A 56356-nucleotide genomic window follows, 5' to 3' on the forward strand; every position below is an offset into this window, starting at 1 on the left:
ATCAGACGTCCGGTGCCACTCTCCGGCGAGGGGTGCGGCACCTTCGGTCTCGGCGGTTGCAGAACAAAACTCGTCGTCTCGTCGGACCCGCCGCCCTGTCCCCCGTCACTGCTCATGGGTCCATCCATATCGCGGCGAGAGCTCCCGTATCCACAGGGAACGCGTTCCGGTCACACACCCGTGACTCGAACGGTCACCTATCTCCCTTTTGCTCCGGTACGAGCGCGTCGCGTCACGCCGGTACGAACGTGTCCAGCGCAACGTCGAAGTACTCCTTCGCCTCCCGCACCTTCCCGACCGGCGCCGACACCCACACGTCGTACAGCCGGCCGCCCTCCTCCCAGCACAGGTCGTAGGTGTGCCGGGGCCCCTCCGCCGTGCTGAAGCCGTTCCAGGTGAACTCCCAGAGCGCGGCGGGGTGCCCGTAGTGGGTGGTGTCGGTGACCTTGCCGTCGTGGTAACCGGGGTTCGTGTCCGCCCCCTTGGCCGCCGCGCTCTTCATCACCGCGAGCGGGCCGCCCGTCGCGGGGTCGGACATCTTGATACCGAGCCGGAAGGTCTCCCCCGGCGACATGTAGAAGATCCGCTCGCCCTGCGGGACGCGCGTGAAATCCTCCGGTACGGCGAGCGCGAAGCCGTCGGGGTCGTGGGCGACGCGGTAACCGGAGGGCGCGGTAGGGGTGTTGGCGGTCTCCGAGGGAGTCGGCGAGGGCGAGGGCGTGGCCGAGCGGGTGGGCGACGGTGACGTCGTACCGGCACTCGTGGAGGTCAACGGCGCCGAACTCACCGGCGGGGAAGCCTCCTTGCCGTCCCCGCGCATCAACAGCGCCGCCGCCGACACCCCCGCACCCGCCATCGCCGCGACCAGCAACGCGGCCACGAGGACACCGCGCGTGGAGCGCCGAGGGGGCGGCACTTCCGTGACGGGGGGTGTGGGTGTCGGCGTCGACGGTTGAGGTGGTGGCGCCAACTCCCGTAGCGGAACGTCCTTTTGGGTCGGCGTGTAGCCGGGTGCGGGATGCGCGGCGCGCCCGGCCGCCGCCTTCGGTGTGCGCCCCGTCTTCAGGAAGGCGCGCAGCATCCGCTCGGCCTCCGCCGCCTCCAGCCGCCGTTCAGGATCGCGTTCGAGCAGTCCCCGTACGACGGGCAGCAGCGGGCGGGCCTCCTCCGGTGGCCGGATCTCGTCGAAGACGACGGCGTGCAGGATGCCGCCCAACGAGTCGCGCCGGAACGGCGACTCACCGCTCAGCACGGTGCACAGCAGCGCGCCCAGGGACCACAGGTCGGAGGCGGGACCGGTCCGCACCCCGGACATCCGCTCCGGCGCGGTGTACTCGGGCGAGCCGACGAACGCGCCGTTCTCGGTGAGCGTCGTGGCGCCCGCGACCTGCGCGATACCGAAGTCGGTCAGGACGATCCGGTCGGCTTCGCCCTCGTCGGAAGCGGTCTCCAGCAGCACGTTCGCCGGTTTGATGTCCCGGTGCAGGACACCCGCCGCGTGCGCCGTGCGCAGCGCGCCGAGCAGGGCGACACCGATCCGGGCGGCCTCGGCGGCCTCGACCGGACCGTGCGCGGAGATGCGGTCGGCGAGCGAGCCGCCGTCGATCAACTCCATGACGATGTAAGGCCGTTCGTCCTGCTCGACGACGTCGTGCACGACGATGACGTGCGGATGCCGCAGCTGCGCGACCGCCCGCGCCTCGCGCAGCGTACGGTCGCGCTGCTGCCGGGCCTCCTCCTCGGAGAGCGAGTCGTCCTGCGCGATCTCCTTGACGGCGACCTGCCGGCCCAGCAGTTGGTCGGTCGCCCGCCACACGACGCCCATGCCGCCGCGCCCGAGCCGCTTCTCCAGTCGGTAACGCCCGGCGATCACCCGGACGCTGTCCCCCTCGGTCCCCATGCGCACCATCATGACGCAACCGGAAGCGGTCAGCCCGAACCGGGACTCCAGCTCTGGAGGACCGACTTGAACTGTTTGCTCGTCGTGGCCCAGTCCGCGGCCGGCGCGGACATGTAGATCGCGTACTCGATCCCGTCACGGGAGGTGTACGTCTCCTCGATGGCGCGCCGCGGCCCCGGGAAGGGCGTGTCCTTCGACTGCGCGGTCCAGGTGTAGTCCCACAGGGAGCCGGGGCGGTCGCGGTAGGTGTTCGCCTCCAGGGTCACCCGCCGGTAGTCGACCAGCCGTTGGAGCTGCACTTCCAGGTCGAGCTGGTGGGCGTTCGCGGTGGGGAAGTCCGGGGAGGGGTCGATGGCGATCCGGACGAAGTGCTCGCCCTTGTCGGGCGTGTAGTCGACCTGCTTGATGCCGCCGGAGTCGCTGTAGACCGTCCGCACCCAGCCCTTGGGGAGCGATATGTCGAAGCCCCAAGGGTCGTGGTAGACCTGCCAGTTGGCGGGATCCGAGCTCTGCGGGGAGGTCGGCGTGGAACTCTGCGAGGCCGACGCGCCCGGGGTGCCGCCCTGGTCCCGGTCCTGGTGCCACTTCTGCAGCCCCAGCGCCGTACCGCCGCCGACGAGCGCGGCGAGGACGACCACCAGGACGATCGAACGGAACCGGCGGCGCTTCGGCGGCGCGGGCGCGGCCCCGCCGGGACCCACGAGCGAGACGGGGGGCGCCTGGTGCTGGTACGTGGCCCCCGTCGCCGACCCGTACGACGGCACGCCCGTACCCGCGTACGGGGTCGGGCCGGTGCCGGGGTACGGCGTCGCCCCCGTGCCCGGGTACGGCGTCGCACCGGTGCCGGGCGTGTCCGTGAGACTCTCCGCGCGTGAGCCCACCCGCTGCGTCGGCAGCCACTCCTCCGCCGACCTCGGCCGTCGTCCCTCCGCGGCCTCCGCGAGCATCTGCTCCGTCTGGTCCGCGTTCGGCCGCAGGTCGGGGTCCTTGTTCAGGAGCGCGGCGATGACGGGCGCGAGCGGACCGGCGTAGCGCAGTTCGCCGGCCTCCTCCTCGACGACTGCCTGCATGGTGGACAGCGGCGAGGTGCGGCGGAACGGCGACCGGCCCTCGACCGCCGTGTAGAGCGTGGCGCCCAGCGCCCACAGGTCGGAGGAGGGTCCCGGGTCGGCGCCGCGGACGCGCTCGGGGGCGAGGTAGTCGACGGAGCCGACGACCTCGCCGGTCCGGGTGATGGTGCTGTCGCCCTCGATCTGCGCGATGCCGAAGTCGGTGAGCAGCACCCGGCCGTCCTGCCCGAGCAGTACGTTCCCGGGCTTGACGTCACGGTGCAGGACGCCGGCGGCGTGCGCGGCGCGCAGGGCGCGGAGCACCCACATGCCGATGCGCGCGACCTCGGCCGGTTCGATGCGGCCCTGTTCCTTGACCTCGTCGGCCAGCGAGTTGCCCTCGACCAGCTCCATGACGATCCACGGGCGGCCGTCGTGTTCGAGGACGTCGTGCACGGTGACGACGGCGGAGTGGTTGATGCGCGCGGCGGCGCGCGCCTCGGCGCGGGTGCGCGCCAGGAGTCTCGGCTGGTCGCTCTCGGACACGTAGAGCGCGGCCGTCAACTCCTTGATGGCGACGGCCCGGTGCAGCACCTCGTCGTGCGCACGCCACACCCGGCCCATGCCTCCGCTGCCGATCGATTCGGCGAGCCGATAGCGCCCCGCGAGGAGCAGGCCCTGCATCTGATTCACGTTGCCCCGCAATGCTCTTGACAGGCTCAGCGTAAGGACCGGCCCTCCGCCATGGAACCAGCGGGGTACCAAGGAGACCGCACTGTGACGGTTGTCGCTTCTGCGCCCGAACGGGAACCATTTCGCTCCGGCGCGCCGCCTCCGAAGGTCAGCCGGTGTACTGGTAGGTCGACGACGCCTGCTCGTACAGCCGTGTCACCTCGTCCCGTTGGGACTCCGGGCCGCGCACCTGCACGATGTGGTAGCGGCCATTGATGAGGAACGCCATGTTGCGCACGAACAGGTCACCGCCCTGGCTGTCCGTCCAGGTGAACTGCCCCTCGGCCATGGTCTTCCCGCCGACCGTGATGGTCCGCAGCCCGGTCGCGGTGGCCCAGCTGGAGTCACGGTAGGGCTGCAACTCCCGCTCGTTGTCCCGCTGGTACACCATCGGGTCGCTGCCGTACGTGGACGCGCTGTCCCGCCCGGCCACGACGATCAGCTCGAAGTCGCCGTGGGAGTAGACCACTTGGCCGCTGCCGTTCTTCGGCGTACGGGTCCAGCCCTTGGCGACGGCGACCTGGAACCCCACGGAGTCCTTGCGCAGCACGAAGCCGTCGGCGACGTTCGAGCCGGTCTGCGTCTCGGTCGAACCGGCCGATGTGGAGGCGCTGTTGGAGGCTTCGGGCGAGGTCTGGTCGGGCTGCGGCTGACTGCTCGCCGGGGCCGAGGACTGGCTGGGAGCGGCGCTGACGTCCCCCGCCGCTCCCGTCCTGTCCCCCTGTCCGGCTCCGGTGTCCTCCCCGGACTTGGGCAGGAAGACCATGGCGTACGCGATCGCGCCGGCCAGCAGCAGGAAGATGAGCAGCAGCAGGGTCCGGCCGAGGCGCCGGGGCGACCCGCCGACCTCCTCCTTGGCCCGCTTGTGCCGCCCGTGCGGACTGGTCGCGGGCAGCCCGGCCCGCCGCCTGCGCACCAGCTCGCCGCGCCGCCGCACGATCGGCAGCCGCCGCGGGTCGGTCGGCGGAGTGGCGACGACATGGGCACCGGCCTCGGGCTCGGGCGCCGAGCGCACCAACGACCGCAGCCAGCCCCGCAGTTCCTCGAAGTCCAGCCGCTCGGTCGGGTCCTGCCGCAGCAGCGACTCCACGACCGGCCGCAGGGGCCCGCACTCCTCCGCGAAGGCGGGCGGCTCCGCGCACACGAGCTGCACCAGCTCGGCGGTCGCCTCCTCCGGATAGGGCGCGTGCCCCTGAACGGCCCGGAAGAGCAGCGCGCCGAGCGCCCACAGGTCGGTGGCGGGCCCGATCGGCGCGGCCAACTGCCAGTTCTCGTGCACCGGTACGGCCTGCTCCGGCGCCCACCGCTCGGTGACGGGCCCCACGACGGTCATCCGCACCTGCCGCGCCCGCTCGGCCGCCAGCGCGGTCGCGGGACCGCGTCGGACGGCAGCTCCGGCGGAAGCCAACTCGTCCCAGCGGGCGGGGGCTTGGGCCTGAGGAGAGTTGCCGGGGACGGGCATCGCGGTGGGAGGGACGGGCTTGCTGAGGCTGGGGACGTGCGGGTTTCCGGTGCCGGCGGGGGGCTGGCCGGGGAGGTAAGGGGCGGCCGCAGGAGCCGTGTTGGGCCGGCCGGCGGCCGTGCGGTCGCCGTGGGCCGAGGTGTCCGCCCCGGTGAACGTGTCCGTCGGGGACGACGCGCCGGGACGCGGCGCGGCGCCGTGCCAGGAAGCGGTGTTACGGACGCCGTAGGGGTCGGCGATCTGCCCCGGCGGCGTACTGCCGCCCGTGTGCTCCACCCCATGGCCCCCGGCATACGGCGGCGGCCCCGACGGCAGCGCGGCCGAACCGCCGGTCCGCGCACCGCCGTTCTCGCCCTCGGCAGCGGGCCGGGCACCGGGCAACGCCGGGCGTCCCGGCTGCTGGGCCTCCTGCACCCGGGCGGCGGCACGCGCTCCCGCCCGGTACGCGGCGATGGCACCGGCCCGCGCGGCCCGGACGTCACCGCCGGTGTCCACTTCCCTGCGGGCCAGCGCGGCCGACGCCCCGCTCCCGCCACCGCCCTCCACCCCGACTCCGGGCAGCCCTCCGGCAGCCCTGGCCTCGATGGCGGCCCGCCGAGCGGCCTCGGGGTCCACAACGGCAGGACTCACGGCGTTACTTGGGGCACCGGGGATCGCAGGGGTCGTAGAAGCAGCGGGTGCCGTAGAACCCGTAGGAACTCCGGGAGTCGGCGGAGCCGTGGCGCCGCCGCGCTGATGCCCCGTGCGGTCGGGGTGGCCGCTGCCACCCTCGGCCTCGCCGTCCTGCGGGGGCACCGGGTCGTAGCCGCACAGTGCTTCTTCCGCCGCGCCGACCGCGAGGCCGGTCAGCATCACGCGGCCGTCGTCGCAGACGAGCACCGTGCGCGCGGTGATGTTGCGGTGCACCCAGCCGTGCGCGTGCAGTACCCGCAGTGCCATCAGGACGTCGGCGGCGACCTCGGCCGCCCGGTACGGCGACAACGGCTTCTCCACGAGCAGCGTGGCCAGCGTCTGGGCGGACACCAGTTCGCTCACTATCCACAGCGAACCGCCTTCGGCGAACACGTCGAAGACCTGGTCCAGCCGGGGGTGGTCGGGGATCCGCGCCGCGGCCTGCGCGGCCTCGACCGCGCGCCGTACCGCCGGATCGGTGGGCCGCCGGGTGGCGGTGCGCGCCGCGGCCGGCCGCCGGGCGCCCCGGTCGCGGGCCGTGAACCCGTCGGGCAGCCCGTCCTCGCCGAGCACCTCCGCCTCGACGACCTCGGGCAACGGCACCTGGCGTACCAGGACTTCCTGCCCGCTGTAGGTGTCGAAGGCCGGGGTCTCCCTGAGTTCGTACTCGTCGGAGGGCAGCAGCGGCAGGCGGTAGCGGTCGGCGAGCACCCGACCCGCATAGTCGTCCACGTTGCCTCCCCCGGCCGCCCGGTTGGTCAATTCCGTTCGCCTTGCGCCCCGTTCCGCCTACCTGCATACCTGGATGCGTACGGTCCGCAACCACTCACGATACGTGCCGGAGGCAACCCGCAAAGAGGGGTTGACGGATCTGGCGCGCCAAACCCGGACCCACCCGCCTCACGCCTTCGGTTCGAACGTCTTCGTCAGCGTCGTCCAGGTGTCCTTACGGAGCTCACTGTCCCAATTGGCGGCTTTCGCGGTGTACATGAGCGCGTAGCCGAGATGGCTGTTGACGACGAACCCGCGGTCGATGGTCCGGTACTTCGTCCCGCCGTCCGTGTAGGTGAACTCCCAGTCGGCCGTGTTCCAGCTCCGGTAGTCCACCTTCTCTATGCGGATCCGCGTGTACCCGGAGCGCGTCATGTACTGCTCCTGGTTCTGCCAGTCCGCCACCGGATTGCTCTTCGGCGTACTGGTCCAGGCGATCAGCAGCTTCTGCCCGTCGGGGCCGACCAGCCGGACTCCGGCGGAGTCCGTCGACTGGTACGACCAACCGGCGGGCAGGCCTATGGAGAACCCCTGGCTCCCCTTGTACGTCTTCACGACCGCGGCGCCGCCCGAGGAGCCGTCGGTCTGGTCACCGCTCCCGCCGGACGCGTTCGTACCGGTGGACGTCGACGTACCGCCCGAGGCCGACGCCGTCGACGAGGAGTCGGCCTGGTCGCCGCCCGTGCTCGCCGTGTCGCTGTCGTCCTTCTTGGTGTCGGCTCCACCGCTCGCACTCGCGCTCGCGCTGGCGACGGCCTTGCCGCCGTCGTTCTTCTTCGACCCCTTCGAGCCGCTGTCGTCACCGCCGCCGAGCGTGAGCGCCAGTACGGCACCGATCACCGCGAGCGCGACGACCACCGCGATGATCACCAAGGTCCGCTTCGGCACCACATCCGTGAGCGGCGCCCGCGGCACGGGCCGCGGCGGCAGATCCGGCGGCGTCATCACGGGCCACCCGGAACTCCGCCCACCCGAGCCGGAGTTGGCCGCCCGCGCACCCACCTCGTGCGTCGCACCGGGATCCTTGGCACCGGAGTCCCGCAGCCCGGTCTCCCGCAGCCCCGACGCCTGCGCTCCCGACGCCTGCACACCTAGGTCACGCGTACCCGGGTCACTCGTGCCCAGGTCACGTGTACCCGAGTCCGCCGCACCGGCCTTCGCCGCCGAACCGGCGGTCACCGCACCGGACGCGCCTCCCGACCGGGCCGAGGGCACCCCGGGCGTCCGAGGCCCGTCAGCAACAGCCCCTGCGTCGGCAGCCGTTGCGCTCTTCGTACCGCTGGAGCCACCGGCCGCCGAAGTACCCGAGCCACTCCTGCCCGACGTACCCGAAGCGCCGCCCGAGCCGGCCGCACCGCTCCGGGCACCGGCCGCACCGGCATCCGCACCCGAGCCACCCGCCTTGCCGGCAACGGGAGTTGAAGCCGCGCCGTCAGCGGAATCCACACTCGTGGCCGAACCCACGGCCGCACTCGAACCCGCGGCCGCCGAAGTCGCCGCCCCGGCCCCCGCCGAACCCCCCGCGGCCTTCCGCATGGACCGCAACGCCCCGCGCAACCGCTCGGCACCGGCCGCGGCCCCGCCACCGCTCTTCTTGCCACCGGACCCGGTGGACCCCGGCTGCGCGGGCAACGGCACGACCTTCGTCGCGTCCACCGGCACCGGCTCCGGCTCGGCCTTGGGCTCGGGCGCGTGGATCACCGCGTTGAGCATCGCCCGGGCACCGGCGTCGTCGAGACGCTGGGCGGGGTCCTTGTTGAGCAGGCCGTAGATGACGTCCTTCAACGGCCCGGCGTTCTTCGGCTCCTCCAGCGGCTCGGTCATCACCGCGGTGAGCGTGGCGATCGCGGAACCCTTGTCGTACGGCGGTGCGCCCTCGACCGCCGCGTACAGCAGACCGCCGAGCGACCACATGTCGGCCGCCGGGCCCGGCTTGTGCCCGCGGGCCCGCTCCGGGGAGATGTACGAGGGCGCGCCGACGAGCATGCCGGTGGAGGTGATCGACGGGTCGCCCTCGACCTGCGCGATGCCGAAGTCGGTGAGCACGACCCGGCCGTCCTCGGCGATCAGCACGTTCGACGGCTTCACGTCGCGGTGCAGGATGCCCTCGCGGTGCGCGGAGCGCAGGACGTCGAGTATCGCGAGCCCGACCTCTGCCGCACGCCGCGGCTCCAGCAGGCCGTCCTCCCGGATGGCCTCGGCGAGCGACTTGCCCTCGACCAACTCCATGACGATCCACGGCCGGTCGTCCTCGTCGACCACGTCGAAGACCGTCACCGCGCTGGTGTTGCGGATGCGCGCGATGGCCTTGGCCTCGCGCAACGTCCGTGTGATCAGCCGCCGTTTCTCGTCCTCGTCGATGCTGGACGGGAACCGCAGCTCCTTGACGGCGACCGTCCGGCCCAGGGTTTCGTCCTCGGCACGCCACACCGTGCCCATGCCTCCGCGGCCGAGCACTTCTCCCAACCGGTACCGCCCGGCGAGAAGACGCTCGTTCTTGTCCCGACGAGTGTCCTGACGGGATGTCCCCGCCCGCTCCGCCTCCGACATGCGTCCCCTCATGCAACCCGCCCTGACAGAGCCTCCATTGTCCCCCACCGAACAAGTGCCCAACGCCCAGGGGGCCTCTCGTCGCGCACCTCCCGCACATCCCGTCGGATATCCGGCGCAGGTCACACAGCCAAGGCGGGCAGGATGACCGCCGAGAACGGAGGTTCGCGATGCCCATCCCTCGGACACTGCAGGCCATTCCGCTGTCCCTGGCGCTCCTCTGCCTGTCCACGGCGGCTTCGCAGGCAGGTCCGAAGCCGGCCACGAACGCCCTGGTCCGGCTGCTGGTCACCCGGGGCGGAGCCCCCGCCGCGGCGCTGCTTGCGCACGACGGGACGGACTTCCGCTACAGACAGGCCGGAACCGGCATCGGCCGTGCCGACCACTTCCGTGCCGGCAGCATCACGAAGACCTTCATCGCGACAGTGGTCCTCCAACTGGCCGCCGAACACCGGCTGTCCTTGTCCGACACGGTGGAGCAGCACCTGCCGGGCCTGGTGCGCGGAGCGGGCAACGACGGGCGCGCGCTGACCCTGCGTTCCCTGCTCACCCACACCAGCGGCCTGTACGACTTCACCGCGACCACCGGCGGCACGGTCCCCGTGTCACCTCTTTCCGCCGTCCGTATCGCGCTCACCCACCCTCCGGCCGATCGAGGCCGCTTCTCCTACTCGAACACCAACTACGTACTGCTCGGCCTGGTGATCCGACAGGTCACCGGCCACTCGTACGCCACCGAGGCCGAGCGCCGCATCATCGCTCCGCTGGGTCTGACGGGCACCTCCTTCCCGGGCTCCCGCACCACTCTTCCCGCGCCGCACGGCCGCGCCTACGCGGCCGACGGCTCCGACGTCACCGATCTCGACCCGCGGGTGGCCGGGGCCGCGGGCGAGCTGGTGACCACGCTCGCCGATCTGGACCGCTTCTACTCGGCCCTGCTCGGCGGCGGACTGCTGTCCTCGCGCTGGCTGCGCGAGATGCTCAACACCCGTACCGCACACGGCTCGTACGGCATGGGGCTGTATCCGGTGAGGCTGCCGTGCGGCACCACGGTGTGGGGGCACAACGGCCGGATCTCGGGCAGCTACGTGCGCACCGCAGCCACCGTCGACGGCCGTCATGTCCTCACCTTCCGGGTGAACACGAGCGGGATAGCGGACCCCGGTCTCGAACCGGCCCTGCTCGCCGCCGAGTTCTGCCCCCGCACCTCGTAGAACGGCCGGGTTCCGGACAAAGATCCCAGCTCGCGACACTCGTTCGAGTGAAGTCGACGGCGGGTGAAGCAGCGGTGCGCGCCCGGCGGAGCCTCAGCAGCCTTGGTCGCCCTCGGTCGCCGTCAGTCGCGCTCAGCCGCCGTCAGTCGCCTTCCGTCGGCACGATGTCCGGCGCCCCCAGCCGCGCCGCGTCCGCCGTCAGGTCGTCGGGCTGGCGCTGCGACTCGCGCTCGGCCTCCACCCGCTTCTCGTAGTGCTCGACCTCGCGCTCGATCTGGTCCTTGTCCCAGCCGAGCACCGGCGCCATCAGCTCGGCGGCCTCGCGGGCGCTGCGGGTGCCCCGGTCGAAGGTCTCGATGGAGATGCGGGTGCGGCGGGTCAGCACGTCGTCCAGGTGCCGTGCGCCCTCGTGCGAGGCGGCGTAGACGACCTCGGCGCGCAGATAGTCGTCGGCGGCCTGGAGGGGTTCGCCCAGCGTCGGGTCCTTGGCGATGAGGTCGAGGACCTCCTCCGCCATCGAACCGAAACGGTTCAGCAGGTGCTCCACGCGCACCACGTGGATGCCGGTCTGTGCGGCGATCCGCGCCCGCGCGTTCCACAGCGCGCGGTAGCCCTCCGCGCCGATCAGCGGCACGTCCTCAGTGACGCACTCGGCGACCCGCATGTCGAGGCCATGCACCGCCTCGTCCACGGCGTCCTTGGCCATCACCCGGTACGTCGTGTACTTGCCGCCCGCCACGACGACGAGCCCGGGCACCGGATGCGCCACGGTGTGCTCGCGCGACAGCTTGCTGGTGGCATCGGACTCACCGGCCAGCAGGGGCCGCAGCCCCGCGTACACGCCCTGGACGTCGTCCCTGGTCAGCGGTACCGCGAGCACCGAGTTCACATGCTCCAGCAGGTAGTCGATGTCGGCGCTGGAGGCGGCAGGGTGGGCCTTGTCGAGGTCCCAGTCGGTGTCGGTGGTACCGACGATCCAGTGCCGGCCCCAGGGGATGACGAACAGCACGGACTTCTCGGTGCGCAGGATCAGTCCGCTGCTGGAGTTGATGCGGTCCTTGGGGACGACCAGGTGAATACCCTTGGAGGCGCGGACGTGGAACTGCCCGCGCTCGCCGACCATGGCCTGGGTGTCGTCGGTCCACACACCCGTGGCGTTCACGATCTGCTTGGCGCGGATCTCGTACTCGCCGCCCGCCTCGACGTCCTCCACCTTGGCGCCGACCACCCGCTCGCCCTCGCGCAGGAAACCGGTCACGCGCGCGCGGTTGGCGACCTTCGCGCCGTACGACGACGCCGTGCGCACCAGGGTGGCCACATAGCGGGCGTCGTCCATCTGAGCGTCGTAGTACTGAAGGGCCCCCACCAGGGCGTCCTTCTTCAGCGCCGGTGCCACGCGCAGGGCGTGACGGCGGCTCAGGTGGCGGTGGGTGGGCAGGCCGCGTCCGTGGCCGCGGGCCATCGACATGCCGTCGTAGAGCGCGACGCCGGAACCGGCGTACAGGCGCTCCCAGCCCTTGTGCTGGAGCGGGTACAGGAACGCCACCGGCTTCACCAGGTGCGGGGCGAGCCGCTCCAGGAGCAGTCCGCGTTCCTTCAGGGCCTCGCGGACGAGGGCGAAGTCGAGCATCTCCAGGTAGCGCAGGCCGCCGTGGATCAGCTTGCTCGACCTGCTCGATGTGCCGGACGCCCAGTCGCGCGCCTCGACCAGTCCCGTGGACAGGCCGCGCGTCACGGCGTCCAGGGCGGTGCCCGCACCGACCACGCCCCCGCCCACCACGAGCACGTCCAGTTCGCGCTCGGCCATTCCCGCCAGTGCCTCGGCCCGCTGCGCCGGACCCAGTGTCGCTGTCCTCACCGCTGCCTCCCGCTATCGGTAGCGCCGGCCGCACCCGTTCGGCGAAGCCCGGTTCGTATCCCTCCTGCCCAAATTCTGACCGGGTTGCCCGACTTCAGCCACCACTCGCCCCCAGCCTGTGGACAACAATCACAGGACTGCCGAAAAACACAGCCGTCCAATACCGCATAACGGTCATATTTACTCCTAGTCTGACATTGCGCTCGCTCGTTCTGTCCACAGGGCTTGCGCACCTGTCCCGCTTCGGTTACTGGGAAGGACGGCCCACGCCATGCCCGCAGATCTCGCCGTCATCGGACTCGGTCCTCTCGGCCTGCCCCTGGCCCAGGCCGCTGTCGCCGCCGGTATCGCCACGGTCGGCTTCAAGACCGGCCCCGAGGCCGGCTCCCTCAGCCCCGCCGAACTGCGCCGGATGCTCTCGGGGGGCTTCCGGCCGGCCACCAATCCCGCCGAGCTCGGCCGCGTACGCACCGCCGTGATCTGCGCGCCGACACCCCCGGACGCGGACGGCGGCCTCGACCTCGGCCAGGTGGAGACGGCCGCCCGCGCCCTCGCGGCCAACCTGCGCCCGCACACCACGGTGATCCTGGAGTCACCGGTGCACCCCGGCACCACCGAGGACTTCCTGCGCCCCCTCCTCGAAGAGGGCTCCGGCCTCCGCGCGGGCCGCGACTTCCACCTCGCCTACTCCCCCAGCCGCGTCGACCCCGGCAACCGCGACTTCACCCCCGCCAACACCCCCAAGGTGATCGGCGGCCTGACCCCGGCCTGCACGGAGTCCGCCGCCGCCTTCTACGGCCGCCTCACAGACAAGGTCGTACGCGCGCGTGGCCTGCGCGAAGCGGAGACCGTACAGCTCCTGGAGACCAACTTCCGGCACGTCAACATCGCCCTCGTCAACGAAATGGCCGTCCTGTGCCACGACTTGGGCGTCGACCTCTGGGACGTCATCCGCTGCGCGGAGACCAAGCCGTTCGGCTTCCAGGCCTTCCGCCCCGGCCCCGGCGTCGGCGGCCACGCCGTCCCCCAGGACCTGACGGCCCACGGCGGCCGCCCGCTCCGTATGGTCGAACTCGCCCAGCAGGTCAACAACCAGATGCCCCGTTACGTCATCCAGCGCGCCGCCACGCTCCTCAACGAGCACGGCAAGTCCGCGCGCGGAGCACGGGTGTTGCTGCTCGGCGTCACCTACAAGGCCGACCTCGCCGACCAACAGGCCACCCCCGCCCAGGAGATCGCGATCCGCCTGATGGAACTCGGCGCCTCCGTCAGCTACCACGACCCCCACATCCCCTCCTGGAGCGTCCTGGACCGCCCGGTCCCCCGCGCGGACTCCCTCTACGAGGCGGCGGCCGACGCCGACCTGACGATCCTGCTCCAGCAGCACCGGACGTACGACCTCCAAGGCCTGTCCGTGAAGGCACAGTTGCTGCTGGACACGCGGGGGGCCACTCCGACCGGGGCCGCACACCGGCTCTGAGCGCGAAAACGACTGGTCACGGGGTCGCGTCAACCTGCTAATCTCCCCTCACTCGTCGCACAGCTGTCGCATATCCGTGCGCGCGCACCTCCGTTTCACCTTTCTTGTCTTCGTATCCCGTGGGGGGATTTCTGTCATGAGCCAGTCAGCCACGCCACCGCAGCCACAGCCGCAGCCCGAGGGGCAGGACCAGCCGCAGCCGCCCGCGCCGCCGCAGCCGCAGCCGGTCGACGGCAACCCGTACGCCCAGCAGCCCGGCGCCGTACCGCCGCCGCCCCCGGCTCCGTACGCGCCGCCCGCTCCCCCGAAGAACAACATCGCGCTCGGCCTGGTGACCGCCGTCGTCGCCGCGCTGGTCGCCGCCGGCATCTACGGCGTCGTCATCGGCACCACCAAGCACGAGATCGGCTGGGCGGCGGTCGGCGTCGGCTTCGTCATCGGCCTCGCGGCGGGCAAGCTCGGTGGGCGCAACCCCGCGCTTCCCGTGGTCAGCGCCGTCCTGGCCCTGGGCGCGGTCTACCTCGGCCAGCTGGTCGGTGAGGCGATGATCGGCGCGGACGAGCTGGGCGTGAACTTCAGCAAGATCTTCTTCGACCACTTCGACGTCGTCCAGGACGCCTGGAAGGCCGACGCCGACCCGATCACCTTCGTCTTCTTCGCCATCGCCGCGTTCGCCGCGTTCTCGGGGGCCAAGAAGGCCGCGCTCTGACCCCGGCGCGCGGGTAGTGCAGAGGGGCGCTTGGGGCGGGGTGTGCGTCGGGGGCTGGTGGCGTGCGACTCGCGGCGCCGGTACCGTAAGAAACAGGTGGAGCCCACCGCAGTGGGCACTGCGGCAGGCTCCTGAAAAGTGAACGGAGTGTCCACCCCTAGTTGTGCTGGGGGTGGCCGCTCACTTTCCGCCGTGAATCCACAAGATCCACCTCCTCCGTTGCTTCACCATCCGAAGACGGATCCGGTCCCAGCGGGTGGGCTTGCGGTGGCGACCCATGGGCGCCCCCTTCCACGAGGCCGCCCATTAGCCCGGTAGGCGGTTCGTCTGGAATTCGGGCCGGGCCCCGAGAGCCCGGGTCCGGAACGATTTCCGTGGAAGGGGGCACCCCACACAACTGGGGCGCCGATCACGGACGTTACCGCCCCGACACGCCCCACCTGCGAATTTTCGCCCCGAACGCAACCGTGCGCCCCCAAGTCCCAACACGCGCCCCACCAGCCCCACTTGGGCACGCAAAAGGGCCCGGACCACCCAGGCCCGGGCCCTTCAAAGCGTCGTAGAACCGCCTACCGCCTACCGCTTGTGCTGTGAGTCCGCCACCGTCACCTCGACGCGCTGGAACTCCTTGAGCTCGCTGTAGCCGGTGGTCGCCATCGCTCGCCGCAGCGCGCCGAAGATGTTCATCGAGCCGTCCGGGACATGGGACGGACCCGTGAGGATCTCCTCGATCGTGCCGACCGTGCCGAGGTCGACCTTCTTGCCGCGCGGGAGTTCCTCGTTGACCGCTTCCATGCCCCAGTGGTGGCCCTTGCCGGGGCCGTCCGTGGCGCGGGCCAGCGGGGAGCCCATCATGACCGCGTCGGCGCCGCAGGCGATCGCCTTGGGGAGGTCGCCGGACCAGCCGACACCGCCGTCGGCGATGACGTGGACGTACCGGCCGCCGGACTCGTCCATGTAGTCGCGGCGGGCGGCGGCCACGTCCGCGACCGCGGTCGCCATCGGGACCTGGATGCCCAGGACGTTGCGCGTGGTGTGCGCGGCGCCGCCGCCGAAGCCGACGAGGACACCGGCCGCGCCCGTGCGCATCAGGTGCAGGGCCGCCGTGTAGGTGGCGCAGCCGCCGACGATGACCGGGACGTCCAGCTCGTAGATGAACTGCTTCAGGTTCAGCGGCTCGTGCGAGCCCGACACGTGCTCCGCCGAGACCGTCGTACCGCGGATGACGAAGATGTCCACGCCCGCGTCGACGACGGCCTTGGAGAACTGGGCCGTGCGCTGCGGGGAGAGCGCGGCGGCGGTGACCACGCCCGAGTCGCGCACCTCCTTGATGCGCTGGCCGATCAGCTCCTCCTTGATGGGAGCCGCGTAGATCTCCTGGAGGCGGCGGGTCGCGGCGTCCGCGTCCAGCTCGGTGATCTCGTCGAGCAGGGACTGCGGGTCCTCGTAGCGCGTCCAGAGGCCTTCGAGGTTCAGTACGCCGAGGCCGCCGAGCTCGCCGATGCGGATCGCGGTGGCCGGGGAGACGACGGAGTCCATGGGGGCGGCCAGGAACGGCAGTTCGAAGCGGTAGGCGTCGATCTGCCAGGCGATCGAGACCTCCTTCGGGTCCCGCGTACGGCGGCTGGGGACGACGGCGATGTCGTCGAAGGCGTACGCCCGGCGGCCGCGCTTGCCGCGCCCGATCTCGATCTCAGTCACGTGTGTGGCCTTTCCTTCTGCGTCTCAGCGTCTTCCAGTATCGCCGACGGGCACGACAAGGGCGGCCCCGGTGTGTCCGGAGCCGCCCTCGGGAAGCCTGCCGACTACTTGCTGCGGCTGTAGTTCGGTGCCTCGACCGTCATCTGGATGTCGTGCGGGTGGCTCTCCTTGAGGCCCGCCGAGGTGATCCGGACGAAGCGGCCCTTGGTCTCCATCTCCGCGATGCTTGCCGCGCCCACATAGCCCATGGTCTGGCGCAGCCCGCCGACGAGCTGGTGCAGCACGTTGGCCAGCGGGCCGCGGTAGGGCACCTGGCCCTCGATGCCCTCGGGGACGAGCTTGTCGTCGGAGGCGACCTCGGCCTGGAAGTAGCGGTCCTTGGAGTACGACCGGCCCTGGCCGCGGGACTGCATCGCGCCGAGCGAGCCCATGCCGCGGTACGACTTGAACTGCTTGCCGTTGATGAACTGGAGCTCGCCCGGGGACTCCTCGCAGCCCGCGAGGAGGCTGCCGAGCATCACCGTGTCGGCGCCTGCGGCGAGCGCCTTGCCGATGTCGCCGGAGTACTGGAGGCCGCCGTCGCCGATCAGTGGGACGCCGGCCGCGCGGGCGGCGAGGGAGGCCTCGTAGATCGCGGTGACCTGCGGGACGCCGATGCCGGCGACCACGCGGGTGGTGCAGATGGAGCCGGGGCCGACACCGACCTTGATGCCGTCGACACCCGCGTCGACCAGGGCCTGGGCGCCGTCACGAGTGGCTACGTTGCCGCCGATCACGTCGACGCCGACGCTCGACTTGATCTTCGACATCCAGCTGAGCGCGTTGCTGTTGTGGCCGTGCGAGGTGTCGACGACCAGGAAGTCCACGCCCGCCTCGGCGAGGGCCTGGGCGCGGTCCAGCGCCTCGGGGCTGGCGCCGACGGCGGCGCCGACGATGAGGCGGCCCTCGGCGTCCTTGGCGGCGTGCGGGTACTGCTCGGCCTTGACGAAGTCCTTGACCGTGATGAGGCCCTTGAGGACACCCGCCTCGTCCACGAGGGGAAGCTTCTCGATCTTGTGGCGGCGCAGGAGCTGCATGGCGTCGGCGCCGGTGATGCCGACCTGGCCGGTGACCAGGGGCATCGGGGTCATGACCTCGCGCACCTGGCGGGAGCGGTCGGTCTCGAAGGCCATGTCGCGGTTGGTGACGATGCCGAGCAGCTTCTTGTTGCCGTCGGTCACCGGGACGCCGCTGATGCGGAACTTGGCGCACAGGGCGTCGGCCTCGGCGAGCGTGGCGTCCGGGTGCACGGTGATCGGGTCGGTGACCATGCCGGACTCGGAACGCTTCACGAGGTCGACCTGGTTGACCTGGTCCTCGACGGACAGGTTGCGGTGCAGGACGCCGACGCCGCCCTGGCGGGCCATCGCGATGGCCATGCGGGACTCGGTCACCTTGTCCATCGCCGCGGAGAGCAGCGGGATGTTGACCCGGACGTTGCGCGAGATGCGGGACGAGGTGTCGACCGCGTTCGGGAGCACCTCGGATGCGCCCGGCAGCAGCAGCACGTCGTCGTAGGTCAGCCCCAGGGTCGCGAATTTGGCGGGCACTCCGTCGACGTTGGCAGTCATGACACCTTCCCCAATGGCCTTGATCGGTGCGGATGTCCATGCTAACGGGAAGCACGGTCCCCGAATTCCACGATTCCACGGCTACGGCTCGCTCCGGGCTTCGTATGTTCGTACGGATGCCGTCGGCCGACTGTTCAAGAAAGGCGCCGCCCGCCCAGGCGTTACTGCTCGGCCAGGGCCCGCAGCCGGCTCAGCGCGCGGTGCTGTGCGACCCGGACGGCGCCGGGTGACATTCCCAACATCTGGCCGGTCTCCTCGGCCGTGAGACCTACGGCGATGCGCAGCAGGAGCAGTTCGCGCTGGTTCTCCGGGAGGTTGGCCATGAGTTTCTTGGCCCATTCGGCGTCGCTGCTGAGCAGGGCGCGCTCCTCGGGGCCGAGGGAGTCGTCCGGCCGCTCGGGCATCTCGTCGGACGGCACCGCCGTGGAACCCGGGTGGCGCATCGCGGCACGCTGGAGGTCGGCGACCTTGTGGGCGGCGATGGCGAAGACGAAGGCCTCGAAGGGGCGGCCTGTGTCCTTGTAGCGCGGGAGTGCGAGGAGGACCGCCACGCAGACCTCTTGGGCGAGGTCCTCCACGAAGTGCCGTGCGTCGCCCGGGAGTCGGGACAGCCGGGTGCGGCAGTAGCGCAGGGCCAGTGGGTGTACGTGGGCGAGCAGATCGTGCGTCGCCTGCTCGTCTCCGTCGACCGCGCGAAGGACGAGCCCACCAATCGCCCCTTGGGCTTTGGCCCCCTCGTCGTCACGCATCGGTCCATGGTGCCTTGCGGCCGTGTGGTCCGTGGCACCGCGTCCGTTGTTGTGCACCGAAGCGTTATGAGCAGGTGCGCCGGAACTCATCTCCTGCGCCCTCCCCTCCCGCTCGACCGACTCGTCCCCGAGGAACTCCACACCTCAAGGATGCGGCATCCGCGGCGAAACGAGCAGCGGGCACCCGGCGGGCCCCGTCACCCTCCCCGCCCGCCCACAGGCGGGCGGGGATTCCCGTACCCCCGCTACGACCCACTGACCTGGCCCTAACGGACCAGACCCCAGCGGAAACCGAGCGCCACGGCGTGCGCCCGGTCCGAGGCGCCGAGTTTCTTGAAGAGCCGCCGGGCGTGGGTCTTGACGGTGTCCTCGGAGAGGAAGAGCTCACGGCCGATCTCCGCGTTCGAGCGGCCGTGGCTCATGCCTTCGAGGACCTGGATCTCGCGCGCGGTGAGCGTCGGCGCGGCGCCCATCTCGGCGGACCGCAGCCGGCGCGGGGCCAGTCGCCAGGTCGGGTCGGCGAGGGCCTGGGTGACCGTGGCCCGCAGTTCGGCGCGGGAGGCGTCCTTGTGCAGATAGCCGCGGGCGCCGGCCGCGACCGCGAGGGCCACGCCGTCCAGGTCTTCGGCGACGGTGAGCATGATGATGCGGGCGCCCGGGTCGGCGGAGAGCAGCCGCCGCACGGTCTCGACACCGCCGAGTCCGGGCATGCGCACGTCCATCAGAATGAGGTCCGAGCGGTCTGCGCCCCAGCGGCGGAGGACTTCCTCCCCGTTGGCCGCGGTCGTCACGCGCTCGACACCGGGTACGGTCGCGACCGCCCGGCGGAGCGCCTCTCGGGCAAGCGGGGAGTCGTCACAGACGAGGACGGATGTCATGGCCGCCCTCCGCAGCTGATGCGCGTCACCTTGAGCCTCCAGGCTGGTACGAAATCGTCACCTGTGCGGTCGACCGTCTCGGACGCCTGCCCGAGCACTTGTGTTTGCAACCGCCTCGCACTCTCAACGACGGTCACTCGAAAGAGTTACGGGGCCGTGTGTCGTCTTCGGCACTCTACGTGAGGGTGCGGACACGGTGGAGGCGTGCGCGGCCGACCCTCAAGCTTTCATCACAACCGGTGCCCCATTCAGCCCTATTTCTTCCCTTTTACTGGTGTCTGAGGCTAGATTCGCAATGAGTCATATTTTCATCTCCTTAGATCGTAGTTGTACGGTCGTGGACACCGTATCCGCCCATAACGGCTACAAGGGGTCACGCAATGGCAGATTTCTCCCGCCTTCCCGGACCGAACGCGGACCTGTGGGACTGGCAGCTCCTGGCTGCCTGCCGAGGGGTCGACAGCTCGCTCTTCTTTCATCCCGAGGGCGAGCGCGGTGCGGCACGAAGCGCTCGTGAGAACTCGGCCAAAGAGGTCTGCATGAGGTGCCCGGTCCGCGCACAGTGCGCGGCGCACGCGCTGGCGGTGCGCGAGCCGTACGGCGTCTGGGGCGGCCTGACCGAGGACGAGCGCGAAGAACTGATGGGGCGGGCCCGTAACCGGCTGGTGTCGGCGTCGACCGCCGGGGACATGGCCTCGAACAACTGAAGGAACGTTTCTCCAACAGGGCCTTCGGCAAGGTCTCCAACAAGCTCTCCGACAGGGGCACGCGTGCGCGTGCCCCCTACTTTTCGCGCGCCGCCCGCGCCAGCTGGTCCAGCGTCGCCGCCACCGCGGGCACCTGCGCCAGGTCGGGCAGGGTCAGCGCGACGATCTCCCGCCGTACCGCCGGTTCCAGGGTCACCGTCCGCGCGCCCCGGGGCCGTACGGACTCGATGGCGAGCTGGGGCAGTACGGCGACGCCCAGGCCCGCGCTCACCAGGCCGACGACCGCCGGATAGTCGTCGGTCGCGAAGTCGATGCGCGGGGTGAAGCCGGCGCTCTCGCAGGCCTCGACCAGCTGGCCTCGGCAGCGCGGGCAGCCGGCGATCCAGGGTTCGGCGGCGAGTTCGCCGATGGCGACGGACTCCGCGCGCGCGAGCCGGTGCCTCTCCGGGACCAGGGCCACCAGGCGGTCGCGGAGCAGGGGTCGTACCACCAGGTCGGACCAGTCCTCGGCGCCCGCTGCGGTCTCGTAGCGGAAGGCGAGGGCGATGTCGCAGTCGCCCTCGCGGAGGAGGTCGACGGAGTTCGGCGGCTCGGCCTCCTCCAGGAAGACGCGGGTGCCGGGGTGGGCGGCGCGCAGGGCGGCGAGGGCGGTGGGCACGAGGGCCGAGCTGCCGCTCGGGAAGGAGACCAGCCGGACCCGGCCGGCGCGCAGGCCCGCGATCGCGGCGACCTCCTCCTCGGCGGCGGTCAGGCCGGCGAGGATGCCGGCCGCGTGCCGGACCAGGGCCTCGCCCGCCTGGGTGAGGCGCATCTCGCGGCCGGTACGGATGAGGAGCGGGGTGCCGACGGAGGTCTCCAGGGCCTTCATCTGCTGGCTGACGGCGGGCTGGGTGCAGCCCAGCGCCCGCCCGGCCGCCGAGAAGGAACCGGTGGCGGCGACGGCGCGCAGCACACGGAGATGTCGGGCCTCGATCACGCCCCGAGCATAAGCCGACCTTGGGGGCGCAGGTGAATAATGCGGCACACCTTTGGGGTGCTCTCGCCTACCGTGATGCCATGAAGCTTCTCTCGCTGAATCTGGGCCGGGCCACGGCCGTGCCGTACACGGACCAGCCGGACGGCGTGACGGGGATCGACAAGCGGCCGACCGACGGGCCCGTCCGGGTGAGCGCGCCCGGGCCGAAGGGGATCGCCGGGAGCGGAATCGCCGGGGACGAGGTGTGTCACCTGCGCCACCACGGCGGTGACGACCAGGCGGTGTACGCCGTCGCGCGCGAGGATCTCGACGACTGGGAGCGGGAGTTGGGGCGCCCGCTGGGCAACGGCTCGTTCGGGGAGAACCTGACGACCCTGGGGGTCGACGTGTCCGGCGCGCGGATCGGGGAGCGGTGGCGGATCGGGGCCGAGGTCGTCCTGGAGGTCACCTCCGGGCGGATTCCGTGCCGTACGTTCCAGGACCATCTGGGCGAGCGGGGGTGGGTGAAGCGGTTCACCCGGAAGGGCGCCCCGGGGGCCTATCTGCGGGTGATCGAGCCCGGTGAGATCCGGGCGGGGGACGCGGTCGAGGTCGTGCACCGGCCGGGCCACGAGGTGACGGTAGCCCTGCAGTTCCGGGCCGTGACGACCGAGCGGGAGCTGCTGCCGCGGCTGCTTCCGGCGGGCGAGGCGCTGCATCCGGAGGCCCTGGCACAGGCCCGGAAGTATGTCGCGGAGCACGCGGGCTGACCTGCCGTCACGGCCCGTTCGACACCTTGTTCGACACGTGTTCGTCACGGATCGGGAGGGCCTGTGCAGAGAGCTGGCCCGGTCGCTCCGGATCACTAATCTTGCGCCATGACAACGGCATTGATTACGGGATCGACCGCGGGCATCGGTGCCGCGTTCGCGCGGCGGCTCGCGGCGGACGGACACAACCTCGTGCTGGTGGCGCGGAACACCGAGCGGCTCGGCGAGCAGGCGACCGAACTGCACGACCGGCACGGCATCGAGGCTGAGGTGCTGACCGCCGACCTCGCCACGGACGAGGGCATCGAGAATGTGGCCGCCCGGCTCGCGGACCGCAAGAACCCGGTCGACCTGCTGGTCAACAACGCGGGCTTCGGCAACAAGGGCCGCTACCTCGACGTACCAATGGCCGACGAGCTGAGGATGCTCAAGGTGCACTGCGAGGCGGTGCTCCGGCTGACCGGCGCGGCGACCGAGGGGATGCGGGAGCGCGGGCGCGGCGGAGTCGTCAACGTGGCGTCGGTGGCGGCCTTCGTGCCGCGCGGGACGTACGGCGCGTCGAAGGCGTGGGTGGTGCAGTTCACGCAGGGGGCCGCGAAGGACCTGGCCGGGACCGGCGTACGGCTGATGGCGCTGGCGCCCGGTTTTGTGCGGACCGAGTTCCACGAGCGGGCCGGGATGGGCACGGACAACATCCCGAACTGGATGTGGCTGGACGCGGACAAGCTGGTCGCGGCGGCGCTCGCGGATCTGGCGCGCGGCAAGTCGCTGTCGATCCCCGACCCGCGCTACAAGGCGCTGATGGGCCTGGTGAAGGTCACTCCGCAGTCGGTACTCGGCGGGATCACGTCGAAGACCGGGCGGAAGTACGGGCCGCAGTGACGGCAGTCGCCCCACTGACAGTGACGGCAGCACGAAGGCCCGGCTCCCCCAGAGGGGTGCCGGGCCTTCGGTGTCCTACGGGTTCACCGACTCGCGTCAGTGGGAGTGGCCGTGGCCGTGACCGGCGGCGGCCGGCTCCTCCTCTTCCTTCTTCTCGACGACCAGGGTCTCGGTCGTCAGGAGCAGGGAGGCGATGGAGGCGGCGTTCTCCAGGGCGGAGCGGGTGACCTTGACCGGGTCGATGACGCCGGCCTTGACCAGGTCGCCGTACTCGCCGGTCGCGGCGTTGAAGCCCTGGCCGGGCTCCAGGTCGGCGACCTTGGAGGTGATGACGTAGCCCTCCAGGCCGGCGTTCTCGGCGATCCAGCGCAGCGGCTCGACGACCGCGCGGCGCACGACCGCGACACCGGTGGCCTCGTCGCCCGTCTTGTCGAGGTTGCCCTCGAGGACCTTGGCGGCGTGGACCAGAGCGGAGCCACCACCGGAGACGATGCCCTCCTCGACCGCGGCGCGGGTCGCGGAGATGGCGTCCTCCAGACGGTGCTTCTTCTCCTTGAGCTCCACCTCGGTGGCGGCGCCGACCTTGATCACGCACACGCCTCCGGCCAGCTTCGCGAGGCGCTCCTGGAGCTTCTCGCGGTCCCAGTCGGAGTCCGTGTTCTCGATCTCGGCCTTGATCTGGTTGACGCGGCCCGCGACCTCGGAGGCGTCACCGGCACCGTCGACGACGGTCGTGTCGTCCTTGGTGACCGTCACGCGACGGGCGGAGCCGAGCACGTCCAGGCCGACCTGGTCGAGCTTGAGGCCGACCTCCTCGGCGATGACCTGACCGCCGGTGAGGGTGGCGAGGTCGCCGAGCATCGCCTTGCGGCGGTCGCCGAAGCCGGGGGCCTTGACCGCGACCGCGTTGAACGTGCCGCGGATCTTGTTCACGACCAGGGTCGACAGGGCCTCGCCCTCGACGTCCTCGGCGATGATCAGCAGCGGCTTGGAGGCGTTGGCCTGGATGACCTTCTCCAGCAGCGGCAGCAGGTCCTGGATGGAGCTGATCTTGCCCTGGTGGATGAGGATGTACGGGTCCTCCAGGACCGCTTCCATCCGCTCCTGGTCCGTCACGAAGTACGGCGACAGGTAGCCCTTGTCGAAGGCCATGCCCTCGGTGAAGTCCAGCTCCAGACCGAAGGTGTTGGACTCCTCGACGGTGATGACACCGTCCTTGCCGACCTTGTCCATCGCCTCGGCGATGAGCTCGCCGACCTGGCTGTCCTGCGCGGACAGACCGGCGACGGCCGCGATGTCGGCCTTGTCGTCGATGGGCCGCGCGGTGGCGAGCAGCTCGTCGGAGACGGCCTTGACGGCGGCGTCGATGCCCTTCTTCAGGGCGGCCGGGGAGGCACCCGCGGCGACGTTGCGCAGGCCCTCGCGGACGAGCGCCTGGGCGAGCACGGTGGCGGTGGTGGTGCCGTCACCCGCGATGTCGTTGGTCTTGGTCGCCACCTCCTTCACCAGCTGGGCACCGAGGTTCTCGTACGGGTCGTCGAGCTCGACCTCGCGGGCGATGGTGACACCGTCGTTGGTGATGGTGGGGGCGCCGAACTTCTTGTCGATGACGACGTTGCGGCCCTTGGGGCCGATCGTCACCTTGACCGTGTCGGCAAGCTTGTTGACGCCGCGCTCGAGGGCGCGACGGGCGTCCTCGTCGAACTTCAGGATCTTCGCCATGGGAGCGGTTCAGCCCTCTCGGAAAACGTGGGTGAAACGAACTACGCCCCCGACGCCCGGCTTCATAAGGTCGCGGGGGCCAGGGGCGCAGCTCACATACAGAAGGTGAAGCGAATTACTTCTCGATGATCGCGAGCACGTCGCGGGCCGAGAGGACGAGGTACTCCTCGCCGCTGTACTTCACTTCGGTGCCGCCGTACTTGCTGTACAGCACGATGTCGCCGGTCTTGACGTCGAGCGGCAGGCGCTCGCCGTTCTCGAAGCGGCCCGGGCCCACGGCCAGGACGACGCCCTCCTGGGGCTTCTCCTTGGCGGTGTCCGGGATGACCAGGCCAGAGGCGGTGGTCTGCTCGGCGTCGAGCGGCTGGACCACAATGCGGTCCTCGAGCGGCTTGATGGCAACCTTGGAGCTGGTGGTCGTCACGATCCGACCTCCCCCTTCGGAGATCTCACGGGGTTAACTGTCTGAGGTGGCGACCAGGTGGATCCGTCGTCGCGGGTGCCGGACCTGCCCGTCGCTATTGGCACTCTCCAGGGGGGAGTGCCAGACCTGAGACTATGACTGCGATTAGCACTCGGTCAAGCGGAGTGCCAATGCCTGCGGCGCTTGGTCGGAATTTTGGTGACCGTCGGCTGTGGTTGCCGTCCCTGGGGGCTGCGCCCCCAGACCCCCGCTTCGGCCTGGACGGCCTCGTCCTCAAACGCCGGACGGGCTGATTTTGTGACCGGCATTTGAGAGGGGTTAGTCCGCCGTACAGCCCCAGTAGCCGATCTCCGCCGGATCGCCGTCGCGGTAGAGGATCGTGCACCGGCCCGTTCCACGGCCCGGGAAGGAGGCGGCCCCGCTGCGGAGCGCGGCGGTCCACTGCTCGCGGGTGGGTCTGCCCTCCGGCGCCCAGTCGCGCACCTCGTCGTCGGTCAGTGGGCGCATCATGGCGAAGTCGTCCCCGGACGCGGCGTCGACGAGATCGTAGAAGTCGAGCACGGAGGACGTGCCGCCCGTCAGGATGTACTCCCTCCAGCCGTCGTCCTCCCACAGATCGACGATGTCCCGCCCCGGGAACCCGTGGTCGTCCTCGGCCAGTTTCTGTTCCCGCGCCTGCCGGAACGCCGACTCGAGATCCTTCTGGTACGGACCGGTGGAGGTCCACTCGTTGCCACCCATCGCAGCCCCTTTCCGTGCACCGCAGGCTAGAGGTAGTCCTCCAGGCGGCCGACCGTCAGGCCCCGTTCCTGAATTCCCCGGAGCAGTCGGGCCGTTGTGTCGGTCGGGGTGATGCGGACGATGTCGCCGGGGGTGAGGCGGTGGGCGCCCCGGGCGTAGGTGAGGGTTCCGGTCGTGGTGGAGGCGCGCCAGAGGACCAGGGCGGAGATGCCGCAGTCGGCGGCGGCCCGGCGGGTCGTCGTGTCGTACGTGCCGTCGGGGGGCCGGAGCAGGCGAGGCCGGGGACGGGCCAAGTGGCCGCAGATCTCGGTGCGTTGGGTGGCGTAGGGCAGGCCGGTGAAGCGGGCGGGCCCCGGCGGCGTGCGGAACTCCGTTACCGGGAGGCGCAGTTCGCGGACCAGGTCGGTGAACCTCGGGTCCCGGCGGGCGGTCGCCCCGTGGTCGTAGGTCAGGAAGACGACCTTGTCGCGGGTGCGGACGTGGTCCACGACGGGTGGGAGGCCGGGGCCCGCCGATCGGGCGGGGGGTCCGGAGGACGGTTTCGGGGCGGGGGCCAGGGGAGCCGTCAAACCCCAGTGGCGGTACGGCTGTTCGCGGGACGGGCCGTGCGGGTGGACGCGCTGGGCGGCCTTCTTGCCGAGCCGTTCGATGGGGTCGACGGACTGGGCGCAGCCGGTGAGGAGGGTGGCCGCCAGGGCGACGGCCACCGGTGTCCGCAGGGTCGCGACCCTCACAGGTAGTCCTCCAGGCGGGCCACCGCGTAGCCCTCGGCCGTGACCTTGCCGAGGAAGCGGCGCATGTCGTCGACCATCGTGCCGTTCCAGTCCGCACGGCCCCGGAAGTGGGTCAGGACGATGTCGCCGGGGTGCAGCTGCCGGTCGTCCTCGCGGTACTCCCAGTGGTCGACGTACACCTCCTCGTCCCAGATCGGGGCGTACTTGATGCCGCAGGACTTTGCGGCGACGAGGGTGTCGTGGTTGTAGTTCCCGTACGGCGGCCGGAAGACCGTCGGGGCCTGGCCGAACTGCTTCTTCATGATGTCCTGCATGCCGCAGATCTCGCGCTTCTGCTCGGCGTAGGACAGGCCCGGCAGATACGGGTGCGTGAGGGTGTGGTTGTTGAGCGTGTGGCCCTCGGCCTGCATCTTCTTGAAGTAGCCGTAGTCGTCCTTGACCAGGTAGTTGCTGAGGAAGGCCGTGTACGGGATCTTCAGGTCGCTCATCATCCGCAGGAACGCGGGGTCCTTGTTCTCGCCGTCGTCGATGGTGAGGAAGACGATCTTCTGCTTGGTGGGGACGGTGGTGAAGACCGGCGGGAGGTTCAGCTCCTCCTGGTCGTCCACCTCGAAGCCCTTGCGCGCGGTGATCTCCGGCTTGTGCGCGGGCGCCGGCGGGGCCTGGAGGGGCACCTTCGCCAGCCCCCAGCGCTTCGCGGCGGCGACGCGGGCGGCGTAGGCGGCGCGCAGCCTGGAGGCGTAGGAGTCGAGCGCGCGGGCCGGGGGCGCGTGCAGCGGCTGCGCGCCGTGCGCCGGAGGGGCGGGCTTGTCGGCGCCGCCGGGCTGGGTGCAGCCGGAGACGGCGGCGGCGAGCGCGAGGGCGGCGAGCGCGCCGCGGACGCCCGCCCTCCGACGCCGAGTTCCCCGGGTTCCGTACGACCGATTGATGTCATTTTGTACGACTACTCGCATGACGTCGGATCTTTTCAGGCCCCGGCCCCGATCCCGTGGCGACACCGCCGACACACCGCCGCCGGAGGCGCACGGTCCACCGACTGGCCCACAATGTCCCGGTGAACGACCCCCATGCCGCGGTGCACGACCCCGTACGCGCCTTCGCCGCCCTGCTCACTCCCGAGGGCCGTGCCCTCCTCGACGAGGTCCGTGGCACCGACCCGGCCAAGGAACTCGCCGTCGCGACCCGGCTGCGCCGCGAATACCCCGCCGACCTGGTCTCGGCGGCCCTCGGTCAGGCCCGGCTGCGGCAGCGGGCGGAGGCGGCGAAGTTCACGCCCGAGGACGCCTCCCGCATGTTCTTCACCCCGAACGGCTTCGAACAGTCCACTCGGGCCACCGTCGCCCGCTACCGCGCGGGGCGGCTGCGCGAACTGGGCGTGACCTCCGTCGCCGACCTCTGCTGCGGCATCGGCGGCGACGCGATCGCGCTGGCACGGGCGGGCATACGCGTGCTGGCCGTCGACCGCGATCCCCTGACGGTCGCGGTGGCCCGCGCCAACGCGGAGGCACTGGGCCTGGCCGACCTGATCGAGGTCCGCGAGGCGGACGTCACCGACGTGGACACGTCCGCGTACGACGCCGTGTTCGTGGACCCGGCCCGTCGCGGCGGCCGGGGCCGCATCTTCGACCCCGAGGCGTACTCGCCCCCACTGTCCTGGGCCATCGGTGCCGCTACGGCGGCCCCGCTCGCCGCGCTGAAGATCGCGCCCGGGGTGCCGCACGAGGCGATCCCGGAGACGGCCGAGGCGGAGTGGATCTCGGACGGCGGCGACGTGAAGGAGGCGGTGCTGTGGTTCGGGACGGGGGTGCGTCCGGGTGCCGTACGGGCAACTCTCCTCCCCGGCCCACGAGTTCTGCACGGCCGCGGACTGCCCGACCCCGAAGTCCGTTCCGTGGGAAGGTACTTGTACGAGCCCGACGGCGCCGTCATCCGCGCCCACCTCGTCGCCGAGGTGGCGGAGGAGGTCGGTGGCGGCCTCATCGACGAGACCATCGCGTACGTCACAGCGGATGCCCTACGACCGACCCCGTACGCCTCCGCCTACGAGATCACCGACCAACTCCCCTTCGGCGTCAAGAAGTTGAAGGCGCTGCTCCGGGAGCGGGAGGTGGGCGTACTCACCGTGAAGAAGCGGGGCTCGGCCGTCGAACCGGACGAACTGCGCCGGAAGGTGAAGCCTCAGGGGCCCAACTCGGCGACGGTGTTCCTGACTCGGGTGACGGGGGCGCCGGCGATGCTGATCGGGCGGCCGGTCTAGGGCGCGCACCAGGCGGCGTTCGCCTCGCTCTTTGGGCACCGTCAGCCCGCCTCTTCGGCCCTGCGCAGCAGGAGTTGGCGTTCGCGTTCGTTGCGTGTCAGTGCGGCCGCTCGCGCGAACTCGGCCTTCGCCTCCGTCGTACGGCCCAGGCGCAGCAGCAGGTCGCCGCGGACGCTGGGCAGCAAGTGGTAGTCGCGGAGGGCGGGTTCGGTGGCGAGGGTGTCGATGATCTCCAGGGCGGGGGCCGGGCCGTCCGACATCGAGACGGCGACCGCGCGGTTCAACTCGACCACGGGGGACGGGGATCGGGTGGCGAGGAGGCCGTAGAGGGTGGCGATCGTCGGCCAGTCGGTCTCGTCGTAGGTGTACGCGTGGGCGTGGCAGGCGGCGATGGCGGCCTGGAGGGCGTAGGGGCCGGGGGCGCCGGTGGACACGGTGTCGGCGCGGCCGAGGGCGGTGATGCCGCGGGCGATGAGCAGGCGGTTCCAGCGGCGGCGGTTCTGGTCCCTGAGGAGGACGGGGTCGCCGTTCGGGGCGGTGCGGGCGGCCGAGCGGGAGGCCTGGAACTCCAACAGGGAGGCCAGGGCGTGCACTTCGGGTTCCTTCGGCATCAGGCCGGCGAGGAGACGGGCCAGCCGCAGCGCGTCCTCGCAGAGGCCGGGGCGGAGCCAGTCGTCGCCCGCCGTCGCCGCGTAGCCCTCGTTGAAGATGAGGTAGATGACGTCGAGGACGGAGCCGAGGCGGGCCTCGCGGTCGGGGCCGTAGGGGACCTCGAAGGCCACGTTCTTCGTCGCCAGGGTGCGTTTGGCGCGGACGATGCGCTGGGCGATCGTCGGTTCGGGGGCGAGGAAGGCGCGGGCGATCTCGGGGGTCGTCAGCCCGCCGAGGAGGCGGAGGGTGAGGGCGGTGCGGGCCTCCGGGGACAGGACCGGGTGGCAGGTGGTGAAGACCAGGCGGAGGAGGTCGTCGTCGATGTCGTCGGGGGCGGAGGGTTCCTCCGGTGGGGCCGTGGTCTCCAGGGTGCGGCCGATCTCCTGGAGCTTGCGGGCGTAGTTCTCCCGGCGCCGGACGAGGTCTACGGCGCGGTGTCTGGCGGTGGCCATGAGCCAGGCGCCCGGGTTGTCGGGCACACCGTCCCGGGGCCACTGCTCAAGGGCGGCGACCAGGGCGTCCTGCGCCAGTTCCTCCGCGATGCCGACGTCGCGGACCGTGCGGGCGACGGCGGCGATGATGCGCGGGGACTCGATGCGGAAGACGGTCTCGATGGCGGTGTGCGGGTCGGCGGCGTTGCCGTGTCGGTCCGTGGGGTGGCCGTGCGGGGCCGCGGTGGGCTGTGATTCCGGAGTCACAACCCACCATGCAACACCCCCGGCGGCCTCGGGCCAAGGAAGACCGGAACCGGCCACGGCGGTACGCGGGCCGCTCAGCCCTCCGCGATCTCCCGCACCTCGCACGTCACGGTCCAGAACTCCTCGTGCACCTTCAGGAACCGCTTCGTCCACTCCAGCGCCTCGGCCATGTCCTTGCACTGCATGATCGCGTAGCCGCCGACGACCTCCTTGGACTCGGTGAACGGGCCGTCGGTGACGGAGATCTTCCCGCCCTCCCAGTGGACCCGGGCGCCCTGCGCGGTCGGGGTGAGACCGGCGGTGTCGAGCATCACCCCGGCCTTGGTGATCTCCTCGATCAACTCGCCCATCCGCTGCATCAGTTCGGCACTCGGGCCCTCGGCGGGGGCGGTCTTCTCGTCGATCTGCACGAGGGAGAGATAGCGGGGCATGGTGACTCCTCGGGACTGTTGTGGTGACCGGGTCCTTCCCGGCCTCTCAACCATGCGTCGAACGAGGAGCGGCCGGATCGACACACTCGCCGGAATTCCCCGAAGATTTTTCTCGTACGACCGCGTGACCCGCCGGACCGGTCCTAGGCGTCGAGGTAGCGGTAGTCCCCGGCCGGGCGGCCGATCACCAGATCGCCGTTGTGGACCCTCCACTCGCTCATGCCGTCGACGTCGTGGCTGACCAGGAACAGACCCCGGGGCCTCTCGTCGTACTCGTCGTCCGGGTCGGAGGCCGGGATCCGGGCGATGCGGCGCAGCCGCTCCTCGAACCAGTCGAGGGCCACCGCGCGGATGTCGCCCCCGTAGAAGGCCCAGCTGAGGTAGTTGTACTGCCGGGCGGGGAAGGCCCAGCCCCCGCTGTAGGTGCGCTCCGGATCGTCCGCCGCCACGATCTCCTTGATCCGGGCCAGCTGTCCGTCGTCGCACTCAAGCCAGCCCCTGACCGAGACCATGGTTCCCACGGCGGTTGCTCCTCATCCGGCGGCGCGCGGCTCCTGCGTGCACGGTAGGGGCGCCCCGCCCGGTACCGCAAAGGGATAGGCAGGGTCTGTGCGGTCGTGGCCGCCGGTCACTTCAGCGACTCCCACAAGTCGCTCGCCGCCGGCTCCTTCGCGATCACCCGGTTCGGGTCGGACGGGGCCGTGACGACCGGCATGGTGATCGTCTTGACCGCGTCGGCCGACAGGCCCTTCAGGCTCTGGCCCAGGCTGATCAGTTCGCTGAGGGAGTCGAGGCCGGTGTCGGTGGTGAGGCTGTCGGTGATCGCGTCGGTGACCTCGTAGAGCTTGGTGGGGTCGGTGAGGAGGTTGTGGGAGGAGATCTGGGTCAACAGGGCCTTCACCAGCATCTGTTGGAGGCCTATTCGGCCGAGGTCGCTGCCGTCGCCTATGCCGTGCCGGGTGCGGGCGAGGGCGAGGGCCTGCTTGCCGGTGAGGTGGTGGGTGCCCTTCTTCAGGTGCAGGTGGCTGTCGTCGTCGTCGATGTCCTCGGTGGTGGTGACCGTGACGCCGCCCAGCGCGTTGACCAGCTTCGCGAAGCCCGCGAAGTCGATCTCTATGTAGTGGTCCATGCGGACGTCCGTGATCGACTCGACGGTCTTGACCGCGCAGACCGGACCGCCCACCGAGTACGCGCTGTTGAACATCGCGTTGTACGCGACGGAGGTCGAGCCCCCCGACTTCAGCGGGCAGGACGGGCGGGTGACGAGGGTGTCGCGCGGAATACTGACGATCGTGGCCTTCTTGCGGCCCGCGTCGATGTGCACGACCATCGCCGTGTCGGAGCGGGCGCCGGAGCTGTCGCCGCCGCCGAGCGCCTGGTTCTCCTTGCCGCTGCGCGAGTCCGAGCCGAGGACCAGGATGTTCACCGAGCCGGTCGGCACGGGGGCGGCGGACGCGGAGGCGGACGCCGAGGGTGTGGTCACCGCCTTCGCGGGGCGGTTGGCGCCGAGCGCGCTGTCGATGTCGACGCTCTTGATGTTGTTGTTGAGGTGCCAGTAGGCCCAGCCCGCCGTGGCCGCGCCCAGGACAAGGGCGCCCGCCAGAGTGAGGCCGGCGATCTTCAGCACCCTCGACCGCCGGCCCACTCGTCTGTCCCCGTCGGCGTTCTCGTTGTCCGTCACGGGGAGGAACGTAAGTCCGAATTATTAGGAGAAAGTTAGGGGAAGGGTCGCGGGACGGTTTTCTGCGGAAAATCTCACGGTTCTCAGTCCCGCTTCACGCCCCCGCCTCCCTCACCCCAGGGTCACCACCGGTACCGGGTTGCTTCCGCTCCAGGACGCGTTGAACCCGAACGTCACCGAGCCACCGTCCGGGACCGTCCCGTTGTAGCTCGCGTTCGTACAGGTCACGGCGGCCCCCGACTGGGTGCACACGGCGTTCCAGGCCTGCGTGATCTGCTGGCCGGCGCCGTACGTCCAGCTCGCGTTCCAGGACGACAGCGCGGTGCCGGTGCAGGCGATCGTCACCTGCCCGGTGAACCCGGTGTTCCACTGACTGGTCACGCTGTACGTGGCCGCGCAACCAGCCGTGGACTGCGTACCGCCGAGCGCCTCCGCGATGCCGTAGTACGCCGGTTTCGGCACGTAGTTCTCGTCGTACGGCGTCGCCGCCCCGTAGCCGGGGAAGGTGCCCGGCACCCAGGAGTCGGAGTCGGTGAAGCCCCAGACGGTGATGTTCACGCAGCGGGTGACGGCGGCGCAGGCGGCGACCACGCTCTTGAAGTCGGCCTTCTGCTGGGCGAGTTCGGCGCTGTCCGCCGGGAGTGCCATGCGTACGTCGAGTTCGGTGATCGCCACGTCCACGCCCAGGTCGGCGAAGCGCTGGATGTTCTGCTGGAGGCCGGCCGGGACCTGGCCGAGGATCAGATGGGCCTGCAACCCCACCCCGTCGATCGGAACGCCCGCCGTTTTGAGGGACTTGACCAGGTCGTAGAGGGCGGTGGACTTCGCGTTGACGCCCTCGACGTTGTAGTCGTTGATGTACAGCTTGGCCGCCGGGTCCGCCGCGTGGGCCCAAGTCAGCGCCTGGGCGATGTAGTTGGCGCCGAGGCCGTTGTACCAGAGCGTCGGGCGGTAGGTGCCGTCCTCGTTGAAGGGCTCGTTGACCACGTCCCAGGCGGCGATCTCGCCCTTGTAGCGGCCGACTTCGGTGCTGATGTGGTTCTGGAGCAGGCTGCTGAGCTGGGCGGACGTCCACGTCCCGTTGGTGAGCCAGCTCGGGTTCTGGCTGTGCCAGACGAGGGTGTGGCCGCGCACCTGCTGGTTGTGGGCCTGTGCGAAGGCGACGATCTGGTCGGCCTCGGTCCAGTTGAAGCTGCCCTGCGTGGGCTCTACGGTCCCCCACTTCATGGCGTTGCCGGGGGTGAGCGAGCCGAACTGCGCGCCCGCGATGTCGCCGTAGCTGCCGGTGAGTTTGGAGCCGGTGACCGCCGTACCGACGACTTTGCCCTTCGCGGCGGCGAGGTCGCGCAGCGGGGTGTCGGCGGCGTGTGCGGCGGGTGCCGCGAAGAGCAGGGCGGCGCCGGTGACCAGGGCCGCCAGGGACAAGCCGGTTCTCAGAGATCTCATGCGGGTACCTCCGAAAGTTTCGGTTGTGCAACCGATTGGCTTCGGAGGAGTGTGGGGCGGCTCACCCCACTCGTCAATACGTCACCTTCCGGCCACGCGGGTCACCCCTGCGCCGCGGGCGCCGCCGTACTGCTGCGGACCACCAGGCTCGTCGCCAGCTCCACCCGCCGCGCCGCCGAGGACTCCGGTTCGCGCGCGAGGTCGAGCACCAGCTTCGCCGCCGCCTCGGCCATCTCGGTGAGGGGCTGTCGTACGGTCGTCAGCGGCGGGCCGACCCAGCGGGCGACCGGGAGGTCGTCGAAGCCGACCACGCTCAGGTCCTCCGGGATGCGCAGGCCGAGTTCGCGCGCGGCCTCGTACAGGCCGAGGGCCTGGAGGTCGTTGCCGGCGAAGACGGCGGTGGGCCGGTCCGGGCGGCGCAGCAGTTCCAGCCCCAGCCGGTAGCCGGCCTCGTGGTGGAAGTCGCCGGTGGTGATCAGCGAGCCGTCGACCGGCAGCCCGGCCGTCTCCAGCGCGGCCCGGTAGCCGTCGACGCGGGCGCGGCTGCACATCATGCGGGAGGGTCCGCTGATCGCGCCGATCCGGGTGTGGCCGAGTTCCACCAGGTGCCGGGTGGCGGCGAGCCCGCCCTGCCAGTTGGTCGCGCCGATCGACGGGACGTCCGCGCCCGGGTCGCCGGCCGGGTCCATCACCACGAACGGGATGGAACGGCTGGTCAGCAGCGCCCGCTGGGACTCGTCGAGCCCGGACAGGACGAGGACCACGCCGTGCGGGCGGCGGGCGGCGACCTGGTCGGCCCAGGTCCGGCCGGGCGTCAGCCGCCCCGCGCTCTCGCTCAGCACCACGCTCAGCCCGGCGTCCCGCGCCACGTTCTCCACCCCCCGGATGACCTCCAGCGCCCAAGCACTCTCCAGCTCGTGGAAGACCAGGTCGATCAGCGGGGAGCGGGTCGCCTCGGCGCGGCGGCGCCGGTAGCCGTAGACGCGGAGCAGGTCCTCGACGCGGGTGCGGGTCGCGGGGGCGACATCGGCACGGCCGTTGAGGACCTTCGAAACAGTCGGAGCCGAGACTCCGGCCTCGCGGGCGATCTCGGCGAGCGTCGCGGTCTGCGTTTCTACGGCCTTCGAGGGTTTCATGCCCGCGATCGTATCCCTGCGCGACCTCTTGACGAAGCTTCTGTCCCGCCATACGTTCCCGGAACATTCGTACAACCTACCGAAACATTCGCGAGAGGGCCGTCCTATGGAGTCCTACAGCAGGCGCTGGTTCCTCGGCGCCGGTGCCACCACCCTGCTCACCACCGGACTCACGGCCTGCGGCTCCAGTGACAGCACCGGCAGCAGCAGTACCGTCACCGCCTTCACCTACGGCGACGACGCGGCGAAGGTGCAGGTCAAGGCCGTCACCCGGTTCAACGCGTCGGCGGCGGCGAAGAAGGCCAAGGGCAGGATCAAGCTGGAGAAGGTGCCCGGCACCGACTACCCGGCCAAGCTGCGCACCGCGATGGGCTCGCCGAACGCGCCCGACGTCTTCTTCAACTGGGGCGGCGGCTCGATCAAGGCGTACCAGGAGGCGGGCCAGCTGGTCGACCTCACCGACACCATCAAGTCCGACCCGGTCCTCAGCGGCGGCTTCCTGCCCTCGGTGCTCGCGGCGGGCGCGCTGGGGGGCAAGAACTACGGCATACCGATGCGCGGCATGCAGCCGGTGATCCTCTTCTACAACAAGTCGGTCTTCGCCGCGCAGAAGCTCCAACCACCCACCACCTGGGCCGAGTTGCTCGACATCAACAAGAAGCTGAAGGCCGCGGACATCACGCCGTTCGCGCTCGGCGGCGCCGACATCTGGCCCGAGCTGATGTGGCTGGAGTACCTGGTCGACCGGATCGGCGGACCCGACGTCTTCGACCGCATCAAGAACGGCGACGCGTCCGGCTGGGGCGACCCCGCCGTCCTCAAGGCCGCCGAGACGGTGAAGCAGCTCATCGACGACGGCGCCTTCGGCAAGGGCTTCAGCTCCGTGTCGTACGTGAACGGGGGCGCGCCCGCGGTCTTCGCCAAGGGCAAGGCGGCGATGCATCTGATGGGTTCGTGGGAGTACTCGACGCAGCTCGGCAAGTTCCCCGACTTCGCCAAGACGAACCTGGGGTGGTCCGCGTTCCCGAAGTACGAGGGCGGGGCGGGCGACATCCGCAACGTCGTCGGCAACCCCACCAACTACTGGTCCGTGAACGCCCGTACGGGCAACAAGGACGCGGCGATCGCGTTCCTCCGCGACTGTGCGTCGGAGGCGTACGCGAAGGACCTCGTCGCCAACGGCGACATCCCGACCACCGCCAACGCGGAGAAGCTCCTCGACTCCTCCCCCAACCCCGAGTTCGCCAAGTTCCAGTACCAACTGGTGCAGCAGGCGCCCGCGTTCACGCTGAGCTGGGACCAGGCGGTGGATCCGGACGTGTCCACGCCGATGCTGACGGAGATCAACAAGCTGTTCGTGGGGAAGAGTTCTCCGGCGGAGTTCGTGTCCGCGCTCAAGGGGCTCAAGTGACAGCACGCTCCGCTGGTGGGCCGGTTCCTCGCCTGCGGGTCCGTCGTGGCTGGTCGCGCAGTTCCCCGCGCCCCTATCGGGGCGCCGCACCTCACGTCGGTTGGGCAGTGCCCGGAGTCCTCTTTTTTACCTTCTTCGCCGTCGCGCCCATGCTCCTCGCCGTCTACCTCTCCTTCACCACGTGGAACGGGCTCGGTGACCCCAAGCCCGTCGGGCTGGCCAACTGGCAGAAGCTGCTGCACGACGACCGGCTCACCCAATCCCTCACCGTCACCGTCCTGTTGACGGTGACGAGCTGGGCGTTCCAGACGGTCGTGTCGCTGCTGCTGGGTGTGTGGGCGGCGGGGCGGCAGCGCAACCGGGCGATCCTCTCGGCGATCTTCTTCGTCCCGTTCCTGCTGTCCTCGACAGCCATCGCGCTGCTCTTCTACGCGCTGCTCGACCCCAACTTCGGCGTCATCCACCAGGACACGCTCGGCTCGACGAGCGGCGCGTTCCTCGCGATCGTGTTCGTCGGGGGCTGGCAGTTCATCCCCTTCCACACGCTGATCTACCAGGGCGGGGCCCGGCAGATCCCCGAAGTCCTCTACCAGGCGGCGGCGATCGACGGCGCCGGGCGCTACCGCCAGTTCTACTCGATCACCCTGCCGCAGCTCCGCAACACGGCCACGACCTCCAGCGTGCTGATGATCGTCGGCTCGCTGACCTACTTCGAGACCGTCCTGATCCTCACCCAGGGCGGCCCCGGCACGGACACCGCGATCCTGCCGTACCTGATGTACGAGGCCGGCTTCAAGAGCTACGACTTCGGCTACGCGAGCGCGATCGCGACCTTCCTGGTCGTGGCCGCCACCGCGCTGTCCCTCGTCCTGGTCCGGCTCACCGGTTTCGGCGCCATGCGCAGTACCCGCGAAGGGATGTGACGGAGTGTCACACGACACCTTGCCGCGTCCGGCGAAGACGGAGGAGAGGCCCGTGGAGGAGCCGCGGCCCCGACGGCGCCGGCACTGGAGCAGGCGCGCCAACCCCCTAGCCGGTCTCGGTTCCCTCCTCTGGCTCGCGGTTGTCGTCGTCCCCATCTACGCGATGATCTCGGCCTCGCTCACCCGCCAGGACAAGGCCCTCGGCAACAACGCCCTGAAGCCGCCCACCGATCCGACCCTCGCCAACTACAACACCGTTCTCCACAACGGCTTCGGACACTTCCTCGCCAACACGGCACTGGTGGCGGCGGCGGTCGTGGGCATCGTGCTCGTGCTGTGCGTGCCGCTCGCCTACGTCGCCGTACGCACCCGCACCATCTGGTCGAGCGCGGCCTTCCGCCTCTTCCTGCTGGGAGTCGCCATCCCGGCCCAGGCAGTGGTGGTCCCCCTGTACCTGATGATCGCCAAACTCAACCTCTACGACAGCCTGTTGGCGGTCATCCTCCCCACCGCGGCCTTCGCGATGCCGGTCTCCGTGCTGGTGCTGACCGGTACCCTGCGGGACATCTCGGAGGACCTGTACGAGGCGATGGCACTGGACGGCGCCTCCGCGACCCGGATGCTGTTCCAGCTGGTCATCCCGCTGACCAAGGGCGGTATCAGCACCGTCGTCATCTACACGGCGCTCCAGGCCTGGAACGGCTTCCTCTTCCCGCTGATCTTCACCCAGTCCGACGGGCCCCGGGTCCTCACTCTCGGACTCTTCAACTACGTCAGCCAGTTCGGCGTGAACATCCCCGCGCTGCTCGCCTCGGTCGTCCTCTCCGGCATCCCGATCTTCGCCGTCTACCTGGTGGCCCGGCGCGCCCTGGTCGGCGGTCTGATGGGCGTGGGCGGCAAGTGAACCTCCCCAACTCACCCTTCCCGACAGGAGTTTCATGACCACCGCCCCCTGGCGCGACCCCGCCCTGCCGGCCGCCGCCCGCGTCGACGACCTGCTCGCCCGGATGACCCTGGAGGAGAAGACCGCCCAGCTGTACGGAGTTTGGGTGGGTGCCGACACGGACGGCGACGGAGTCGCCCCGCTGCAACGGGAGATGACCTCCGACTACGACTGGGACGAGCTGATCACCCACGGCCTGGGACAGCTCACCCGTTCCTTCGGTACGGCCCCGGTGGACCCGGAGTTGGGTGCGCAGGCACTGGCCCGCGCGCAGCGCCGGATCGCCGCGGCCGGCCGGTTCGGCATCCCGGCCGTCGCCCACGAGGAGTGCCTGGCCGGGTTCACCGCGTGGGGTGCGACGGCGTATCCGGTGCCGCTGGCCTGGGGCGCGAGCTTCGACCCGGCGCTGGTGGAGGAGATGGCCCGGCACATCGGCGCGGACCTGCGCGCGGCCGGCGTCCACCAGGGGCTCGCCCCGGTCCTGGACGTCGTACGCGATCCGCGGTGGGGGCGGGTGGAGGAGACGATCGGGGAGGACCCGTATCTGGTGGGGACCATCGGGGCCGCCTATGTGCGGGGGCTCGAATCGGCCGGGGTGGTCGCGACGCTGAAGCACTTCGCGGGGTACGCGTCCTCGGTGGGGGCGCGGAATCTGGCGCCGGTGCGGGCGGGGGTGCGGGAGTTCGCGGACGTGGTGCTGCCGCCGTTCGAGATGGCGCTGCGGGAGGGCGGCGCGCGATCGGTGATGGCGGCGTACAACGAGACGGACGGCGTACCGGCGTCCGCGGACCCCGCGCTGCTCACCCAACTCCTGCGGGAGGACTGGCAGTTCACCGGGACGGTGGTCGCCGACTACTTCGGCATCGGCTTCCTGGAGACGCTGCACCGGGTGGCGGGCAGCCCGGCCGAGGCGGCGCGGGTGGCGCTGGAGGCCGGGATCGACATCGAGTTGCCGACTCTGAAGTGCTACGGGAAACCGTTGGTGGCGGCGGTGCGGGCGGGGGACGTACCGGAGTCGCTGATCGAGCGGGCGGCGCGCCGAGTGCTGCTGCAGAAGTGCGAGTTGGGGCTGCTGGACGAGGACTGGGCGCCGGAGCCGACCGGCCGGATCGACCTCGACTCGGCGGCGAACCGGGCGCTGGCCCGCCAACTGGCCGAGAAATCGGTGGTGTTGCTGGACAACCCGGACGGTGTACTGCCCCTCCCGCCGGACGCCCGGATCGCGGTGGTGGGCCCCAGGGCGGCGGACGCGCTGGCGATGCTCGGCTGCTACTCCTTCCCGTCCCACGTGGGCGTCCACCACCCCGAGGTGCCGATGGGCATCGACATCCCCACCGTCCTCCAGTCGCTGCGGGCCGAACTCCCGGACGCCAAGGTGACGTTCGCGGAGGGATGCGACGTGTCCGGCCCGGACACGAACGGTTTCGAGGAGGCGGTCGCGCGGGCGTCCGAGGCGGATGTGTGCGTCGCGGTACTGGGCGACCGGGCCGGGCTGTTCGGGCGCGGTACGTCGGGCGAGGGCTGCGATGTGGCGGACCTCCGACTACCGGGTGTCCAGGCCGACTTGCTGGACGCGCTCGTCTCGACCGGCGTTCCGGTCGTCCTGGTCCTCCTCACCGGCCGCCCCTACGCGCTGGGCCGTTGGCACGGCCGCCTCGGCGCGGTGGTCCAGGCGTTCTTCCCGGGGGAGGAGGGCGGCCCGGCGGTGGCGGGAGTGCTGTCGGGCCGCGTCAACCCGTCCGGCCGCCTCCCGGTGAGCGTCCCGCACGCGCCGGGCGGCCAGCCGTGGACGTACCTCCAACCCCCGCTGGGCCTGGCCGACGAGGTCAGCAGCCTCGACCCGACCCCGCTGTACCCCTTCGGTCACGGCCGCTCGTACACGACGTTCACGTGGGAGCCCGCGGAATCAAGGGAGTTGGAGATCGACACGAACGGCTCCTACGACCTGACGGTGACCGTCCGCAACACCGGCGCCCGGCCGGGAGCGGAGATCGTCCAGCTCTACCTCCACGACCCGGTCGCCTCGGTGACCCGCCCGGACGTCCGCCTGATCGCCTACCAGCGACTGGAGTTGACCCCCGGCGAGGCGTCCCGCGTCACCTTCCACTTCCACCCGGACCTGTCGGCGTTCACCGACCGGTCGGGGCGGCGGGTGGTTGAACCGGGGGCGCTGGAACTACGGTTGGCCGCATCGAGCACGGACGTACGGCACACCGCCCGACTGAATCTCACGGGGCCGGTAAGGGTACTCGGCACCGACCGACGGCTGCTGTGCGAGACGGGGGTGTCGGGGGTGGCGTGACCTCCGGCCGGGGCGGGCACGGGGGTGGCCGATGGTCAGGTATGTGCATCACGAGTTGGGTTCCGGACTGGGCTGGCTGTCCGGCTATCTGGTCGGGGCAGGCGTCTCGGTGGCGGTGCACGGGGGCCTGCCGGTGAGTGTCGACACCGCGGCCGAGTCGGTCGCGATCACGATCGGGGTCTTCCTGGTCCTGGCCCTCTTACACGCCTCGGGGCTCAGATGGGTCAGCATGAATCGGCACTTCCGGGCAGCCGGCCCCTTACCGAGTGACGTTCAGATCCCACGCAGCACCCCGTGGAGCGGGCCCGTCATCATTGTGTTCCTGCCTCCGTGCGTGATGACGTACTTCTGGCTCGCCGACTCACTGTTCCTGCTGCTCCTGCCGGTGGACTCACTGGCCCTCGCGGCAGCGGCCTTCTGGTGGGAGCGCAGGCACAGCAGGCTGATATGGCAAGGGCCTTTCAAGAACAACAAGCACCAGCTGGCGTACTCGCCCCTCAGTCCTCCCCCACCGACTCGAACCGCCACCGATGCACCGCCCGCATGACCAACTCCCCCTCCGGCTCAGGGAGTTCGGGCAGCTCGGTGTCGTAGTCCGCGTCCCACCACGTGATGACGAGGACGCGGTCCTGGGGGGCGCGGAGGCACTCCCGGCGTAGGGGCTCGGCGGGAAGCCGTTGGGCCCGGGCCCAGGACAGGAGTTCCTCACCTCGGCCCTCGGCCGCCCTTGCCTCCCACATCAGGGCGACCGTCACGAGTACAGGTTCTCCTTGCCGACCTCGTGCACGTGGTCGTGCGAATGACCGGGGACGTGCGGGTCCGTCACCGGCAGCGACGAGTCCGCCGAGAGGTCCCAGTCCGAGGGGGCCCGGTTGCGGGCCACCATTTCCGCGCCCAGTGCGGCGACCATCGCACCGTTGTCCGTGCACAGCTTCGGGCGCGGGACGCGCAGGCGGATGCCGGCGGCCTCGCAGCGCTCTGCCGCCAGCGCCCGCAGCCGCGAGTTCGCGGCCACCCCGCCGCCGATCATCAGGTGGTCGACGCCCTCGTCCTTACAGGCCCGTACGGCCTTGCGGGTGAGGACGTCGACGACGGCCTCCTGGAAGGACGCCGAGACATCGCGCACCGGCACGTCCTCGCCGGCCGCCCGCTTCGCCTCGATCCAGCGGGCCACGGACGTCTTCAGCCCGGAGAAGGAGAAGTCGTACGCCGGGTCGCGCGGCCCGGTCAGTCCGCGCGGGAACGTGATCGCCGTGGGGTCGCCCTCCTTCGCGTACCGGTCGATGACCGGGCCGCCCGGGAAGCCGAGGTTCAGGACACGCGCGATCTTGTCGAAGGCCTCGCCCGCCGCGTCGTCGATCGTCGCGCCGAGCGGTCGTACGTCCGAGGTGATGTCCGAGGAGAGGAGGAGGGAGGAGTGGCCGCCGGACACCAGCAGGGCCATCGTCGGTTCCGGGAGGGCGCCGTGTTCGAGCTGGTCGACGCAGATGTGGGAGGCGAGGTGGTTCACGCCGTACAGGGGCTTGCCCAGCGCGTAGGCGTACGCCTTCGCCGCCGACACTCCCACCAGCAGCGCGCCCGCGAGGCCGGGGCCCGCCGTGACCGCGATGCCGTCGAGGTCGCTCGCGCTGACGCCCGCGTCCTTCAGGGCGCGCTGGATCGTCGGGACCATCGCCTCCAGGTGGGCGCGGGAGGCGACCTCCGGTACGACCCCGCCGAAGCGGGCGTGTTCGTCGACGCTGGACGCGACCGCGTCGGCGAGCAGGGTGTGGCCGCGGACGATGCCGACGCCGGTCTCGTCGCAGGAGGTCTCGATGCCGAGGACGAGGGGTTCGTCAGTCATTGAACTCGGTTCCTTGTACGGAAGTCGACCCCGCGGCGGAGCCGGTGTCGGGGTCTGTGGTCAGGCGCATCACCAGGGCGTCGACGTTGCCCGGCTGGTAGTAGCCGCGCCGGAAGCCGATGGGCGCGAAGCCGAAGCGCTCGTAGAGCTTCTGCGCGCGGACGTTGTCGACGCGGCATTCGAGCATGACCTCGGCGCACTCGAACTCGCTCGCCGCGCCGAGGAGTTCGGTGAGGAGGGTGGCGCCGAGGCCGGTGCCCCAGTGGTCGCGGGCGACGGCGATGGTCTGGATGTCCGCTTGGTCGCCGGTGGTGGCGAGGCCCGCGTAGCCGATGACCCGGACACCGCCCTCGTACTGGTCGCCGGTCACCTCGGCCACCAGGTACCGGCGGGTCGCCTCTGCGCCCCGCGCGTGGGCCAGTTCGGACCAGAACATGCCCCGGGACCAGGCGTCCTCGGGGAAGAGGTCCTTCTCCAGTTCGAGCACGGGGTCGATGTCCCACCAGCGCATCTCGCGCAGCCGAGGACTCGTGGATTCGGTCACTTGGGGGTGACCACCTTGTAGTTCTTGGGGACCTGGGCGTCGGGGCGGCGCAGGTAGAGCGGCCGGGGCGCGGGGAGTTCGACGCCCGCCGCCAGCCGCTCGGCGGCCAGCGAGGCGAGTGCGGCGGCGGACACGTGCTCGGGCTCGTGGGCGGACGGGAAGGTGTCCGGGTAGAGCAGGGCGCCCGCGCCGACGGCGGGCAGTCCAGCGACCTGGTCGGCGATGTCGGCGGGCCGGTCCACGGCCGGGTCGGTCACCCTCGTACGCGAGTCGGCGTAGCGGGCCCAGTAGACCTCCTTGCGGCGCGCGTCGGTGGCCACGACGAAGGGGCCGTCGAGATCGGCGGCGTGGGCGAGGCCGTCCAGCGTGCACACACCGTGCACGGGCACGCCGAGCGCGAGCCCGAACGTGTCGGCGGTCATCAGCCCGACGCGCAGCCCGGTGTAGGGGCCGGGGCCGATGCCCACGACGATTCCCGTGACGGCGTCGAGCCTGAGCCCCGCGTCGGCGAGCACGCGGTCGACGGCCGGGAGCAGCAGCTCACCGTGGCGGCGCGCGTCCACCTGACTCGACGAGGCGACGACGGCCTCGCCGTCGTGCAGGGCGACGGTGACTGCGGGGGTGGCGGTATCCAGAGCGAGCAAGAGCACGCAAACAGCCTACGGCTCCGGCGCCGTGAGCACGGCCGCCCCGGTGGGCCCGGTTCCGGCTGCTACCGTCACCTACGGTCACCAGACTTACAGGACATTCAAGACGCGGAGGTGGGCGCCGATGACCGGCAGCAGCTCGGGAATCGTGGCCGGGCTCACCGTGGCGGCGCTCGCCACGGTCGGTTTCCTCGCCTATCAGGCCTCGGCGAGCGTCCCGGCCGGGCTGGGCAGTACAGCCCGTGCGAGCGCCCCGCCGGCGGTGACCACCTCGAAGGCGCCCCGCGACAAGAAGAACCCCGCCGCCCTGCCCGCGGGCTCCGGCAAGGGCGAGCGGGTCGTGTACTCGCTGGACGACGACCGGGTGTGGCTGGTCGCCGAGAGCAACAAGGTCAACCGCACGTTCAAGGTCACCCCCGGGACGGTGGATCCGACCCTGGGCTCCTACTGGGTCACGTCCCGCTCGAACGCGGTTACCGGCACCGACGGCACCCCCATCCAGCACGTCGTCCGCTTCGCCAGCACGGACGGGCTCGCGATCGGCTTCAGCGCGGCGGTCGACGGCGCGACCCAGCAGCCCGACTCCACGGTGAAGACCGGCGGCATCCGCGAGTCGGTCGAGGACAGCACGGCGATGTGGGAGTTCGCGACGATCGGGCAGTCGGTGGTGGTGATCCGCTAAGCGGCCTTGCGCTGTGTCACCGGCGCCTCCACCGGCTCCGGCGCACGCGGTGGGGTCGAGACCGCCTTCGCCGCCTCACCCGCCGCCAGCAACTCCCGCATGGACACTCCGGCGAACACACGCGGCTGCGGGCGGTCCTGGTTCTCTGAAGCCGACGAAGCCGACATGGACGCCTCCTGGGACCTGGGGGCGGACGTAGTTAGGTAGACCTAACTACTAACTGGATACCATGTGACCACGCGCGAGACCCGAAACGCAACATCTTGCCGACACCTTGTCGGAACCTGCCCACCCGGGCATCAGGGAGTCACGCGCCGAGCACGCCCAGTTCGACCGCGGCCCACCGCTCGCCGAGCCCGGTGACGGTGACGTGCCGTACCTCGTCGGTCGTGTCTCCGACGGCCCGGTGGATGACGACGGACAGCCGGTCGTCCGTCAGCTCCTCGACCTTGCCCTCGCCCCACTCCACGACGATCACGGACTCGGGCAGCGAGACGTCGAGGTCGAGGTCCTCCATGTCGTCGAGCCCGCCGCTCAGGCGGTACGCGTCGACGTGGACGAGCGGCGGCCCCTCCCCCAGCGGGGGATGCACGCGCGCGATGACGAACGTCGGCGAGGTGACCGCGCCGCGCACGCCGAGCCCCTCCCCCAGGCCCCGGGTCAGCGTCGTCTTGCCGGCGCCGAGCTCACCCGTGAGCATCACGAGGTCGCCCGCGCGCAGCAGCTTGGCCAGGCGGCGCCCCAACTCCCCCATCTGCTCGGGGGAGTTGACGGTGATCGAGACGGACAGGGGCTCAGCCGCGTTGTGCGGTGCTGCTGGTGCTTCCATAGCCACTTACGGTAGCCCCTGCGGGCACGGCACCCGCGCGGGTGAGCAGGTCGGCGAGGCGGTCGGTGACGACCTCCGGGTGCTCCAGCATGACCAGGTGCCCGGCGTCCGGCACGAGCACCAGCTCGGCGTCCGGCAGCTGGTCGGCGATGGCCTCGCTGTGCTCACTGGGCGTGACGAGATCGCCGATCCCGGCCAGGACGAGCACCGGCATGTCCTTGAAGTGGCTGAGGGCCGCGGTCTTGTCGTGGTCGGTGAAGGCCGGGTAGAACTCGGCGACCACGTCGATGGGCGTGCCCTCGATCATCCGCTCGGCGAACCTCGCGACCGCCGGGTCGACGTCCCGGGACGCGAACGAGTACCGCTTGATGATCCCGGCGAACAGATCGGCGGTGGCCCGCCGCCCCCGCTCCACCAGCGCGGCCTGCTGCCCGAGCGCCTTCAGTACGCCGGGCAGCACCCGCCGTACCGCGTTGACGCCGGCGACGGGCAGCCCGAAGTTGACCTCGCCGAGCCGCCCGGCGGACGTGCCGACGAAGGCGGTGGCGACGACCCGGTCGCGGATCAGGTCCGGGTACTGGTCGGCCAGTGCCATCACCGTCATGCCGCCCATGGAGTGCCCGACGAGGACGATCGGCCCCTCGGGCACGGCCGCGTCGAGCACGGCCCTCAGGTCGCGGCCCAACTGGTCGATGGTGAGCGGCATGTCGTCTTCCAGCTGCGCGACCCCGCGCGCGGAACGGCCGTGGCTGCGCTGGTCCCAGTGCACCGTCCGGACGACCCCGCGCAGGGCCGCCCGCTGGAAGTGCCAGGAGTCCTGGTTGAGGCAGTAGCCGTGGCTGAAGACGACGGTGACCGGGGCGGGTGCCTTGCGTCCGAAGAGCCGGCGCCGCTTGGGCGTGACGGCGACCTCGGGCTCGATGTCGTCGACCTCGTAGTACAGCTCGGTGCCGTCGTCCGCGTGGGCCGTGCCGGGGATGCCGCGCAGCGAGCCGTACGGTCCCGTGGAGTCGAGTGCGAGCCGCGCCCGCTCGCGCATGCTGCGCCCGACCGTCATCCGCTCTATGGCGACACCGGCCGCGGCTCCGGCGGCGATCACTCCTATCGCGGCGCCCGCGATGCCGGTCACCTTGCGCCAGTTGCCGGCCACCCCCGTGGCGGCGGAGGCGAGCTCGGCGACCGCCTCCGCACTGCTCTCGCTCACGTGCCGCTCCTCTTCCCGTCCCGGCCCTGCGCCGCGTCGTCCACCTCATACCCGGGGTGGACCTCATCCACGAGGACGTCTTCGTCGCCGAGGACGCCTTCATTGACGTAGACGCGGGGAACGCGCGTTCCGATGCGGGTGACGATCTCGTAGGCGATGGTTCCGGCGGCCTGTGCCCAGTCCTCGGCGGTGGGCTCGCCGCGGTCGCCGGGGCCGAAGAGGACGGCCTCCGCCCCGGGCTCCGGCTCGTCCCCTCCGAGGTCCACGACGAACTGGTCCATGGCGACCCGGCCCGCGACCGTGCGCCACTTGCCGCCGACCAGCACCGGGCCGGTGCCGGAGGCGTGCCGGGGGATGCCGTCCGCGTAGCCGACGGGGATGAGGCCGAGGGTGGTCGTGCCCGGAGTGATGTAGTGGTGGCCGTAGCTGACGCCGTGCCCGCCCGGTACCTGCTTCACCAGGGCGACGGACGCCTTGAGGGTCATCACCGGACGCAGTCCGAAGTCGGCCGAGGAGCCCTGCTCGGGGATGGGCGAGACGCCGTAGATGGCGATGCCGGTGCGGACGAGGTCGAAGTGGGAGTCGGGGCGGGTGAGGGTGGCGGGCGAGTTGGCGATGTGGCGGACCTCGGGCCGTACGCCCTGGTTCTCCGCGTGGGCGACCATCTCGCGGAAGAGGGCGAGTTGGGCGTCCACGGAGGGGTGTCCGGGTTCGTCGGCGCAGGCGAAGTGCGACCAGAGGCCGGTGATGCGGAGCAGTCCCTCGGCCTCCGCGCGGAGTGCCTCGCCGACGAGTTCGGTCCAGTCGGCGCCGGGCTGGCAGCCGTTGCGCCCGAGGCCGGTGTCGGCCTTGAGCTGCACGCGCGCGGGGCGACCGGTTTCGCGGGCGGCCGCGACGACCTCCCGCAGGGCCCACATGTCGCTGAGCGACATGTCGAGGTCGGCCTCGATGGCTTCGCGCCACGGTCCGCCGGGTGTCCAGAGCCAGCACATGATCCGCACCCCGGCCGGCAGTCCGGCGCGGGCGCGCAGGTCGAGGGCCTCCTCGGGGGTGGCCGTACCGAGCCAGGTCGCGCCCGCCTCGACGGCCGCGCGGGCGCAGGGCACGGCGCCGTGGCCGTACGCCTCGGACTTGACGACGGCCATGACGGCGGCGCCCGGCGCGAGGGCGCGCAGGGTCCGCACATTGGCCCGCAGGGCACCGAGGTCGATCTCGGCGCGGGCGCGCAGGGGCGCGGTCGGCGCAGGTGCTGTCTCGTTCATGACGCCCCCAGTCTCTCAGAGGGCACTGACATGCCCGCGGGCCCGCCTAGTTTCCGGGCCGGTGGCCCCAGACGTAGACGCGGTCGCCCTTCTTGAGCACACCCCACAGCCTGCGGGCGTCGGCCAGCCGGAGGTTGACGCAGCCCCAGGAGCCGGTGGTGGTGTAGATGCTGCCGTAGACGGCGTGGAAGGCGATGCCTCCGTCGAAGAACTGGGCATACGGCATGGGGCTGTTGTAGAGCGTCGACCAGTGGTTCTTGTGCTTCCAGTAGATCTTGTGCCAGCCGCCCCGGGTGACGTGCCCGGTGCGTCCGCTGCGCATCGGGACCGGTCCGAAGACGACCTTCTTGCCCTTCTGCACCCAGGTGAGCTGGCGGTCGAGATCGACACAGGCGACGCGGTAGGAGCGGACGGGGCACTTCCGGGCCGCGTTCGGGTTCTTCTTGGCGGCGAGGAGCTGCATGCGCGCCCAGGTCACGGGTCCGGCGAAGCCGATCGCGGGCTTGATGCCCTGCTTCTTCTGGAAGGCCTTGATCGCCTTGCAGTCGGCAGCCGACTGCCGGCCGTCCACCTCGAGCTTCAACCACCGCTCCACGCCCCGCTGGTAGGGCCCGGTCTGCTTGCTGCACGAGACCTTCGCCACGGCGTCCCCGATCGGCACGTACTCGACGAGCGCGTACGTCCCCGCCGCCGCGTCCCGCGGCTCGACCCGGTCCTCCTCTGCGGTCGGCGTGTACACCTTGGGTACGAGGGCCTGGTCGGGCGTGTCGATCTGCCAGGGCTGATACGGCCCCGGGGGCACGCCCGGCACGAGCTCGGTCTCGCCGGGCCCGGGTGCCGGTGCCGGCCCGTCGGCCCAGGCGGTCCCGATGCCGACGGGGAGGGCGATCACCGCGGTGAGCAGCACCGCGATGCCTCTGTGCGCGATTCGTGTACTGATCATGCGATCAGAGAAACGCGGCACCCCGGCGGGGAGCGGGTGCCGCGCGGAGGGGTCACCCTTATTGACGAGCGGGGGTGCCGCAGGTGCGGGAACGCGTCAGTCCCGCACGTCCCGCCACGCCGTCCGCACCGCCTCCGCCACGTCGTGCGCCCCGACCGGCGCCCCGTCCGCCGCCAGCCGCCCCGCCAGCCCGTGCAGATACGCCCCCACGCTGCCCGCGTCGAACGCCGGCAGCCCCGCCGCCAGCAACGAGCCCGCGAGCCCCGACAGCACGTCCCCGCTGCCCGCCGTGGCCAGCCAGCCGGTGCCCGTCGGATTGACCCGCACCGCACCGCCCCCGGAGTCGGCGACCAGCGTCGTCGAGCCCTTGAGGAGCACGGTCGCCCCGTACCGCCGCGCCAACTCCCGCACCGACGTGAGCCGGGCGGCCTCGACCTCCGCGCGCGGGACCCCCAGCAGCGCGGCGGCCTCCCCCGCGTGGGGGGTCATCAGCGTCGGCGCCGTACGCGCCCGTACGGCGTCCGGATCCGCCAGCCGCAGTCCGTCCGCGTCGATGAGCACCGGCACGTCGGCCGTCACCACCTCCGCCACGGTCGCCGCGTCGTCGCCCGCCCCCGGCCCCACGACCCACGCCTGCACGCGCCCCGCCTTGGCCGGCCCCCGGTCCGACACCAGGGCCTCCGGGAACCGCGCGATCACCGCGTCCGCGGCCGGACCGACGTACCGTACGGCCCCCGCCCCGCCCCGCAGCGCCCCGGCGACGGCGAGGACGGCCGCGCCCGGGTAGCGCCCGGAACCGGCGGCGATGCCCACGACTCCGCGCCGGTACTTGTCGCTCTCGGCGTCCGGCACGGGCAGCAGGGCGGCCACGTCCGCGTGCTGGAGGGCCTCCAGCTCGGGCTCGACCGGCAGTTCGGCACCGAGGCCGATGTCGACGAACCGTACGGAACCGGCGTACTCGCGCGCGGGGTCGATCAGCAGCCCCGGCTTGTGGGTGCCGAAGGTGACGGTGAGGTCGGCCCGGACCGCGGCGCCCCGCACCTCGCCCGTGTCCGCCTCGACACCGCTCGGGAGGTCCACGGCGACGACGACACCCCGGGAGTCCCCGGCGAGGGCCGCGAGCCGCGCGGCGTCCGGCCGCAGCCCGCCCCGGCCACCGATCCCGACGATCCCGTCGAGCACGAGATCGGCGCGCAGGACCGGTTCCTCAGCGGCGTCCGGCGACACGGTACGACCACCCGCGCGGAGCAGCGCCGTGAGCCCGCGCGCGTGGGTGCGGTCGGGCGCGAGCAGCACCGCCGTGACGGCCGCCCCGCGCCGGGCCAGCCGCGCCCCGGCGTAGAGCGCGTCGCCGCCGTTGTCCCCGCTGCCGACCAGCAGCGCGACCCGGCTGCCGTAGACCCGGCCCGTCAACTGGGCGCAGGCGACGGCCAGTCCGGCCGCCGCGCGCTGCATCAGCGCGCCCTCGGGAAGCCGTGCCATCAGCCGCCGTTCGGCCGCCCTTACCGTCTCCACGCTGTACGCAGTACGCATGCGGTCGAGTCTGCCCCGGGAGGGGCACGGAACGCACCCGGGCGGGCCGGGCTCCCCGTCACCCCTCCGCGATCACCACCGCCGAGGCCACCCCCGCGTCGTGGCTCAACGACACGTGCCAGGAGCGGACGCCCAGTTCGGCCGCCCGCGCGGCGACCGTGCCCGTCACCCGCAGCCGGGGCCGCCCGCTGTCCTCGACGTAGACCTCGGCGTCCGTCCAGAGCAGCCCGGCCGGCGCGCCCAGCGCCTTCGCCAGGGCCTCCTTGGCGGCGAAGCGGGCGGCGAGGGAGGCGGTCCCCCGGCGCTCCCCGCTCGGCAGAAGCAACTCGCTGTCCAGGAAGAGCCGTCGGGCCATCCCGGGCGTACGCGCCAGCGACGCCGCGAACCGGTCGATCTCGGCCACGTCGATACCAACCCCGATGATGCTCATGCCGAGCACCCTACGGTGGCGGAGGCCCTGCCCTTGTGGGCAGGTGGAGCGGTTGTCGGGCGCGGATTCGTTGCCCCGTAGTACCTCGTCGGGGCGTCCGGCCGACGTGTAGACAACGAAGATCGCGACTCCAGGCCAGAGGTGAGGACGTGCACGCCCGAGACGAAGCCCGCGCGCGGGAAGACGCCGTAGCCCGGCGCGCCCCGTTGAGCGGACCCGCAGCAGACACCGCCGCCCGGCCCGCGCACGAGTTGCTGTCGCTCCAGTCGAGCGCGGGCAACGCGAACGTCGTACGGATGCTCGGCGGGCAGGGGGCGCCGGTGGTCCAGCGGAGCAAGCTGTCCAGCGGGAACATCGCGTTCACCAACGTGTCCCTCAAGTTCCCGGAATCGCAGGGCAAGGCCACCCGGGTGCTGGAACTCCTGTCCGCCAACACGGCGATCAGGTCCTTCCTCGACGGCCGGACCTGCCGGATCACGCTGGAGAAGCGGACGTCGCAGGCCCCGGCGGACGTCGTCGACAAGGGGGCCGACGGCGTCTTCGTGACGATGGCCGCGTACTACCTGGAGAACTACGACATCGGCTACATCGTGGGCATGCTCTGCCACGAGTTCGGCATCCATCCGATGGCGGCCGCCGCCCCCACCATGCGCGACGAGGAGGAGGCCTTCCGGGGCGTGCCCTTCCCGGTGCCCGGTCTTGAGGACAGGCAGCATCCCGACGGGTTCGCGTCGATGAACACCGACGCCGCCAAGCAGGCCGACCATGTGCTCGGCGTCATCCCCAGGAGCCCGCGGTACACGATCTACCGCGACCTCACCCTGGAGATGGCGGACCTGCTGCTGCGGGACGCCCGCAACGAGGAGCCGGGCGCCCGGGAACAGGACGTCACCGACCTCATCGACTGCTTCCTCATGGACGTGGCCTCGATCGCCGCGACGAACGACAACCGCCTGCGCGGAATGCCGGTCCTGGGCAACAGTGAGGGACCGGCGATCCGCCAGGACATCGCGGCCGTGTACAACGCCTACAAGTCCCGCCTCTCCGACGACCTCTCGGAGGAACGGCAGCCCATCAAGCCCCTGTTCCCCCCGGAGAAGACCCCGGAGGCCGTCAAGGCCGACTTCAACACCCTTCTGGGGCGCATCACCAAGGGCGCGTTCCGCGCGTGGAGCATCGACAACAGCGACTAGCCGAGCGACCGGGCGGGCGACCGGACGGGCGACCGGACGGGTCAGGCGGCGTCGAGGGCCGCGGTGATCTTGCGGATCATCTCGTTCATGGCGGGCCCGGGTCCGCCCTTGAGGCCCCGAACGGCCTCTTCCACGGCGACGAGCACGGTGGCGCGGAAGTTGTCGGCCTCGGCCGGGTTCTGCTGCCGGAGCAGCGCCATGGTCGCCTTCAGGGCCGGCAGCACCCGGTCGGCGAGTTCGGCCGCGGACCTGCCGTCCAGGCCCTCGATCTTCGACTTCTCGGCGAGGACGTGGCCGACCTGACCGGTCGCGGAGGACAGCGCGATGCTGCCCCGGGTGGCGATCCGGTGCGGGGAGCCGGTGGCACCGGCGGCGACCAGCAGCGAGACGGCGCCGTACGCGGCGGTCCGCAGGGTGACCTTGTCCTGGTCGGTGAGGGTGAGTTCGATGGCCATGGTGGTGTGCTCCTCGGAGTCGCCGGAATCGGTGGATTCGGTGGATTCGCTGGATTCGGTGGGCCTTCCTTGTGGAGCAGAGCCTGCGCCCGGCCGGTTTCACCACGGACTCAGCACGCTTTCAACCCCGGTGTCGGGTGTCTGTCTGGGCTGTCGGTTTCCGTCCCCGTCCCCGTCGCCGTCGCCACCATCGCGCCGCCAGATCTCACCGACAGCATGCTCCTGGACATCGCCCCGGGCGTGCAGATGTCCCTGGGCGCCGTCGCCGTGGACAGCCGTAGCGACGTCCCGTACGCGACCGTCCAACTGCCCGACGGGGCGCAGCGCGAACTGAAGCTCGACGTCCTACGGCCGGCCGACGAGGAACGGCTTCCGCCGGTCGTCCACGACGGAGCGGTGAGTCCCGCGGTCGTCAGACGGTCCGTGTCCCCCGCCGCCACACCCCGCTGACCAGCGGCACGCCCGGCCGGTAGGCCAGATGCACATGGCTGGGCGCGTCCAGCAGGATCAGGTCGGCGCGGGCGCCCGGAGCGATCCGGCCCACGTCGTCCCGGCGCAGGGCAGCCGCGCCACCCGCCGTGGCCGACCACACCGCCTCGTCCGGAGTCATCCCCATGTCCCGCACCGCCAGGGCGATGCAGAACGGCACGGAGGAGGTGAACGACGAGCCCGGGTTGCAGTCGGTGGACAGCGCGACGGTGACCCCGGCGTCCAGGAGCCGGCGCGCGTCCGGCCACTGGGCCCGCGTCGAGAACTCGGCGCCGGGCAGCAGGGTCGCGACGGTACGGCCGCTCGCCAGCGCGTCCACGTCCGCGTCGGTCAGGTGCGTGCAGTGGTCCGCGCTCGCCGCGTCCAGTTCGACGGCGAGCTGGACGCCGGGGCCGTAGGAGAGCTGGTTGGCGTGGATGCGGGGGTGCAGGCCCTTCGCCTTCCCGGCGCTCAGGATCGCGCGCGCCTGGTCGCCGTCGAAGGCACCCTTCTCGCAGAAGACGTCGATCCAACGGGCGTACGGGGCACAGGCGTCGAGCATCTCGCCGGTGACGAGTGACACGTACGCGGCCGGGTCGTCCGCGTAGTCCGGGGAGACGATGTGCGCGCCGAGGTACGTCACCTCGTCGGTGTGCGCGGCGGCGATGCGCAGGGCGCGGGCCTCGTCGGCGACCGTCAGGCCGTAGCCGGACTTCGTCTCGAAGGTGGTGGTGCCCTGGCGGAGGGCCTCGTCGAGGTAGTGGGTGAGGTTCGACTCCAGTTCCGCGTCGCTCGCGGCGCGCGTCGCCGCGACGGTCGTACGGATGCCGCCCGCGCTGTACGCCCGCCCGGACATCCGTGCGTTGAACTCCTGCGTGCGGTCGCCCGCGAAGACGAGGTGCGAGTGGGAGTCCACGAAGCCCGGCAGGACCGCCCTCCCACCGGCGTCGACCCGATTGTCAGTGGCGGGTGCTTTGCTTGTTTCACCGGTCCACGCGACGCGGTCGCCGTCGATGACGACGGCCGCGTCCTGGATCAGACCGAGGGGAGATCCGTCACCGAGGGAGGGGTCGTTGGTGACCAGCGTGGCGATGTTGGTGATGACGGTGCTGCTGCTCATCGTGTCCTCGTGGGTGCGGAGTTCGGCGTTCGTGTCTATGCGCGCAGGGCTTCGACGGCCTGCGCGAGGGCCTGCGGCACATCCGGTACGAGCGCGTGCGCTCCGTCGCGTACGACGTGTCGGCCGCCCACGACGGTGTGCCGTACGTCCGCTGCCGTCGCCGCGAATACGGCCGTCTCGGCGCCGAGCCTGGGCACCGGCCCCGCTGTCCTGACCGAGTCGAGCGCGATGGTGGTGAAGTCGGCGAGGGCGCCTGCCGTGAGGCTGCCCGCCTCGTCCCAGCCGAGGGCCGCGTGGCCGTCGGCGGAGGCCGCGCGGAGCAGGGCCGCGGCCGTCCAGTGACCCCGGGTGCGGGTGCGCAGGCGCTCGTTCAGCTCCATCGCTCGGGCCTCTTCGAGCAGGTCGATGACGGCATGGCTGTCGGAGCCGAGGGAGAGCGGTGAGCCGGCGCGCTGGAGGGCCACGGCGGGACCGATGCCGTCGGCGAGGTCGCGTTCGGTCGTCGGGCACATGCACGTACCCGTGCCGGTCGAGCCGAGCAGCGCGATGTCCTCGTCCGTGAGGTGCGTGTTGTGGACGCCCGTGGTGCGCGGGCCCAACACGCCGTGATCGGCGAGGAGTCGGGTCGGCGTGCAGTCGTGGGCGGCGCGGCAGGCGTCGTTCTCGGCGGTCTGCTCGGAGAGATGCACATGGAGTGGGGCCCGCCGCTCCTCGGCCCAGCGGGCCACGGTCGCCAACTCCCGCGCGGGCACGGCCCGTACGGAGTGGATGGCGGCACCGATCCGCGCGTGATCCCGTTCCTTGAGAAGTGAACAGCGTTCCGCCCAGGCGTCCGCGCTTCCGTCGGAGAAGCGGAGCTGGTGGTGGTTGGGGGGCTGTCCGAAGCCGGAGGAGAAGTAGGCGGTGTCGAGGAGGGTGATGCGGATACCGGCTTCGGAGGCGGCGGCGACGAGCGCCTCGCCCATGGCGTTGGGGTCGGCGTACGGGGTGCCGCCGTGGGCGTGGTGCACGTAGTGGAACTCGCCGACCGCCGTGATCCCGGCCAGCGCCATCTCGGCGTACACCGCGCGGGCCAGGTCGTGGTACGTGTCCGGGGTCAGCTGGTCGGCGAAGGAGTACATGAGCTCCCGCCAGGTCCAGAAGGTGCCGGAGCCGACCTGGACGGTGGCGCGCAGGGCGCGGTGGAAGGCGTGGCTGTGGGCGTTGGCGAGCCCGGGGAGGGTGAGTCCGCGCAGGATCTCGGCGCCGGGTGGTGGACCCTCGACGCCCGTGCGGACGGCCGCGATCCGTCCACCGCTCACCTCCAGGGCGACGCCCGGCTCGACGTTGGTGTCGAGCCAGGCGTGTTCCAGCCAGTACGTCCGCGTGGTGGGGTGCGTGGTGGGGTGCGTCACCTGCAGGCCAGCCCTTCCAGTACGTCGGCGAGTGCGGTCACCCCGGCCACGCAGTCGTCCTCGGCCGCGAACTCGGCCGGGGAGTGCGAGACGCCTGTGGGGTTGCGCACGAACAGCATGGCGGTCGGGATGCTCCCGGAGAGGATTCCGGCGTCGTGTCCGGCGCCGGTGCCCAGGACGGGGACCCTGAGGTCGGTGTCCTTGCCCAGCACGCGGGCGAGTTGGTCGCGCAGGGCGTGGTCGAACTCGACGACCGGGGTGAAGGACTCCCGGACGACGTCGAGGTCGACGCCGTGCGCCTCCGCGTACTCGCGGGCCGCCTTCTCGACGCCGGTGACCACCGTGTCCAGGGTGTCCTGGTCGGCGGCGCGGGAGTCGAGCCAGCCGCGCACCAGGGAGGGGATCGCGTTGACGCCGTTCGGCTCGACGGCGATCTTCCCGAACGTGGCGACGGCACCGGCGAGTTGGGCCTCGCGGCGCGCGGCGAGCACGGTCTCGGCGTACGACAGCATGGGGTCCCGCCGGTCCACCAGCCTGGTGGTACCGGCGTGGTTGGCCTCACCCCGGAAGTCGAACCGCCACCGCCCGTGGGGCCAGATGGCGCTGGCGATGCCGACCCGGTCGCCGGACAGGTCCAGCGCGCGGCCCTGTTCGACGTGGAGTTCGACGAACGCGCCGATGCGGGCGAGCCGTTCGGGGTCGGGACCGATGGCGTCGGCGTCGTAGCCGGCCGCCGCCATGGCCTGCGGCAGCGTGACCCCGTCCCCGTCGGTCAGCCGGTGCGCCTGCTCGACGGTCAGCGCGCCGGAGGTGAGGCGCGACCCGACACAGGCGAGCCGGAAGCGGGCACCTTCCTCGTCCCCGAAGTTGACGATGGCGAGCGGCTTCGTGAACTCCGCTCCCCTGCCCCGCAGTTCGTCGAGCGCGGCGAAGGACGACACGACACCGAGCGGCCCGTCGAAGGCCCCGCCGTCCGGCACCGAGTCGAGATGCGACCCGGTGACGACGGCGTCCCCGGCGGCGGGGTCACCGAGCCAGGCCCACTGGTTGCCGTTGCGGTCGAGCTCGTAGGTGAGCCCCCGGGCCAGGGCCTGGTCCTTGAACCAGGCCCTGCATTCGGCGTCGGCACCGGTCCACGCGAACCGGCGATAGCCGCCGGAGTCGGGGTGACGGCCGATGGGGAGCAGGTCGCGCCACATCGAGTGGAAGGAATCACCGGTCGGCACAGCCAACGCCCGACCCCCTGTCCCCACCGAAGAGTCCCCGCCCCGCTCATCTCCCGGAAGGGTCACGCGTCGTCACCCTCGCGCATCGGCACCCGCACACCCCGCTCGTCGGCGACCCGCTCCGCGATGTCGTAGCCGGCGTCGACGTGCCGGATGACGCCCATGCCCGGGTCGTTCGTCAGTACCCGGCGGATCTTCTCGCCGGCGAGCTTCGTGCCGTCGGCGACCGAGACCTGGCCCGCGTGGATGGAGCGGCCCATGCCGACGCCGCCGCCGTGGTGGATGGAGACCCAGGACGCACCGGACGCGACGTTCACCATCGCGTTCAACAGCGGCCAGTCGGCGATCGCGTCGGAGCCGTCGAGCATGGCCTCGGTCTCACGGTACGGGGACGCGACGGAGCCGCAGTCGAGGTGGTCGCGGCCGATGGCCAG

The 56356-nt window shown here is 71.3% G+C and carries 53 protein-coding genes (2 of these 53 running past the window's edge); 15 read left to right on the top strand and 38 right to left on the bottom strand.

Annotated elements, in window-relative coordinates:
- From ACQHII_RS19365 to ACQHII_RS19385, 5 genes are all read right to left on the bottom strand, one after another.
- Nucleotides 1–116, bottom strand: partial view of a serine/threonine-protein kinase gene (locus tag ACQHII_RS19365; RefSeq protein WP_427920476.1) — the beginning only. The gene continues 1471 nt to the left of window position 1, outside the view; only the first 116 of its 1587 coding nucleotides appear in the window; its start codon is at nt 114–116; the stop codon falls past the left edge of the window.
- A 116-nt stretch (nt 117–232) separates the two neighbouring features.
- A complete protein-coding gene (locus ACQHII_RS19370; protein WP_427920477.1) occupies nt 233–1900 on the bottom strand; it encodes a protein kinase domain-containing protein in 1668 nt (555 codons plus the stop codon).
- A 29-nt stretch (nt 1901–1929) separates the two neighbouring features.
- The gene (locus ACQHII_RS19375; RefSeq protein WP_427920478.1) at nt 1930–3633 is read right to left on the bottom strand and encodes a serine/threonine-protein kinase; all 1704 of its coding nucleotides are present in this window, start codon (nt 3631–3633) and stop codon (nt 1930–1932) included.
- Nucleotides 3634–3790: 157 nt separating this feature from the next.
- Nucleotides 3791–6547: a protein kinase domain-containing protein gene (locus ACQHII_RS19380; RefSeq protein ID WP_427920479.1), complete on the bottom strand. Its 2757-nt coding sequence runs from the start codon at nt 6545–6547 to the stop codon at nt 3791–3793.
- A 168-nt stretch (nt 6548–6715) separates the two neighbouring features.
- A complete protein-coding gene (locus ACQHII_RS19385; RefSeq protein ID WP_427925358.1) occupies nt 6716–9136 on the bottom strand; it encodes a serine/threonine-protein kinase in 2421 nt (806 codons plus the stop codon).
- Nucleotides 9137–9306: 170 nt separating this feature from the next.
- Here ACQHII_RS19385 and ACQHII_RS19390 point away from each other — a divergent pair, with 170 nt between their 5' ends.
- Nucleotides 9307–10350 (top strand): serine hydrolase domain-containing protein, encoded by a 1044-nt coding sequence (locus tag ACQHII_RS19390; protein WP_427920480.1) that lies wholly within the window; start codon nt 9307–9309, stop codon nt 10348–10350.
- A 142-nt stretch (nt 10351–10492) separates the two neighbouring features.
- Here ACQHII_RS19390 and ACQHII_RS19395 read toward each other — a convergent pair whose 3' ends face one another.
- Nucleotides 10493–12208: a glycerol-3-phosphate dehydrogenase/oxidase gene (locus tag ACQHII_RS19395; protein WP_427920481.1), complete on the bottom strand. Its 1716-nt coding sequence runs from the start codon at nt 12206–12208 to the stop codon at nt 10493–10495.
- A 271-nt stretch (nt 12209–12479) separates the two neighbouring features.
- Between ACQHII_RS19395 and ACQHII_RS19400 the strand changes: the two genes are divergently transcribed.
- Complete coding sequence (locus ACQHII_RS19400; protein ID WP_427920482.1) at nt 12480–13688, top strand: nucleotide sugar dehydrogenase; 1209 nt, start codon at nt 12480–12482, stop codon at nt 13686–13688.
- 136 nt (nt 13689–13824) lie between these two features.
- On the top strand, nt 13825–14397 hold the full coding sequence (locus ACQHII_RS19405; RefSeq protein ID WP_427920483.1) for a hypothetical protein: 573 nt from the start codon (nt 13825–13827) through the stop codon (nt 14395–14397).
- Between the two features lie 576 nt (nt 14398–14973).
- Here the strand turns inward: ACQHII_RS19405 and ACQHII_RS19410 are convergent.
- From ACQHII_RS19410 to ACQHII_RS19425, 4 genes are all read right to left on the bottom strand, one after another.
- Nucleotides 14974–16098: a GuaB3 family IMP dehydrogenase-related protein gene (locus ACQHII_RS19410; protein ID WP_200715867.1), complete on the bottom strand. Its 1125-nt coding sequence runs from the start codon at nt 16096–16098 to the stop codon at nt 14974–14976.
- A 104-nt stretch (nt 16099–16202) separates the two neighbouring features.
- A complete protein-coding gene (gene guaB, locus ACQHII_RS19415; protein WP_427920484.1) occupies nt 16203–17708 on the bottom strand; it encodes an IMP dehydrogenase in 1506 nt (501 codons plus the stop codon).
- Between the two features lie 161 nt (nt 17709–17869).
- Complete coding sequence (locus tag ACQHII_RS19420; RefSeq protein ID WP_427920485.1) at nt 17870–18457, bottom strand: sigma-70 family RNA polymerase sigma factor; 588 nt, start codon at nt 18455–18457, stop codon at nt 17870–17872.
- Between the two features lie 266 nt (nt 18458–18723).
- On the bottom strand, nt 18724–19335 hold the full coding sequence (locus ACQHII_RS19425) for a response regulator transcription factor (RefSeq protein ID WP_003948568.1): 612 nt from the start codon (nt 19333–19335) through the stop codon (nt 18724–18726).
- Between the two features lie 380 nt (nt 19336–19715).
- On the opposite strand from ACQHII_RS19425, the gene ACQHII_RS19430 reads away from it, so the two are divergent.
- Nucleotides 19716–20042, top strand: a complete 327-nt coding sequence (locus ACQHII_RS19430; protein ID WP_019066760.1) for a WhiB family transcriptional regulator — start codon at nt 19716–19718, stop codon at nt 20040–20042.
- A 76-nt stretch (nt 20043–20118) separates the two neighbouring features.
- Here the strand turns inward: ACQHII_RS19430 and ACQHII_RS19435 are convergent, their stop codons facing one another.
- A complete protein-coding gene (locus ACQHII_RS19435; RefSeq protein ID WP_427920486.1) occupies nt 20119–21018 on the bottom strand; it encodes a LysR family transcriptional regulator in 900 nt (299 codons plus the stop codon).
- Between the two features lie 80 nt (nt 21019–21098).
- Between ACQHII_RS19435 and ACQHII_RS19440 the strand changes: the two genes are divergently transcribed.
- The gene (locus tag ACQHII_RS19440) at nt 21099–21767 is read left to right on the top strand and encodes an MOSC domain-containing protein (protein WP_427920487.1); all 669 of its coding nucleotides are present in this window, start codon (nt 21099–21101) and stop codon (nt 21765–21767) included.
- Between the two features lie 108 nt (nt 21768–21875).
- Entirely contained in the window at nt 21876–22649 is a 774-nt protein-coding gene (locus ACQHII_RS19445) for an SDR family NAD(P)-dependent oxidoreductase (protein WP_427920488.1), read from the top strand.
- A 96-nt stretch (nt 22650–22745) separates the two neighbouring features.
- On the opposite strand, the gene groL is transcribed toward ACQHII_RS19445, so the two are convergent.
- From groL to ACQHII_RS19470, 5 genes are all read right to left on the bottom strand, one after another.
- Nucleotides 22746–24371 (bottom strand): chaperonin GroEL, encoded by a 1626-nt coding sequence (gene groL, locus ACQHII_RS19450; protein ID WP_427920489.1) that lies wholly within the window; start codon nt 24369–24371, stop codon nt 22746–22748.
- A gap of 115 nt (nt 24372–24486) precedes the next feature.
- The gene (groES, locus tag ACQHII_RS19455) at nt 24487–24795 is read right to left on the bottom strand and encodes a co-chaperone GroES (RefSeq protein ID WP_019066754.1); all 309 of its coding nucleotides are present in this window, start codon (nt 24793–24795) and stop codon (nt 24487–24489) included.
- 318 nt (nt 24796–25113) lie between these two features.
- Entirely contained in the window at nt 25114–25536 is a 423-nt protein-coding gene (locus ACQHII_RS19460; protein ID WP_427920490.1) for a hypothetical protein, read from the bottom strand.
- A gap of 26 nt (nt 25537–25562) precedes the next feature.
- Nucleotides 25563–26270 (bottom strand): hypothetical protein, encoded by a 708-nt coding sequence (locus tag ACQHII_RS19465; protein WP_427920491.1) that lies wholly within the window; start codon nt 26268–26270, stop codon nt 25563–25565.
- Nucleotides 26267–27223 (bottom strand): polysaccharide deacetylase family protein, encoded by a 957-nt coding sequence (locus ACQHII_RS19470; RefSeq protein WP_427920492.1) that lies wholly within the window; start codon nt 27221–27223, stop codon nt 26267–26269. The genes ACQHII_RS19465 and ACQHII_RS19470 overlap by 4 nt, the downstream gene beginning before the upstream one ends.
- Before the next feature lie 101 nt (nt 27224–27324).
- On the opposite strand from ACQHII_RS19470, the gene ACQHII_RS19475 reads away from it, so the two are divergent.
- Nucleotides 27325–28527 (top strand): THUMP-like domain-containing protein, encoded by a 1203-nt coding sequence (locus ACQHII_RS19475; RefSeq protein ID WP_427920493.1) that lies wholly within the window; start codon nt 27325–27327, stop codon nt 28525–28527.
- Between the two features lie 41 nt (nt 28528–28568).
- On the opposite strand, the gene ACQHII_RS19480 is transcribed toward ACQHII_RS19475, so the two are convergent.
- The 6 genes from ACQHII_RS19480 to ACQHII_RS19505 all read right to left on the bottom strand — a co-directional run bounded on the left by ACQHII_RS19480 (nt 28569) and on the right by ACQHII_RS19505 (nt 34570).
- On the bottom strand, nt 28569–29876 hold the full coding sequence (locus tag ACQHII_RS19480) for an RNA polymerase sigma factor (protein ID WP_427920494.1): 1308 nt from the start codon (nt 29874–29876) through the stop codon (nt 28569–28571).
- 74 nt (nt 29877–29950) lie between these two features.
- Nucleotides 29951–30307: a YciI family protein gene (locus ACQHII_RS19485; protein WP_019066747.1), complete on the bottom strand. Its 357-nt coding sequence runs from the start codon at nt 30305–30307 to the stop codon at nt 29951–29953.
- 143 nt (nt 30308–30450) lie between these two features.
- Nucleotides 30451–30819 (bottom strand): hypothetical protein, encoded by a 369-nt coding sequence (locus tag ACQHII_RS19490; RefSeq protein ID WP_427925359.1) that lies wholly within the window; start codon nt 30817–30819, stop codon nt 30451–30453.
- 116 nt (nt 30820–30935) lie between these two features.
- On the bottom strand, nt 30936–31988 hold the full coding sequence (locus ACQHII_RS19495) for an LCP family protein (RefSeq protein ID WP_427920495.1): 1053 nt from the start codon (nt 31986–31988) through the stop codon (nt 30936–30938).
- A gap of 111 nt (nt 31989–32099) precedes the next feature.
- Nucleotides 32100–33434 (bottom strand): endo-1,4-beta-xylanase, encoded by a 1335-nt coding sequence (locus ACQHII_RS19500; RefSeq protein WP_427920496.1) that lies wholly within the window; start codon nt 33432–33434, stop codon nt 32100–32102.
- Nucleotides 33435–33535: 101 nt separating this feature from the next.
- Complete coding sequence (locus ACQHII_RS19505; RefSeq protein ID WP_019066743.1) at nt 33536–34570, bottom strand: LacI family DNA-binding transcriptional regulator; 1035 nt, start codon at nt 34568–34570, stop codon at nt 33536–33538.
- A 106-nt stretch (nt 34571–34676) separates the two neighbouring features.
- Here ACQHII_RS19505 and ACQHII_RS19510 point away from each other — a divergent pair, with 106 nt between their 5' ends.
- Genes ACQHII_RS19510 through ACQHII_RS19530 form a run of 5 tightly spaced genes read left to right on the top strand, consistent with a single transcriptional unit; the run spans nt 34677 to nt 40696 of the window.
- Nucleotides 34677–35981, top strand: coding sequence for an ABC transporter substrate-binding protein (locus ACQHII_RS19510; protein WP_427920497.1), 1305 nt, complete (start codon nt 34677–34679; stop codon nt 35979–35981).
- A gap of 32 nt (nt 35982–36013) precedes the next feature.
- The gene (locus ACQHII_RS19515; RefSeq protein ID WP_427925360.1) at nt 36014–36904 is read left to right on the top strand and encodes a carbohydrate ABC transporter permease; all 891 of its coding nucleotides are present in this window, start codon (nt 36014–36016) and stop codon (nt 36902–36904) included.
- 4 nt (nt 36905–36908) lie between these two features.
- Entirely contained in the window at nt 36909–37808 is a 900-nt protein-coding gene (locus tag ACQHII_RS19520) for a carbohydrate ABC transporter permease (protein WP_427920498.1), read from the top strand.
- Nucleotides 37809–37842: 34 nt separating this feature from the next.
- Nucleotides 37843–40149, top strand: coding sequence for a glycoside hydrolase family 3 N-terminal domain-containing protein (locus tag ACQHII_RS19525; protein ID WP_427920499.1), 2307 nt, complete (start codon nt 37843–37845; stop codon nt 40147–40149).
- Nucleotides 40150–40192: 43 nt separating this feature from the next.
- The gene (locus tag ACQHII_RS19530; protein ID WP_427920500.1) at nt 40193–40696 is read left to right on the top strand and encodes a hypothetical protein; all 504 of its coding nucleotides are present in this window, start codon (nt 40193–40195) and stop codon (nt 40694–40696) included.
- On the opposite strand, the gene ACQHII_RS19535 is transcribed toward ACQHII_RS19530, so the two are convergent.
- From ACQHII_RS19535 to tsaB, 4 genes are read right to left on the bottom strand one after another with little or no spacing between them, the layout of a single operon-like run.
- Nucleotides 40647–40904 carry a hypothetical protein gene (locus tag ACQHII_RS19535; RefSeq protein WP_427920501.1) on the bottom strand — a complete coding sequence of 86 codons (258 nt, stop codon included), beginning with the start codon at nt 40902–40904 and terminating at the stop codon, nt 40647–40649. The genes ACQHII_RS19530 and ACQHII_RS19535 overlap by 50 nt on opposite strands.
- Nucleotides 40901–41992 carry a tRNA (adenosine(37)-N6)-threonylcarbamoyltransferase complex transferase subunit TsaD gene (gene tsaD, locus ACQHII_RS19540; protein WP_427920502.1) on the bottom strand — a complete coding sequence of 364 codons (1092 nt, stop codon included), beginning with the start codon at nt 41990–41992 and terminating at the stop codon, nt 40901–40903. Before tsaD ends, ACQHII_RS19535 begins: the two co-directional genes overlap by 4 nt.
- Nucleotides 41985–42503 (bottom strand): ribosomal protein S18-alanine N-acetyltransferase, encoded by a 519-nt coding sequence (rimI, locus tag ACQHII_RS19545; protein ID WP_427925361.1) that lies wholly within the window; start codon nt 42501–42503, stop codon nt 41985–41987. Before rimI ends, tsaD begins: the two co-directional genes overlap by 8 nt.
- Nucleotides 42504–42532: 29 nt before the next feature.
- Nucleotides 42533–43186 (bottom strand): tRNA (adenosine(37)-N6)-threonylcarbamoyltransferase complex dimerization subunit type 1 TsaB, encoded by a 654-nt coding sequence (gene tsaB, locus ACQHII_RS19550; RefSeq protein ID WP_427920503.1) that lies wholly within the window; start codon nt 43184–43186, stop codon nt 42533–42535.
- Nucleotides 43187–43307: 121 nt separating this feature from the next.
- Between tsaB and ACQHII_RS19555 the strand changes: the two genes are divergently transcribed.
- Nucleotides 43308–43865 carry a hypothetical protein gene (locus tag ACQHII_RS19555; protein ID WP_427920504.1) on the top strand — a complete coding sequence of 186 codons (558 nt, stop codon included), beginning with the start codon at nt 43308–43310 and terminating at the stop codon, nt 43863–43865.
- On the opposite strand, the gene ACQHII_RS19560 is transcribed toward ACQHII_RS19555, so the two are convergent.
- The 7 genes from ACQHII_RS19560 to ACQHII_RS19590 all read right to left on the bottom strand — a co-directional run bounded on the left by ACQHII_RS19560 (nt 43862) and on the right by ACQHII_RS19590 (nt 50066).
- On the bottom strand, nt 43862–44032 hold the full coding sequence (locus ACQHII_RS19560; RefSeq protein ID WP_427920505.1) for a hypothetical protein: 171 nt from the start codon (nt 44030–44032) through the stop codon (nt 43862–43864). The genes ACQHII_RS19555 and ACQHII_RS19560 overlap by 4 nt on opposite strands.
- Nucleotides 44033–44172: 140 nt before the next feature.
- Nucleotides 44173–44694: a tRNA (adenosine(37)-N6)-threonylcarbamoyltransferase complex ATPase subunit type 1 TsaE gene (gene tsaE, locus ACQHII_RS19565; protein WP_427920506.1), complete on the bottom strand. Its 522-nt coding sequence runs from the start codon at nt 44692–44694 to the stop codon at nt 44173–44175.
- Nucleotides 44660–45898: an alpha/beta fold hydrolase gene (locus ACQHII_RS19570; protein ID WP_427920507.1), complete on the bottom strand. Its 1239-nt coding sequence runs from the start codon at nt 45896–45898 to the stop codon at nt 44660–44662. The genes tsaE and ACQHII_RS19570 overlap by 35 nt, the downstream gene beginning before the upstream one ends.
- Nucleotides 45895–47160 carry an alanine racemase gene (gene alr, locus ACQHII_RS19575; protein WP_427920508.1) on the bottom strand — a complete coding sequence of 422 codons (1266 nt, stop codon included), beginning with the start codon at nt 47158–47160 and terminating at the stop codon, nt 45895–45897. Before alr ends, ACQHII_RS19570 begins: the two co-directional genes overlap by 4 nt.
- Nucleotides 47161–47206: 46 nt before the next feature.
- Nucleotides 47207–48103 (bottom strand): L,D-transpeptidase family protein, encoded by an 897-nt coding sequence (locus tag ACQHII_RS19580; RefSeq protein WP_427920509.1) that lies wholly within the window; start codon nt 48101–48103, stop codon nt 47207–47209.
- A gap of 96 nt (nt 48104–48199) precedes the next feature.
- Nucleotides 48200–49636, bottom strand: coding sequence for an NAD(P)H-hydrate dehydratase (locus tag ACQHII_RS19585; RefSeq protein WP_427920510.1), 1437 nt, complete (start codon nt 49634–49636; stop codon nt 48200–48202).
- Between the two features lie 58 nt (nt 49637–49694).
- Complete coding sequence (locus ACQHII_RS19590) at nt 49695–50066, bottom strand: holo-ACP synthase (RefSeq protein WP_427920511.1); 372 nt, start codon at nt 50064–50066, stop codon at nt 49695–49697.
- A 149-nt stretch (nt 50067–50215) separates the two neighbouring features.
- Here ACQHII_RS19590 and ACQHII_RS19595 point away from each other — a divergent pair, with 149 nt between their 5' ends.
- Nucleotides 50216–51259, top strand: coding sequence for a hypothetical protein (locus ACQHII_RS19595; RefSeq protein WP_427920512.1), 1044 nt, complete (start codon nt 50216–50218; stop codon nt 51257–51259).
- A 41-nt stretch (nt 51260–51300) separates the two neighbouring features.
- Here ACQHII_RS19595 and ACQHII_RS19600 read toward each other — a convergent pair whose 3' ends face one another.
- Nucleotides 51301–51714, bottom strand: coding sequence for a hypothetical protein (locus tag ACQHII_RS19600; protein ID WP_427920513.1), 414 nt, complete (start codon nt 51712–51714; stop codon nt 51301–51303).
- Nucleotides 51715–51930: 216 nt separating this feature from the next.
- On the opposite strand from ACQHII_RS19600, the gene ACQHII_RS19605 reads away from it, so the two are divergent.
- Complete coding sequence (locus ACQHII_RS19605) at nt 51931–52164, top strand: hypothetical protein (protein WP_427920514.1); 234 nt, start codon at nt 51931–51933, stop codon at nt 52162–52164.
- Here ACQHII_RS19605 and hutI read toward each other — a convergent pair.
- The 4 genes in view from hutI to hutU are tightly spaced (at most 56 nt apart) and all read right to left on the bottom strand, a layout consistent with a single transcriptional unit that may run on beyond the window.
- On the bottom strand, nt 52127–53302 hold the full coding sequence (gene hutI / locus ACQHII_RS19610; RefSeq protein WP_427920515.1) for an imidazolonepropionase: 1176 nt from the start codon (nt 53300–53302) through the stop codon (nt 52127–52129). The two genes, ACQHII_RS19605 and hutI, sit on opposite strands and share 38 nt — an antisense overlap.
- A gap of 35 nt (nt 53303–53337) precedes the next feature.
- Nucleotides 53338–54696 carry a formimidoylglutamate deiminase gene (locus ACQHII_RS19615; protein ID WP_427920516.1) on the bottom strand — a complete coding sequence of 453 codons (1359 nt, stop codon included), beginning with the start codon at nt 54694–54696 and terminating at the stop codon, nt 53338–53340.
- Nucleotides 54693–55928: an allantoate amidohydrolase gene (locus ACQHII_RS19620; RefSeq protein ID WP_427920517.1), complete on the bottom strand. Its 1236-nt coding sequence runs from the start codon at nt 55926–55928 to the stop codon at nt 54693–54695. Before ACQHII_RS19620 ends, ACQHII_RS19615 begins: the two co-directional genes overlap by 4 nt.
- 56 nt (nt 55929–55984) lie before the next feature.
- A protein-coding gene (gene hutU / locus ACQHII_RS19625; RefSeq protein ID WP_427920518.1) for a urocanate hydratase crosses the window boundary here: on the bottom strand, nt 55985–56356 show its final stretch. Its footprint extends 1293 nt past the window's final position; only the last 372 of its 1665 coding nucleotides appear in the window; the start codon falls outside the window, past its right edge; its stop codon occupies nt 55985–55987.

Origin of the sequence: Streptomyces sp. cg40, from assembly GCF_050320165.1 — a bacterium.
GTDB classification, from domain to species: Bacteria; Actinomycetota; Actinomycetes; order Streptomycetales; family Streptomycetaceae; genus Streptomyces; species Streptomyces hokutonensis.

Bases quoted from the DNA above. Each gene is read 5' to 3' on its own strand.
- ACQHII_RS19390 (WP_427920480.1), top strand. From the start codon at position 9,307: ATGCCCATCCCTCGGACACTGCAGGCCATTCCGCTGTCCCTGGCGCTC.
- ACQHII_RS19510 (WP_427920497.1), top strand. From the start codon at position 34,677: ATGGAGTCCTACAGCAGGCGCTGGTTCCTCGGCGCCGGTGCCACCACC.
- ACQHII_RS19590 (WP_427920511.1), bottom strand. From the start codon at position 50,066: ATGAGCATCATCGGGGTTGGTATCGACGTGGCCGAGATCGACCGGTTC.
- ACQHII_RS19375 (WP_427920478.1), bottom strand. From the start codon at position 3,633: ATGCAGGGCCTGCTCCTCGCGGGGCGCTATCGGCTCGCCGAATCGATC.
- alr (WP_427920508.1), bottom strand. From the start codon at position 47,160: ATGAACGAGACAGCACCTGCGCCGACCGCGCCCCTGCGCGCCCGCGCC.
- ACQHII_RS19490 (WP_427925359.1), bottom strand. From the start codon at position 30,819: ATGGTCTCGGTCAGGGGCTGGCTTGAGTGCGACGACGGACAGCTGGCC.
- ACQHII_RS19400 (WP_427920482.1), top strand. From the start codon at position 12,480: ATGCCCGCAGATCTCGCCGTCATCGGACTCGGTCCTCTCGGCCTGCCC.
- ACQHII_RS19385 (WP_427925358.1), bottom strand. From the start codon at position 9,136: ATGTCGGAGGCGGAGCGGGCGGGGACATCCCGTCAGGACACTCGTCGG.
- ACQHII_RS19460 (WP_427920490.1), bottom strand. From the start codon at position 25,536: ATGGGTGGCAACGAGTGGACCTCCACCGGTCCGTACCAGAAGGATCTC.
- ACQHII_RS19555 (WP_427920504.1), top strand. From the start codon at position 43,308: ATGACCGGCAGCAGCTCGGGAATCGTGGCCGGGCTCACCGTGGCGGCG.
- tsaD (WP_427920502.1), bottom strand. From the start codon at position 41,992: ATGACTGACGAACCCCTCGTCCTCGGCATCGAGACCTCCTGCGACGAG.
- ACQHII_RS19525 (WP_427920499.1), top strand. From the start codon at position 37,843: ATGACCACCGCCCCCTGGCGCGACCCCGCCCTGCCGGCCGCCGCCCGC.
- ACQHII_RS19445 (WP_427920488.1), top strand. From the start codon at position 21,876: ATGACAACGGCATTGATTACGGGATCGACCGCGGGCATCGGTGCCGCG.
- ACQHII_RS19370 (WP_427920477.1), bottom strand. From the start codon at position 1,900: ATGGGGACCGAGGGGGACAGCGTCCGGGTGATCGCCGGGCGTTACCGA.
- hutI (WP_427920515.1), bottom strand. From the start codon at position 53,302: ATGAGCAGCAGCACCGTCATCACCAACATCGCCACGCTGGTCACCAAC.
- ACQHII_RS19470 (WP_427920492.1), bottom strand. From the start codon at position 27,223: ATGCGAGTAGTCGTACAAAATGACATCAATCGGTCGTACGGAACCCGG.
- guaB (WP_427920484.1), bottom strand. From the start codon at position 17,708: ATGACTGCCAACGTCGACGGAGTGCCCGCCAAATTCGCGACCCTGGGG.
- ACQHII_RS19560 (WP_427920505.1), bottom strand. From the start codon at position 44,032: ATGTCGGCTTCGTCGGCTTCAGAGAACCAGGACCGCCCGCAGCCGCGT.
- ACQHII_RS19500 (WP_427920496.1), bottom strand. From the start codon at position 33,434: ATGAGATCTCTGAGAACCGGCTTGTCCCTGGCGGCCCTGGTCACCGGC.
- groL (WP_427920489.1), bottom strand. From the start codon at position 24,371: ATGGCGAAGATCCTGAAGTTCGACGAGGACGCCCGTCGCGCCCTCGAG.
- ACQHII_RS19585 (WP_427920510.1), bottom strand. From the start codon at position 49,636: ATGCGTACTGCGTACAGCGTGGAGACGGTAAGGGCGGCCGAACGGCGG.
- ACQHII_RS19425 (WP_003948568.1), bottom strand. From the start codon at position 19,335: ATGACATCCGTCCTCGTCTGTGACGACTCCCCGCTTGCCCGAGAGGCG.
- ACQHII_RS19405 (WP_427920483.1), top strand. From the start codon at position 13,825: ATGAGCCAGTCAGCCACGCCACCGCAGCCACAGCCGCAGCCCGAGGGG.
- ACQHII_RS19600 (WP_427920513.1), bottom strand. From the start codon at position 51,714: ATGGCCATCGAACTCACCCTCACCGACCAGGACAAGGTCACCCTGCGG.
- rimI (WP_427925361.1), bottom strand. From the start codon at position 42,503: ATGCGCTGGTGGGACATCGACCCCGTGCTCGAACTGGAGAAGGACCTC.
- ACQHII_RS19505 (WP_019066743.1), bottom strand. From the start codon at position 34,570: ATGAAACCCTCGAAGGCCGTAGAAACGCAGACCGCGACGCTCGCCGAG.
- ACQHII_RS19580 (WP_427920509.1), bottom strand. From the start codon at position 48,103: ATGATCAGTACACGAATCGCGCACAGAGGCATCGCGGTGCTGCTCACC.
- ACQHII_RS19440 (WP_427920487.1), top strand. From the start codon at position 21,099: ATGAAGCTTCTCTCGCTGAATCTGGGCCGGGCCACGGCCGTGCCGTAC.
- ACQHII_RS19485 (WP_019066747.1), bottom strand. From the start codon at position 30,307: ATGCCCCGCTATCTCTCCCTCGTGCAGATCGACGAGAAGACCGCCCCC.
- ACQHII_RS19605 (WP_427920514.1), top strand. From the start codon at position 51,931: ATGCTCCTGGACATCGCCCCGGGCGTGCAGATGTCCCTGGGCGCCGTC.
- tsaE (WP_427920506.1), bottom strand. From the start codon at position 44,694: ATGGAAGCACCAGCAGCACCGCACAACGCGGCTGAGCCCCTGTCCGTC.
- ACQHII_RS19430 (WP_019066760.1), top strand. From the start codon at position 19,716: ATGGCAGATTTCTCCCGCCTTCCCGGACCGAACGCGGACCTGTGGGAC.
- ACQHII_RS19420 (WP_427920485.1), bottom strand. From the start codon at position 18,457: ATGCGTGACGACGAGGGGGCCAAAGCCCAAGGGGCGATTGGTGGGCTC.